At 33.1% G+C, this 57,671-nt stretch carries 50 protein-coding genes (1 of these 50 only partly in view); 28 read left to right on the top strand and 22 right to left on the bottom strand.

Translation table 11 applies throughout. The annotated features are described in order from the left end of the window. The 10 genes from ACJJVI_RS09275 to ACJJVI_RS09230 all read left to right on the top strand — a co-directional run. Nucleotides 1-32 carry the 3' end of an HNH endonuclease gene (locus ACJJVI_RS09275; protein ID WP_405351584.1) on the top strand. Its footprint begins 697 nt before the window's first position, so 32 of the gene's 729 nt are visible here — the last part of the coding sequence; the start codon falls outside the window, past its left edge; it ends in the stop codon at nt 30-32. Nucleotides 33-152: 120 nt separating this feature from the next. Beyond that, on the top strand, nt 153-842 hold the full coding sequence (locus ACJJVI_RS09270; protein WP_405351582.1) for a GIY-YIG nuclease family protein: 690 nt from the start codon (nt 153-155) through the stop codon (nt 840-842). A 77-nt stretch (nt 843-919) separates the two neighbouring features. Continuing rightward, nucleotides 920-1,582, top strand: a complete 663-nt coding sequence (locus ACJJVI_RS09265) for a hypothetical protein (RefSeq protein WP_405351580.1) — start codon at nt 920-922, stop codon at nt 1,580-1,582. Nucleotides 1,583-1,784: 202 nt separating this feature from the next. Further along, entirely contained in the window at nt 1,785-2,393 is a 609-nt protein-coding gene (locus ACJJVI_RS09260) for a hypothetical protein (RefSeq protein ID WP_405351579.1), read from the top strand. 111 nt (nt 2,394-2,504) lie between these two features. Then, entirely contained in the window at nt 2,505-2,897 is a 393-nt protein-coding gene (locus ACJJVI_RS09255) for a hypothetical protein (protein ID WP_405351577.1), read from the top strand. 26 nt (nt 2,898-2,923) lie between these two features. After that, nucleotides 2,924-3,523 carry a DUF6624 domain-containing protein gene (locus ACJJVI_RS09250; RefSeq protein WP_405351575.1) on the top strand — a complete coding sequence of 200 codons (600 nt, stop codon included), beginning with the start codon at nt 2,924-2,926 and terminating at the stop codon, nt 3,521-3,523. Between the two features lie 136 nt (nt 3,524-3,659). Continuing rightward, nucleotides 3,660-4,382 (top strand): tRNA-uridine aminocarboxypropyltransferase, encoded by a 723-nt coding sequence (locus tag ACJJVI_RS09245; protein WP_405351573.1) that lies wholly within the window; start codon nt 3,660-3,662, stop codon nt 4,380-4,382. Nucleotides 4,383-4,502: 120 nt separating this feature from the next. Continuing rightward, nucleotides 4,503-4,928 carry a hypothetical protein gene (locus ACJJVI_RS09240; protein WP_036584813.1) on the top strand — a complete coding sequence of 142 codons (426 nt, stop codon included), beginning with the start codon at nt 4,503-4,505 and terminating at the stop codon, nt 4,926-4,928. 230 nt (nt 4,929-5,158) lie between these two features. Then, entirely contained in the window at nt 5,159-5,980 is an 822-nt protein-coding gene (locus ACJJVI_RS09235) for a hypothetical protein (RefSeq protein ID WP_052403475.1), read from the top strand. A 154-nt stretch (nt 5,981-6,134) separates the two neighbouring features. Continuing rightward, nucleotides 6,135-6,944, top strand: coding sequence for a hypothetical protein (locus tag ACJJVI_RS09230; RefSeq protein ID WP_405351571.1), 810 nt, complete (start codon nt 6,135-6,137; stop codon nt 6,942-6,944). A 92-nt stretch (nt 6,945-7,036) separates the two neighbouring features. Here the strand turns inward: ACJJVI_RS09230 and ACJJVI_RS09225 are convergent, their stop codons facing one another. Continuing rightward, the gene (locus ACJJVI_RS09225) at nt 7,037-7,975 is read right to left on the bottom strand and encodes a LysR substrate-binding domain-containing protein (RefSeq protein ID WP_405351569.1); all 939 of its coding nucleotides are present in this window, start codon (nt 7,973-7,975) and stop codon (nt 7,037-7,039) included. A 203-nt stretch (nt 7,976-8,178) separates the two neighbouring features. On the opposite strand from ACJJVI_RS09225, the gene ACJJVI_RS09220 reads away from it, so the two are divergent. From ACJJVI_RS09220 to ACJJVI_RS09140, 17 genes are all read left to right on the top strand, one after another. After that, nucleotides 8,179-8,628 (top strand): c-type cytochrome, encoded by a 450-nt coding sequence (locus tag ACJJVI_RS09220; protein ID WP_405351567.1) that lies wholly within the window; start codon nt 8,179-8,181, stop codon nt 8,626-8,628. Beyond that, nucleotides 8,628-9,287 (top strand): hypothetical protein, encoded by a 660-nt coding sequence (locus ACJJVI_RS09215; protein ID WP_042296794.1) that lies wholly within the window; start codon nt 8,628-8,630, stop codon nt 9,285-9,287. Before ACJJVI_RS09220 ends, ACJJVI_RS09215 begins: the two co-directional genes overlap by 1 nt. A 102-nt stretch (nt 9,288-9,389) precedes the next feature. Then, entirely contained in the window at nt 9,390-9,929 is a 540-nt protein-coding gene (locus ACJJVI_RS09210) for an NADPH-dependent FMN reductase (RefSeq protein WP_036584805.1), read from the top strand. Between the two features lie 4 nt (nt 9,930-9,933). Next, on the top strand, nt 9,934-10,434 hold the full coding sequence (tpx, locus tag ACJJVI_RS09205) for a thiol peroxidase (RefSeq protein WP_042246796.1): 501 nt from the start codon (nt 9,934-9,936) through the stop codon (nt 10,432-10,434). Further along, nucleotides 10,435-10,815, top strand: a complete 381-nt coding sequence (locus ACJJVI_RS09200; protein ID WP_405351564.1) for a diacylglycerol kinase — start codon at nt 10,435-10,437, stop codon at nt 10,813-10,815. A 134-nt stretch (nt 10,816-10,949) separates the two neighbouring features. Then, complete coding sequence (locus ACJJVI_RS09195) at nt 10,950-13,379, top strand: DNA translocase FtsK 4TM domain-containing protein (RefSeq protein WP_405351562.1); 2,430 nt, start codon at nt 10,950-10,952, stop codon at nt 13,377-13,379. Between the two features lie 4 nt (nt 13,380-13,383). Further along, the gene (locus ACJJVI_RS09190) at nt 13,384-14,022 is read left to right on the top strand and encodes an outer membrane lipoprotein carrier protein LolA (protein WP_036584798.1); all 639 of its coding nucleotides are present in this window, start codon (nt 13,384-13,386) and stop codon (nt 14,020-14,022) included. Nucleotide 14,023: 1 nt separating this feature from the next. Further along, complete coding sequence (locus tag ACJJVI_RS09185; protein ID WP_051788736.1) at nt 14,024-15,469, top strand: LptF/LptG family permease; 1,446 nt, start codon at nt 14,024-14,026, stop codon at nt 15,467-15,469. A 30-nt stretch (nt 15,470-15,499) separates the two neighbouring features. Beyond that, nucleotides 15,500-16,654, top strand: coding sequence for a 3,4-dihydroxy-2-butanone-4-phosphate synthase (ribB, locus tag ACJJVI_RS09180; RefSeq protein WP_036584793.1), 1,155 nt, complete (start codon nt 15,500-15,502; stop codon nt 16,652-16,654). A gap of 3 nt (nt 16,655-16,657) precedes the next feature. Then, nucleotides 16,658-17,470, top strand: coding sequence for an N-acetylmuramic acid 6-phosphate etherase (murQ, locus tag ACJJVI_RS09175; RefSeq protein ID WP_042296802.1), 813 nt, complete (start codon nt 16,658-16,660; stop codon nt 17,468-17,470). Then, nucleotides 17,470-17,709 (top strand): DUF6095 family protein, encoded by a 240-nt coding sequence (locus ACJJVI_RS09170; RefSeq protein ID WP_036584789.1) that lies wholly within the window; start codon nt 17,470-17,472, stop codon nt 17,707-17,709. The genes murQ and ACJJVI_RS09170 overlap by 1 nt, the downstream gene beginning before the upstream one ends. A gap of 75 nt (nt 17,710-17,784) precedes the next feature. After that, nucleotides 17,785-18,549, top strand: coding sequence for a hypothetical protein (locus tag ACJJVI_RS09165; protein ID WP_042246776.1), 765 nt, complete (start codon nt 17,785-17,787; stop codon nt 18,547-18,549). Nucleotides 18,550-18,735: 186 nt separating this feature from the next. Then, nucleotides 18,736-19,458: a hypothetical protein gene (locus tag ACJJVI_RS09160; RefSeq protein ID WP_036584785.1), complete on the top strand. Its 723-nt coding sequence runs from the start codon at nt 18,736-18,738 to the stop codon at nt 19,456-19,458. A gap of 139 nt (nt 19,459-19,597) precedes the next feature. Further along, nucleotides 19,598-21,310 carry an OstA-like protein gene (locus tag ACJJVI_RS09155; protein WP_405351558.1) on the top strand — a complete coding sequence of 571 codons (1,713 nt, stop codon included), beginning with the start codon at nt 19,598-19,600 and terminating at the stop codon, nt 21,308-21,310. A 2-nt stretch (nt 21,311-21,312) separates the two neighbouring features. Beyond that, complete coding sequence (locus ACJJVI_RS09150) at nt 21,313-22,494, top strand: aspartate aminotransferase family protein (RefSeq protein ID WP_405351556.1); 1,182 nt, start codon at nt 21,313-21,315, stop codon at nt 22,492-22,494. A 110-nt stretch (nt 22,495-22,604) separates the two neighbouring features. Then, the gene (locus ACJJVI_RS09145) at nt 22,605-23,984 is read left to right on the top strand and encodes a tetratricopeptide repeat protein (protein ID WP_036584781.1); all 1,380 of its coding nucleotides are present in this window, start codon (nt 22,605-22,607) and stop codon (nt 23,982-23,984) included. Nucleotides 23,985-23,993: 9 nt separating this feature from the next. After that, nucleotides 23,994-24,725: a tyrosine-protein phosphatase gene (locus ACJJVI_RS09140; protein ID WP_405351554.1), complete on the top strand. Its 732-nt coding sequence runs from the start codon at nt 23,994-23,996 to the stop codon at nt 24,723-24,725. A 3-nt stretch (nt 24,726-24,728) separates the two neighbouring features. Here the strand turns inward: ACJJVI_RS09140 and ACJJVI_RS09135 are convergent, their stop codons facing one another. From ACJJVI_RS09135 to ACJJVI_RS09035, 21 genes are all read right to left on the bottom strand, one after another. Beyond that, nucleotides 24,729-27,113 (bottom strand): tyrosine-protein kinase family protein, encoded by a 2,385-nt coding sequence (locus tag ACJJVI_RS09135; protein ID WP_042296810.1) that lies wholly within the window; start codon nt 27,111-27,113, stop codon nt 24,729-24,731. A 3-nt stretch (nt 27,114-27,116) separates the two neighbouring features. Next, nucleotides 27,117-27,908, bottom strand: a complete 792-nt coding sequence (locus ACJJVI_RS09130) for a polysaccharide biosynthesis/export family protein (protein WP_348021344.1) — start codon at nt 27,906-27,908, stop codon at nt 27,117-27,119. Between the two features lie 17 nt (nt 27,909-27,925). Further along, on the bottom strand, nt 27,926-29,881 hold the full coding sequence (locus ACJJVI_RS09125; RefSeq protein WP_348021345.1) for a nucleoside-diphosphate sugar epimerase/dehydratase: 1,956 nt from the start codon (nt 29,879-29,881) through the stop codon (nt 27,926-27,928). A 121-nt stretch (nt 29,882-30,002) separates the two neighbouring features. Further along, nucleotides 30,003-33,971: a T9SS type A sorting domain-containing protein gene (locus ACJJVI_RS09120; protein ID WP_405351551.1), complete on the bottom strand. Its 3,969-nt coding sequence runs from the start codon at nt 33,969-33,971 to the stop codon at nt 30,003-30,005. 286 nt (nt 33,972-34,257) lie between these two features. Continuing rightward, the gene (locus ACJJVI_RS09115) at nt 34,258-35,391 is read right to left on the bottom strand and encodes a DegT/DnrJ/EryC1/StrS family aminotransferase (RefSeq protein ID WP_405351549.1); all 1,134 of its coding nucleotides are present in this window, start codon (nt 35,389-35,391) and stop codon (nt 34,258-34,260) included. 3 nt (nt 35,392-35,394) lie between these two features. After that, nucleotides 35,395-36,357, bottom strand: coding sequence for a glycosyltransferase family 4 protein (locus ACJJVI_RS09110; RefSeq protein ID WP_348021348.1), 963 nt, complete (start codon nt 36,355-36,357; stop codon nt 35,395-35,397). Continuing rightward, complete coding sequence (locus ACJJVI_RS09105) at nt 36,357-37,289, bottom strand: NAD-dependent epimerase/dehydratase family protein (RefSeq protein ID WP_042271480.1); 933 nt, start codon at nt 37,287-37,289, stop codon at nt 36,357-36,359. Before ACJJVI_RS09105 ends, ACJJVI_RS09110 begins: the two co-directional genes overlap by 1 nt. Next, on the bottom strand, nt 37,279-38,457 hold the full coding sequence (locus ACJJVI_RS09100) for a glycosyltransferase family 4 protein (RefSeq protein WP_042271483.1): 1,179 nt from the start codon (nt 38,455-38,457) through the stop codon (nt 37,279-37,281). The genes ACJJVI_RS09105 and ACJJVI_RS09100 overlap by 11 nt, the downstream gene beginning before the upstream one ends. Beyond that, nucleotides 38,454-40,007 (bottom strand): heparinase II/III family protein, encoded by a 1,554-nt coding sequence (locus ACJJVI_RS09095; protein ID WP_405351546.1) that lies wholly within the window; start codon nt 40,005-40,007, stop codon nt 38,454-38,456. Before ACJJVI_RS09095 ends, ACJJVI_RS09100 begins: the two co-directional genes overlap by 4 nt. 69 nt (nt 40,008-40,076) lie before the next feature. Further along, nucleotides 40,077-42,206 carry a bi-domain-containing oxidoreductase gene (locus tag ACJJVI_RS09090; RefSeq protein ID WP_405351544.1) on the bottom strand — a complete coding sequence of 710 codons (2,130 nt, stop codon included), beginning with the start codon at nt 42,204-42,206 and terminating at the stop codon, nt 40,077-40,079. Between the two features lie 12 nt (nt 42,207-42,218). Continuing rightward, a complete protein-coding gene (locus tag ACJJVI_RS09085) occupies nt 42,219-43,973 on the bottom strand; it encodes a hypothetical protein (protein ID WP_405351543.1) in 1,755 nt (584 codons plus the stop codon). Nucleotides 43,974-44,013: 40 nt separating this feature from the next. Beyond that, nucleotides 44,014-45,072, bottom strand: coding sequence for an acyltransferase (locus ACJJVI_RS09080; protein ID WP_348021353.1), 1,059 nt, complete (start codon nt 45,070-45,072; stop codon nt 44,014-44,016). Nucleotides 45,073-45,074: 2 nt separating this feature from the next. Then, a complete protein-coding gene (locus ACJJVI_RS09075; protein ID WP_405351541.1) occupies nt 45,075-46,043 on the bottom strand; it encodes a hypothetical protein in 969 nt (322 codons plus the stop codon). Continuing rightward, complete coding sequence (locus ACJJVI_RS09070) at nt 46,043-47,158, bottom strand: EpsG family protein (protein ID WP_042296816.1); 1,116 nt, start codon at nt 47,156-47,158, stop codon at nt 46,043-46,045. Before ACJJVI_RS09070 ends, ACJJVI_RS09075 begins: the two co-directional genes overlap by 1 nt. Nucleotides 47,159-47,200: 42 nt before the next feature. Then, complete coding sequence (locus ACJJVI_RS09065; protein ID WP_052408540.1) at nt 47,201-48,202, bottom strand: polysaccharide pyruvyl transferase family protein; 1,002 nt, start codon at nt 48,200-48,202, stop codon at nt 47,201-47,203. After that, nucleotides 48,203-49,612: a lipopolysaccharide biosynthesis protein gene (locus ACJJVI_RS09060; RefSeq protein WP_042296817.1), complete on the bottom strand. Its 1,410-nt coding sequence runs from the start codon at nt 49,610-49,612 to the stop codon at nt 48,203-48,205. 5 nt (nt 49,613-49,617) lie between these two features. Further along, nucleotides 49,618-50,826, bottom strand: coding sequence for a UDP-N-acetyl-D-mannosamine dehydrogenase (gene wecC, locus ACJJVI_RS09055; protein WP_405351538.1), 1,209 nt, complete (start codon nt 50,824-50,826; stop codon nt 49,618-49,620). 4 nt (nt 50,827-50,830) lie between these two features. Continuing rightward, the gene (wecB, locus tag ACJJVI_RS09050) at nt 50,831-51,958 is read right to left on the bottom strand and encodes a non-hydrolyzing UDP-N-acetylglucosamine 2-epimerase (protein ID WP_405351536.1); all 1,128 of its coding nucleotides are present in this window, start codon (nt 51,956-51,958) and stop codon (nt 50,831-50,833) included. 123 nt (nt 51,959-52,081) lie between these two features. Next, on the bottom strand, nt 52,082-53,482 hold the full coding sequence (locus ACJJVI_RS09045) for a UDP-glucose 6-dehydrogenase (protein WP_405351535.1): 1,401 nt from the start codon (nt 53,480-53,482) through the stop codon (nt 52,082-52,084). A gap of 17 nt (nt 53,483-53,499) precedes the next feature. Continuing rightward, nucleotides 53,500-54,777 (bottom strand): nucleotide sugar dehydrogenase, encoded by a 1,278-nt coding sequence (locus ACJJVI_RS09040; RefSeq protein WP_405351533.1) that lies wholly within the window; start codon nt 54,775-54,777, stop codon nt 53,500-53,502. Nucleotides 54,778-54,827: 50 nt separating this feature from the next. Next, entirely contained in the window at nt 54,828-55,796 is a 969-nt protein-coding gene (locus ACJJVI_RS09035; RefSeq protein WP_042296819.1) for an SDR family oxidoreductase, read from the bottom strand. 168 nt (nt 55,797-55,964) lie between these two features. Here ACJJVI_RS09035 and ACJJVI_RS09030 point away from each other — a divergent pair, with 168 nt between their 5' ends. After that, complete coding sequence (locus ACJJVI_RS09030) at nt 55,965-57,251, top strand: OmpA family protein (RefSeq protein ID WP_042271527.1); 1,287 nt, start codon at nt 55,965-55,967, stop codon at nt 57,249-57,251. Nucleotides 57,252-57,671 lie beyond the last annotated feature (420 nt).

Here is a 57,671-nt window from a genome sequence, read left to right as displayed (position 1 = left end):
ATGAATTGAAAAAGAAAATAAACGGTAGGTAACATCATGAATAATTCTTTGATAGTAATAGTCTATTTACGAAGTTAAGTGCTAAACGCGCAACTACTCCTAGCCAAGACCATTATAGTTAATTAAACTAAAGCATCATTAAGAAAATTTGAATGATTAAAATATACGTTTTACGATTAGAAAATGAAAAATATTATGTCGGACAAACGACAAACGTCGAAGAGAGATTTAAAAGTCATAAAAAAGGAAAATTAAGCTCAGATTGGACTAAATTAAATAATCCAATTGATGTAATAGATGTAATCGAAACGAGATTTACAGAAGTTTCCGAAGCTATGTTCTTAGAAAATTCAATAACGATTGAATTTATGAAAAAATATGGTTGGAAAAATGTAAGAGGCGGAGATTTTTGTACACTTGACATCGAAAAATTAAGATTCTTACTTTGTAATAATTCCGATCTTGGAAATGAGCTATTACCGATAACTAACCCAAAAAGATTTAATCTAAACTATCACGGAGTATTTGTTTTTGTACTTAAACTCAAAATGGATAAATTCTTTGTGGGAATAGCCAGAAATATCAAACTTGGAATCATTAAGGAATACAATAAAAAAGGACATAAATGGTGTGAAATGTATGAGCCGATTGAATTAATTTCCGTAAAAAACATATCAAAATATGACAAGGAAAAGCACAGAGATTTAGTCAATAATGAAGTAATTTCGATAATGAAAGAGACTAACTGGAGGAAAGTTAGAGGTGGTGATTACTTTGAGCCAAATGAACTCAAACATCGAAATAAAGTATTACGCAATACTGATATAAAAATAGAATTGTAAAACAGCTAGCCACGACAAAGAAATAAGTTAAAAAACAGCACTCCATTCAAACCCATAATCACAAAAACCAACATCCCATGAACATCTTTTTTAAACTATCGGTTTTTTGTTTGTTGATGGTGTTGGTTGGTCAGGCGCAACATCGTGTGCCTTCTGATTTTATCCCAGAAAACTATAAGGAATTTGAAACCATTTATGGAGACCTCAATAAAGATGGTCTAGAGGATTGTGTATTGATTATTAAAAAGGTAGATACTACTCAAATTGTGGTCAATCAATACGATAAAAAAGTAAATCGTAATAGACGTGGTATCATCGTGCTTTTTAAAAACGAGAACGGTTATCAGCTCGCAGATCAAAACCTGGATTGCTTCTCTTCAGAAAATGAAGATGGTGGCGTTTACTTTCCGCCAGATTTATGGATCTATATTAAAGACAACAAATTGCATGTACATTACGGTCATGGTCGTTATGGTTATTGGGATTATACCTTCCGTTTTCAAAATTCCAACTTTGAGTTAATAGGTTATGACTCTAGCAGTAATCGTGGACCGGTGACTTTAAGAGAAACCAGTATCAACTTCTTAACTAAAAAGAAGCTCGTCAAAGTAAATATCAATGAAGATTCTGAAGGCGGCGATGAAAGCTTTGAAGAAACCTGGAGTGATATTGAAATCGATCACCTCATCCAGTTGTCACAGATCAAAGACTTTGATGCATTAGAGATGTTTCAGTTTTAGAATGTGATATACTGCGATTACAAGTGGCTTCTTCTCTCCTATTTTGATATTACTGATTGATTCTAGAGCTTTTTTCCATTTCATTAGCAATACAATTATAGAAAAAAGGTAAAATTCAGTAGGTTAATGTTTATTTTACGAAACATTTCAAACACATAACCATTTTCAATCATAAGATGCACTTAAAATCTAGAATTTAAATATGAATTTGCAACCCTTAAGAATTGAAGCTGGTTGGCAAGTGACTTACAACCAATTTTATGAAGTGGATCCCATACCAGGTCATGAATCGTATTTTGAAGGTTCAAGTTTATTAATGTTGCGTAATAATGGGCGATTAAAATTAATAGACCTACAATGGCGACCAGAACTAGATCTGAATGGTGAATATCAATTACAAGTTTTAAATTTTGTAGAAAATTTTAATCCAATCACTAACGAATTTGACGCTGAACCTAATTGGGAACATCCTGTTTTAAATTTTGCTACAAAATCTAGGTTAGTACTTGTTGAAAAACTAGAAGACTTATTGCGAACACTACCCGTTTTTGAGGATCCAAGAATAATAGAAAGAAGAGGTGTGATCGATGAACTTTCAGAATCATACCGTTTGAGAATAGTAGAAAACGGTATATCTACCGATTACATCAATGATATACTAGAAAACGGAAGCGTTCAACTCCAAGTTTACATCTTAAATCATAAAGATCTCACACGAGAAATACTATTAAAGTTTGCAGAAAATGGACTCACCAAAAAGGTGAAAAACCAAGCAAAACAAAAATTAACGAGTAAAGGTTTTAGAGCATAAAATCTAATGAGATGAAAGAAACTCTTTTCTTATCTTCATAAGTTAGGCAGCACATTATTGATGGATACACCTTACTTATCGGCTACATAACTTAGTCTATTATTTTAAAAAATGAAAAATAAAACTTTTGGATATACAGAAGATTGGAAAACGAGTCACATGGCATATTGGGTTCATATTGAGGCAGATGATAAGCCTTGGTATATATCTGAAAAATTTGATCCTCCAGCACCAGTTCGTCACGGCAGTTTAGGCTATCCTTACTTGACTATTGAATTAGATGGATTTAGATTTTCGTTTACTAGTGAAGCTCAATTTGAAGAATTTAAAACGATAATGGCTAGAAAACTACTTCCTACGACTATGGAGCTTTCCAGTAAAAGACCAGGAAGTAAAGGACCCAATAGTCACTGGTTAAGTCGTTTACCAGCCAAAACAAAACCATGGAAATACCGAGAAAAGTTGATGAAATACTGTAACCAAATAGATTTTAAAGAGAACTAAACAACTCACAAAAGCAAAGCTTAAAAATGAACTATCCAGAAATAGCTCATAAAATTATTCAACTTAAAGACGCAGATCTAGCCTTGCGTGATGAGCTTATTCAAAAAGGCCAACTCGGTAACGGTTATAATACAGATATGGAGCAGTTACATATCAAAAATGCTGAACAATTAGATGAAATCATCAACCTCATTGGTTATCCTACTATTGAAAAAGTAGGTCACGAAGCTAGTGATGCGGCTTGGCTTATCATACAACATGCGATTAGCAAACCAGACATTATGAAAAAGTGTGTACAGCTATTACAACATACAGATCATAACGATACCGTAAAATTAAACTTAGCTTACTTGACAGATCGCATTGCTGTATTTGAAGAAAGACAGCAGTTGTATGGAACTCAATTTGATTGGGATGCAAACGGAGAATTATCACCACAGGCATATGACGACCTCATCAAAGTAAATGAAAGAAGAAAAGCATTAGATCTTCCTACTTTAGAAGAGCAAACACAAATGATAAGACAACGCGCTAAAGAGGAAAAACAATCGACACCAACTGATTTTGAAAAACGAAAGAAAGAAATAAGAGCGTGGAAAAAAAAGGTAGGTTGGATTAAAAATTAATCCCATCAATCAAATCATTATAAATCAGATTCTATTTTCAATAGGTGGTATTTCTTTTTTAATAGTGAGATAAAAAGATTATCAATTGAAATCACTATTCTAAATTTGCAGCCAGATAGCAAACGATAAAAACACCTTGCAAAAAGAATTAAAACAGCATAGAAATCAGTGTTACACTTGCATGAGACCTGTAAGCACTTGCGTTTGTAAACATATCAAACCGTTGCAAACTAATACCAGGTTTGTTATTTTAATGCATCCCAAAGAGTATAAGAAACAAAAAAATGGTACTGGTCACATGACCAACCTACAACTAGAGAATGCAGAAATTATCGTAGGTGTAGATTTTAATAAGCATCAACGCGTTAATGAAATTCTAGCAGATCAAAATAACGCTTCTTTCCTACTCTATCCTGGTAAAAAAAGTTTCAACTTATCTACCAGTAATGATAAAGAAATGAATGATTTTATGGGACAGTGTCCCTATCTATTTATACTAGATGGTACCTGGCCATGTGCTCGTAAAATGCTTAAACTAAGTACAAACTTGCAACAGCTTAAAAGAGTAAGCTTTGACAATACTATTAAATCAAAGTTTATCATCAAGCAACAACCAGAATCTCTATGTTTAAGTACCATAGAATCTGTTTGTACCGTATTGAACTTACTTAAAACTGGCGGACTAGAAAATTGCGATACAGTTAAGTTTCTCGTTCCATTTGAAAAAATGATCGAATATCAACTGGATTATATGTTGAATCCAGATAGTAAGAACTATGCAAAAACAGCAAGTAGAGAAATCGCTCCAAAGTTTCAATACAAGAAAAAGACACAAAGAAGCACCATTCTAGAATCATAGATTCACTTCTTAATGAGAATTGCTCTATACTGCCACTTCCCTATCCTTTATAACAATTACTTAAAACGACCGAAAAGTCATCAATTTTAGATAATTTCACATCTTCAAAAACGCATAGCAATGGATTTTAATGTAGGAGATCAAGTAGACCTCATCATAGTGAATGAAACGCCTCTAGGTTACACGGTAATGATTAATGGTGTCCATGAAGGATTACTATATAGAAACGAGGTTTATGTAGAGTTAGAAGATAATTCTAAGCACACAGGCTATATCAAAAATATAAGAGAAGATGGCAAAATAGATGTCTCCCTAAGACCGCAAGGCTTCCTTAACGTGATCGATAGTGATGTAGACAAAGTGATGTCCTTGCTCAATGAAAGTCCTTATGGTTACTTACTATTAACAGATAAAAGTCCGCCAGATCATATACGCTATCACCTTAACATGAGTAAAAAGGCTTATAAAAAAGCCCTAGGTCATCTCTACAAGCAGAAACTGATTACTATTTCTGATGAAAAAGTAGCGCTGGTAGATAAGAAATAAAGCTACCTCTACCATATCAATACCTATATAAAACCCTACTGGCTATCACTGGTAGGGTTTTATTTTATGTAATCCGCCATACTTTGTGAATAGGTAAAGTTGTTTTTATTACGCTTTCGCGAAAGCGATAACCAACTGTCATACAACTAATTGAACTATATAACTCTTTTCTAATACTTTAGGAACTGTGATAAGTTGTACCTTTTTTAAAATTTAAAAATGGTTGTACGATGAAAAGAAATTTATTCTCACTTTTATTACTAGGATCTTTAATATTCACCTCTTGTGGCTCAGAGATTCCGATAGAATATTTAGACGTCAGTCCAGATCAAAACACGTACACAGAAACCATTTTAGAGAATGAAATAAAAGGTATTCATGTAAAGCACATTGCTCTTACAGGAGAACACCATCTAGAAGATCAATCACAGGATGGATTTAAATACATCTATTTATTTGTAAAAGGAAACGGAACTGTAAATGCTGCAAATAAGGATTATGACATCGTACCAGAAACCATTTTACTGCCTAATGCGGTGTCATCTATTACTGTAAATACGACTGTAAGTGACACATTACATTATCTTAAAATATCTAGTAAGCTAACAGATCAAGACCTTATGGATCTAAAAGAGTTTCCTGTAGAAAACACGCAGCAGGTATACTATGCAAAATTTACCGATTGTAAATCCTATACCGAGCCTATCAAGAGTCCTAACACGGTAAGTCGTACTATATTGCCTAATCAATATATTCCTAGAATTGCAATGGGTACCGTACAAACGACTGGACCAGATCGTGTAGGTGCGCACGAACATCCTATGTTAGAACAGCTATTTTTAGGCCTATCAGATAACAACTGTACCGTTTATGCAGATGATGCCCAGGTGGATTTCCCTGAGTATTCTGTACTACACATTCCGTTAGGTTCTAGTCATTCTGTATCTGTAGAACAAGATGAATTGATGTATTATGTATGGATGGATTTTTTCAGAGATAAAAAAGGTGAAGAATGGCTTAAAACTCATAATCAAGATGAGGATGAAGAATAAGTAAGTCTACTGCTTATCAAATAGAAATAGCTCCATGCATCTGTAAATAGATCATTGGAGCTATTGAAGTATTATCAACCTTTTGAAAAGCCTAAAACGAGACTGATAAGAAATACCTTTTATGTAAATTCACTGCTTTTAAATTGAAGTTATTATGAAAGTTTACCTAATCATTTTTATATGCATGATTGGTCTTAAAGACTATGCTCAAGAATATCCTGCACAGACTAAACATATTAAAACTATAGAGTCTGTAGTCTATGAAAAGAAAGACACCGTTGATCATAGAACATCAGTTACTTATTATGATGAGGATTGGAATTTATTATCTAACACCAACACACTTTCTTCTGTACTAGATAAAGGATCTAAAACGGTAACTATACTAGACACAGAAAAAAAGTTTGTTCAAGCTATCTTAACTTCAGAGAAAGACACCTTAGACTATATTGTATATCTGTATGATGATCAAGGTAATAGAACGCATAATTATCAAATTAGAAAAGGAGACACCATTACCAGTCAGAAAAGAACCTATGATGATCGAGGTAATAATACAGCCTTACATAATAAGAAAAATGGAACATATTATTTGAGTTTTAAAGCAAAGTATAATGACGCTGATCAAATCATTTCTAGACAGTGGTATAATCCTTCAAACCAATTGACAAGAATAGAAAAGTATGAATATTCAAAAGATGGGAAAGAAATAAAATATTTCAAAACCAATAGAAAAGGTATCCTGAAATTAAACAGAAAAACGGTTGAAATAGCATTGAGAACACATCGAATCGATCATTATGCCGATTCAAAAGGAATCAACTACGGCATTACCCTAGAAAAGAAAAAAGGATATTACACCATAGAAGAAAAGGATGAAGATGATAAGTTGATTTCGCTAGAAATATTTAATAAACGAGATCAATTAACAACATCAGTCTACATAAGATATACTGAGATCTAACTTCTACAATTGCCTAAATAGCTGTCCATATTATTGTCTAGATTATAAAACTAGTAATCCTATAAAAGTCATTATGAAAATGTATGATTGATCTATTTTTTTGAAATAGGACTTACAATCTGCACGTTAGAAAAAGCGATGGCGCCATTAATAACACCTGCAATAACATTTTGCAACGCATCTATAATCTGTAATTTTAATTCACTTTGATGGTAAATTAAACTTACCTCACGTGCTGGTGATGGATCTTCAAAAAATCGTAAATTTTCCTTTTTACGATCACTTAAATCCATCGTGTTTAAATAAGGTAATAAAGTCATACCTAGACCTTCATCTGCTAGTTTAATAAGCGTTTCAAAACTTCCACTTTCTAGCATAAAATGTTCATCCTCAGTATCTCTGGTGTTACGACATAGGTTCAATACACTGTCCTTAAAACAATGTCCATCTTCTAATAATAGTAGCTCGTCTGCGTTTAGGTCCTCTACCTTAATTTTAGATTTCTGTTGACCTGCATATCTAGGATCATATACTACAAAAGGCTCATAGTACAGGATGCGCTCTTTAATCATTTCATTATTAAGAGGTGTTGCTGCGATAGCAGCATCGATACTACCATCTTGTAAAGCATCAATAATACTATCTGTAGTCAGCTCTTCAATACGCAGTTTAACCTTAGGATATTTATTGACAAAATTGCGTAAAAACATAGGTAACAATGTAGGCATTACCGTCGGTATCACTCCTATTTTAAACTCTCCTCCTATGTAACCTTTCTCTTGATCTACTATATCTTGTATACGGTCACTTTCATTGACGATATTACGCGCCTGATTCACGATTTTCTTTCCTGTTTCAGTAAGTTCAATAGGCTTTTTAGAACGGTCAAATATCTGGATATCTAGCTCGTCTTCCAGTTTTTGAATTTGCATACTTAAGGTAGGTTGCGTTACAAAAACCTTCTCTGCTGCCTTAGTAAAATTTTGATATTGTGCTACAGCAAGAACGTACTTCAGTTGGGTGATAGTCATTATAGATATTTTAAACAAAAATAGATGATAGTATGTGATTTATCTATTGTAAAAACTTCCTTTTTTCTGGTCTATTTAACGTTTGGGACGTATTTTTAATAAGCTTTTTAATTTCGCTTTTGCGAAAGCGTGATAAACCTCACATATTAAGAGATTTAAAGCTGATAAATCGCAGAAACATTATCGATTATAAAAATAAAAAAATGCTGGAACCTTTAACTAAAATTATCGCTTACACTTTTACTTTTATGATCCTTGCTGTAGGAATATGTGCAGGAGTTGTACTTTATATAGATCATAATGCGACATCCAATCACAGCAAACTGGCGATACAAACTGGTCCTGATTTACCACTTAAACCTCAGTTCAATGAGCAACAACTACTAGGTCAAAATTTATTTAAAGCAAATTGTGCTTCATGTCACAAGCCTAACAAACGTGCGGTAGGACCTGCACTAGCTGGCGTATCCAGTAAATACGACCGAGACTGGATTTATTCTTGGATAGAAGATCCGCAGGCAAAAATAGCTAGTGGTGACGCAGACGCGATTAAAATCTATAATGAGTATAACCAAACTAATATGAATGCTTTTCCGCAATTGTCTCATGATGAAATAGATGCTATACTTGCATATGCAGATTACTATCTATAATGAAACATGGAATAACAGCCTGTGAATGGTGCCTTACTGAGTGTGATAACGACCATTTACAATGTAAGAAATGTGGTGGACCTATTGCAGTTTTAGAACCTTGGGTTTTACAGTGTGGCTGGTGCAGCTCTTCTAACCGACGAGATTTAACTACAAATTGTAATAGTTGTGGTGGTGAGTTACCTCACATACCTGGCACACCTAGATTACCAGAACCACCAGTGGCACCTCGATATCTTGCACCAGGCTATGAGAAAAAAATCAAATATTGGAAAAACCCATCTTTTTTAGTCGGTGCTATTTTTTGTATTTTTCTTTTTCCAGGATTGTGTTTTTGGCCCATGTTGATTATTCCTTTAATAGGCTTTTTTATCTTGCGATGGAGTTTAAAAAATTCCAATCATAAATTAAATGCTCTCAAATCTGGTGTGCCTACACGTGGTATCATCTTAGATGTTTTTATCGATATGAATCAACATATCAATAACAGAAATCCTGTGCGCATCGATTATGAATTTGACACTCCAGATGGTAAACATACCGATTTTGTAAACGTATGGGATGAAACCAACTTACGCAGACCACCGGGAGAACACCTATGGATTGTCTTTAACCCTAAAAATCCGACCGAGAATAATATCTGGCCACCATTAAGTTAATAACAGGCTATAATTAGTTACTTACACAAATAGATAAATTAACATTTTGTCAACTCATTATTGCTGTAGGTACATCTACTTTTATACAATCATTACATTTATATGAAGATCACAGCATTTGCCGGTAGTAACAGTAAAACATCAATCAACAAGAGATTAGTTACCTATACCGCATCATTATTTAATCAACCAGACACCACAGTTCTAGATCTTAATGATTATGATATGCCTTTATATGGTATGGATCTAGAATTAGAGAATGGGATTCCCAATGATATTTTCAAAATCTCAACTATTCTTAAAGAATCTGATTTATTAATCATCTCTCTAGCCGAACATAACGGTGCTTATGCAACTGTTTTTAAAAACCTATTCGACTGGTTATCTCGTGTAGATGGTACTAAAGGTTTTCATAACAAACCTATATTTTTAATGGCTAGTTCACCTGGTGGTCGTGGTGGTGCAAGTGTTTTAGAAATTGCAAAAGCGAGATTACCTTTTAATGATGGTGAAGTTATAGACACCTACAGTCTCCCTAATTTCTCATCAAATTTTAATGATAAGGATGGTATAACAGATCCAGAATTAAAATCGATACTATTCGATAAAATAGAAAACATAAAATCACAACTTAAATTTTAATATTATGGCAACGATAACTATAGGAGGCAATGAAATCTCTACCAGTGGCACACTACCAGAGGTAGGAAGTCAGGCACCAGACTTCAAATTAAAAAAAGCAGATTTATCTGAAGCTTCTCTTAACGATTATAAGGGCAAAAGAGTCATTCTTAACATCTTCCCTAGTGTTGATACTGATGTATGTGCAACATCTGTAAAGAACTTTAATAAAAGAGCTACTGAGCTGGATAATACCGCTGTACTATGTATTTCTAGAGATACACCATTTGCTCAAAAACGATTTGCAAGTGATGAAGGATTAGAAAATGTTGTGAATCTAAGCGATGTCATCGATGGATCTTTTGGTAAAGATTATGGACTAACTATGACGTCTGGACCGCTAGCAGGTTTCCATTCTAGAGCTGTGGTAGTTCTTAATGAAGAAGGAAAAGTTATTTATAACGAGCAAGTTCCTGAAATTGCAGATGAACCTAACTATCTTGCAGCCCTAAAGACATTATTATAATTGGCACTAGGTACATTTTTATATAAAAGATTAAAAGGTTGCGGCTATGCTTTTAAAGGCGCCGTAACCTTATTAAAAACAGAAGCTAGTATACAAGTACAAGCTTTTATTGCAGTAGTGATGACCATTGCTGGGTTCTATTTTGATATCACTAATACAGAGTGGATGATTCAAATTATATCAATAGGTCTCATTATGAGTCTAGAAGGCATGAACACTGCAGCAGAAGCTATTGCAGATTTTATTCATCCAGATTTTCATATTAAAATAGGACATATAAAAGATATTGCAGCTGGTGCCGTTTTTATAACTGCTATAACAGCAGTAATCATAGGGCTGATCATTTATGTACCGTACATCAAAGCAGTTTTATTTTATTAACTAAATGAAAACTAGTGGTATAAATTATTTTTATTACTGTTTTTCAATCTATTAATATCTTCGTTGATTATTAACTGATAACTATCTATTGATAAGAGTACAATATTGTTATTTTTGTACGTTCACCTTATTATATGGCCAAAAAGAAAACCACCAAACCAAAATCATCTAAAAAACCACTGATACCTAGCTTTACATTAAGCAGAGTACAAGAGGTCATAATAGGTTTGTTGTTGATGGGTCTTGGTGTCATCCTTCTATTTTCATTTATCTCTTTCTTCTTTACATGGCGTGAAGATCAAAGTATATTAGGCAATATATCTGACCGCGAGATTGTAGCACAAAACTGGCTTAGTAAAATAGGAGCTGGATTAAGTGACTTTTTTATTTATGATGGTTTTGGAATCGCTGCGCTATCGATTCCGGTATTGATCATCATTACTGGTATATTTCTATTTGCTGCAAAGAAAGATGTGTTTACGCTTTCGCGAAAGCGTATCCTCAATCTATGGTTTTGGGGATTATTATTAATGTTATGGCTGTCCATGACTATGGGCTTTTTTCATGCCTCTAATCCATTACTAGGTGGTAAGGTAGGAATGGAATTAAATGACTTTTTACAAGATTATATTGGACTGCTAGGTACTATAGTGGTAATGATCATACTAGCTATTATTTACATGGTGTTGCGATTAAATATCACACCTGAAAAAGTAAGTGCTTATTTTGCTAAAAAAGCTACTGAGGTTAAAGACAGTTTTGAGCCAGATTTAATTCCGTCTGATGAAGAGCAAGACTGGGAAAAATCAACTATTGAAGGACAGACAGTCGTTGAAGAGGTTACTACTCCTACTCCACCAGAATCTGATAAAATGGAAGTTACCATTTCAGAACCTGAGATTATTCCAGAACCAGAAGTAATTCCAGAGCCTGTTCTTAAAACAATTCCTAAACAAGACGATGGTGATGTTGATGTAGAAATCAACGCCGTAATCGACGAAGATGAGGATATTAATAGTAAGGCAGAAAAGATTGTAGAAGACTTTGGCGAGTTCGACCCAACTCTTGAGTTGAGCAATTTTAAATTTCCTCCACTAGAGTTACTTAAAGATTATTCTCAAGGTAAAACCATTACTATTAATGAAGAGGAATTACAAGCAAACAAATTAAAAATTGTTGAAACCCTAAACAATTATAAAATAGGTATTGCTAAAATTACTGCGACCATAGGTCCAACGGTAACTTTATATGAAATCGTCCCTGAAGCTGGAGTACGTATCTCAAAAATTAAAAACCTAGAAGATGATATTGCCTTATCTCTAGCAGCATTAGGTATACGTATCATTGCACCTATACCTGGGAAAGGAACCATAGGTATTGAAGTACCTAACCAAAACCCTTCTATCGTATCCATGCGATCTGTGATTGCATCACCTAAGTTCCAAAAAGCCGAAATGGAGTTACCTATCGCTTTTGGAAAAACTATTAGTAATGAAACGTTTGTGGTGGATCTTGCAAAGATGCCTCACTTACTTATGGCTGGTGCGACTGGTCAAGGTAAATCTGTAGGTCTTAATGCCGTATTGACTTCCCTACTCTACTCAAAGCATCCTGCAGAGGTGAAATTTGTATTAGTAGATCCTAAAAAAGTAGAATTAACTTTATTCAATAAAATTGAACGTCATTATCTCGCAAAGTTACCAGATAGCGGCGAGGCAATTATTACCGATAATTCATTAGTAATTAATACACTTAATAGTTTGTGTATTGAGATGGATCAACGTTATGACATCCTTAAAGAAGCGATGTGTCGTAATATTAAAGAGTACAATGCTAAATTTAAAGCGAGGAAATTGAATCCAGCAAACGGTCATAAATTTCTTCCATATATCGTATTGGTAGTTGACGAGTTTGCAGATCTTATAATGACTGCTGGTAAAGAAGTAGAAACTCCTATAGCCAGACTAGCACAGCTGGCACGTGCAATTGGAATTCATTTAATTATCGCGACACAACGACCATCTGTAAATGTAATTACAGGTATGATTAAAGCAAATTTCCCTGCTCGTGTATCTTTTAGAGTACAACAAAAAGTGGATTCTAGAACGATCTTGGATAGCGGTGGTGCAGATCAATTAATAGGTCGTGGAGATATGCTTTATACTTCTGGTAATGAAATTATAAGAATACAATGTGCCTTTGTCGATACTCCAGAAGTTGAAAAAATCACCGACTTTATAGGTTCTCAAAAAGCTTATCCAGATGCCTATCTACTACCAGAATATGTAGGTGAAGAAGGTGGCACAAGTCTTGATATAAGCATAGACGAAAGAGATAGTAAATTCAGAGAAGCTGCAGAAGTGCTCGTTATTGCACAACAAGGTAGTGCCTCACTATTGCAACGTAAATTAAAATTAGGTTACAATAGAGCTGGTCGTATTATTGATCAACTAGAAGCAGCCGGAATAGTAGGTGGTTTTGAAGGTAGCAAGGCGAGACAGGTCTTAATACCGGACCTTGCATCTCTAGAAGTATTTTTAAACGAAGAAAAAAACAAAGGTTAAGACCATGAAAAAGATTTTCATTTTATTACTATTATCTGTTGCTTTTATAAGTAACGCACAATCATCAAAAGCAGAACAACTGCTTAAAGAAGTAGCGACTAAGTTTAAGAGCTATGAAAATGTAGTATTTACTTATAAAGGTAATCTTCAAAATTCAAGGTCACAATTGAATATGGATGTTCAAGGTGAAGCCACTTTAAGTGGTGACAACTATAATGTGGAGTTCTTAGGAAGCACCTATGTTTTTAACGGTGATAAACTTTATGTCATTAATCGTGAAGATGAACAGGTAACCATCTCTACTCAAACAGATAATGAGGACGGACTGATCTCACCTACTAACATATTAACGTTCTATGAAAAAGGATATCGTGCAGAATGGGATATAGAACAAAATGTTAGAGGTCGTAAGATTCAATACATTAAGTTAACACCTATTAAATCAGACTCTGAGTACAAACAAGTATTGCTAGGAATAGATATCAATACAAAACATATTTATAACGCCATTGTAACAGAAGTAAGCGGTACAAAAGCTACTTTTACCCTATTATCACTTAAGACTAATCAGCCTTTATCAAAGAAATGTTTCTACTTTGATCCTAAAGATTATGATGGTTGGGATATTGAGAATCTAGACTAAGTTGAAAATACTGGATAGATACATATTGACTTCATTTATAAAGACGTTTTTAAGCGTCTTTATTGTCATTATGTTTATTCTTATCCTACAGGCCATATGGCTTTACATTAAGGATCTTGCAGGAAAGGATTTAGATATGATTACCATAGCTAAATTTATGATGTATACTATTCCTGTAATTGTACCTCTAGCGCTACCTTTAAGTATCATTCTAGCATCTATAATGGTTTTCGGTAATATGGCCGAAAATTATGAATTTGCAGCCATGAAATCTAATGGTATATCCTTACAACGTGCCATGCGATCGTTAATCATTGTTGTCGGAACATTAGGTGTCACTTCATTTTTCTTTGCAAATACGGTGATTCCTTGGGGACATTTCAAGCAAGGTAACCTAAGGCGAAATATTGTAAATAGTAAACCTGCAATGGCCATAGGAGTTGGTAATTTCAACCAATTAGGTGACATCAATATTAAAGTAGATCAAAAAACAGGTGATCGTGGTCAATTTTTAGACAACGTTCTCATCCATAAAAAAAACCCGAAGCGCAATGGGAATTATACGGTCATAAAAAGTAGAAAAGGTGAATTAAAAAGCTCCTTAAAGTCTAATATCATTCAGCTAGTTCTGACGGATGGTAATTACTATGACGACCTTTTTCCTGAAAATGCACAAAAAAGAAGAAGTTCTCCTTTTGTACGCAGTTACTTTGATACTTATACGCTTAATGTTGACGTGTCAGGATTAAATAATGTGGACCTTAATAAAGCAGATGTTACCGATAATCATCGCATGCTTAAAATTCATGAGCTACAAACCAGTATAGATTCATTTACTACAAAGTTTAATGATAATTTATCCTTCTATCATGAAGCACAGCACAGAAAATGGGCACCAGAACTGATGAAGTCAAGAATTACTGATACCATTAAGGCTGGTGAAATCACAGATAATTTTATTAGTGAATTAAAAATATATGATCAGCGACGTACTATTGAGAATACCATCAATAAATTAAAGCAACAACGATCATCTTTAAAAAACAGGTTATTTCAACTTAGTGAAGAATCTAAACGTATCGCAAAGCACGAGATTGAAATACAGAAGAAATTTGTCCTAGGAGCTGCATGTATTATACTATTTTTTATTGGAGCACCACTAGGAGCTATTATTAGAAAAGGTGGAATGGGATTACCATTAGTAATTGCTACCTTATTTTTCTTAACCTATCACTTCATCAATATTTTTGCAGAGAAAGCTGCCGTTGAAGGTGCATTCCCTACTTGGATAGGTGCCTGGATGGGAACATTAATCATTTTTCCATTAGGCATATTACTTACCTATCGAGCTACTACAGATCAAGGATTTTTTGATTTAGGAGGTGCTGTTGAATCCTTATTTTCTAAGTTTAAAAAAAAGCCAAAGAATCCTACTAGAGCCGTCTAATTCTTATCTTTGTGCAAAAGATGAAGCCCTATGACCGCTAGTACTGCAATTCAAAAAAATACTTCCTTTAAACTAGACTCTATTGAAGATGCTATAGAGGACATCAAAAAAGGTAAGGTTATCATTGTTGTAGATGATGAAAATAGGGAAAACGAAGGTGACTTTCTGGCTTCCGCACAATCTGTAACACCAGAAATGATCAACTTTATGGCCACTCATGGTCGTGGATTGATATGCATGCCTATTACAGAGTCGCGCTGTAAAGAATTAGAACTGGATATGATGGTTACTAATAATTCTGACCCTATGGAAACTGCTTTTACGGTTTCTGTAGATCTAAGAGGTCATGGAGTAACCACTGGTATTAGTGCCAGCGATAGATCAAAGACGATCCAAGCGATGATTCATGAAGATACTAGAGGTCATGATTTAAGTAAACCAGGTCACATTTTCCCTTTAAGAGCACGAGATGGTGGCGTTTTAAGAAGAACTGGGCATACTGAAGCTGCTATTGATTTTGCAAGATTAGCCGGACATGAACCTGCAGGTGTGATTGTAGAAATCATGAATGAAGATGGAACGATGGCTCGCTTACCTCAATTGATTGAAGTTGCAAAAAAGTTTGATGTAAAATTAGTTTCTATAGAAGATTTAGTGGCTTATCGTATGAAAAACGATAGCCTCATCGAGAAAAAAGAAGACTTTAATTTACGCACTCGTTTTGGTGAATATAGATTAAGAGCTTATCAACAAACCACAAATCAACAAATACACCTAGCATTAACCTTAGGTGATTGGAATGAAGATGAGGAAGTACTAACACGTATGAACTCTACTCAGGTTAATAATGACCTTTTCAGTACGCTTACATCTGAGGCTGACAGAAAAATAGACGCTATGTTTGAACGTCTTAATAAGGAAGGAAAAGGAGCAATTGTTTTCATAAATCAGCAGTTTCAACCAGAAAATATGTTGAGTAGATTAGAACAATTAAAAGAATTACAACAAAATGGCGAGGTAAAAGCGCCACGCAAAAACCTAGATAATAGAGATTACGGTATAGGTGCTCAAATACTGCACGATTTAAAAATCTCAAAATTAAAGCTGTTAACTAACAGTGAGCAAAGTAAGCGTATAGGTATGATAGGTTATGGTCTAGAGATCACAGAAACCATAACTTATTAATTCATGTTTACTAAAACCACAGAGCAAGACTCTTTATATGATGGACTAGAAAATATGTCCACCATAGAACTTCTTAATAACATCAATCGCGAAGATCAGAAAGTAGCTATTGCTGTACAACAGGTCATTCCACAAATTGAATCTCTTGTAAATAGTATCGTTCAAAAGATGAAAACTGGTGGTCGCCTTTTTTATATAGGAGCAGGAACTAGTGGTCGATTAGGAATTTTAGACGCTAGTGAATGTCCACCAACTTTTGGTGTATCTCCAGATAAAATCATAGGCCTTATCGCTGGTGGTGACACAGCTATAAGACATGCTGTAGAAAATGCCGAAGATGATACCAAACAAGCAATTAAAGATTTACAAGCCTATTCTATTAATGAAAATGATTCCGTGATAGGTATTGCAGCCAGTGGAACCACTCCATATGTTTTAGGAGGTTTAAAAAGTTGCAATCGTTTAAATATCTCTACAGGCTCTATTACTTGTAATGCTAATAGTCCCATTGCGTTAGAATCAAACTACCCTATCACTCCTATTGTAGGTCCAGAATTTGTGACTGGCAGTAGTCGCATGAAAGCTGGTACTGCTCAGAAAATGGTTCTCAATATGATCAGTACTACAGTGATGATTAAATTAGGACATATAAAAGGTAATAAAATGGTTGACATGCAATTGAGTAATGATAAATTAGTAGACCGTGGTACTAGAATGATTATGGAACAGACGGGTATTAATTATGAAAACGCTCAAAACGCATTAAAAGAATACGGTAGTGTACGATCTGCTATCAACCATATAGACAACTGTTAATGGAACAGCAACAACCATCAACAGATAAAGAAGTATTAGGAAAAGGCATCACAAGACTTATGACTGCCATTCCATTTTTAATTGCTGGACCTATCTTAATTTATTTGGGCGCTGGAAGTGATCATCCCATCATATTCTTAATGCCAGGTATTGCTTTCTGCATACTTGCGGTTGTATTTATTTTTCAAGGAATCAATACTATATTGGATTCCATGTTTAAATCAGATAAAAAAAGGTAATATAAACCTTCTATTCTACGTTAAATAGAAATATTTTGAATCACGCTTTCGCGAAAGCGTAAAAACTAAAGTTCTATGATTAAATATTGTTACACAGCCCTATTAATTACCGTACTACTCGTATTTAATTCCTGTAAAGAAAAAGTAGAAAATTTAAAGGAATCTAATTATATAGTAACAGGCGATGTTATTGATTATGATGGAGATGTTGCACAAGTGAACATCATGGGATTTTTTGTAGATCCATTATTTAAAGGAAGTGTGGATGAAAATGGAACATTGGAAATTGAATTACCAAATGAGTTCAATGAAACCTCTCAAAAAGCATTTGATGATTACAATTCCTTAGGCGATGCGGCATATGAATTGAGCGCGATAGGTATAGAAGATGTTTTTAGTCCACTAGAAAACCTTACGATATCAAATCCGAATGCCCAGATTGCACTGGCTGGTAAATATTACGGATTTGAAACCTATCAAGACGGCATTAGAACAGGACGAATATTCCCTGGATCTTCAAGAGAATTTATAACATATAATATAAATCCAGAGAAACACGAACCTATTGAAGGTCATTTTTATATGTGGCTATATAGTGACAGCGATACGAGTATTAAGGGTTCTAATGGTTCACCTACAGAAGTAGATGAATCGGGAAATGTCATTAAAAAATCGATTAGAAATTATGATGTTACCCTATCTAAAGGTTGGAATGTTGTTAGATACGCGGTTATGGAACTAGGAACAGATTCTGAAGGCGATTTACAAGTCATGAAATCAGCGTTTAATACCGAAGGAAATTATGAAAAAGAAATAGATTGGTATTATTTCCCTTTATAACAAAGATTCTACTCGACGAGTGGTTATTTAATCAGTTGAATAGATTTATTAAAGGACTGATTTACAAACCTATAATCTTAGAAGTGTTTGTTAACGATTATTAAAGCCTAGATAGCGAAAACTTAACAGAATTTTACAAAGTCGTGTTAAATAGAAGTAGTTTTGTCTACCCAATTTAATAGGACCATGAAAAAAATATTTACAATTTTTGTTTTAGGAATTATTGCTGCAGCTTGTTCCTCAGAAGAAGCAAACGTAGATCAATATGAAGCTCAAAACATCGATAAGATGACTGAAGCTGATTTTGTTGATTTTATGCAGACAATCGCAATCAGTCGTGACGTTTTACCTCGTGAGTTAAATCCAGAGGAGTCTGTTTACCCATTACCTATCGAATCTATCACCACTACTGGTGAAGAGAAATTTCTTATTGAAGATCCAGATTTTGGTGCTTGTTTAGTTCAAGATATCAATTTACCAGGTACTGGTGCTGTAGGTAACCTTAAGGTTACAAAATTCAACGATAACGATGGTAACGGTAACGGTAATACTAAATTTGACTTTAAATATACTGCTGCACCAGGATGGTACATCTCTTCTGTATCTATGAATATAGTAGGTGACTGTAACCTTACTCCATTAGTTAATGGTATTCCAGATGTATGTGCTTTCAATGTAAGAAACTGTTTTTCTGGAAGACGTACAGGTGTTACTTATAGATTTAGAGATAACTGTTTACCTGACTGTACTTGTCTTGCTGCTTATGTAGTAATGTATACCTTAAAGGATAACGGTTGTGTTGATCAATGTGTAGGTGTATGGGTTGATGGTGAGCAATTAGGCTTAAGTGATACTGCAAAATCTAACACTTTCTGTCAAGACGAATGTGGAGAAGTTCAAGATAATTAGAACATATCTTTTATATAAAGGCGCTCCTTATGGAGCGCTTTTTTTTTGCCCTAATTTTAAAAATAAAAAAACAAGATTGTACGTTACTTAAACAATCATGGCATCGTTTTAGTAACTTTGTATGTTAAAATCAATTCTATTGAAAATCACAATTAGTACTATACTATTTTTCATAACCTTCCTTTGCTATGGTCAGGTGCAACAAATTGAAAATAATGACAGCACGTCTACAGAGAATGATTCCATCATTAATGTAATTTCTGAATATCAATTCATTGATGAAGAAAATTATCCAGATGCTATTATTTATGCAAAATCTGATGCTCAACAAGTATATGTAGTTCATCAAGGCATTAAAATGTGGTGTGACCAAGCTGTTTTTTATAAAAAAGACAATTTCTTAAGAGCACTAGGCTCTGTACGTATGAATCAAGGTGACAGCGTTCTCATGAATTCAAAATATGCAGAATATAATGGAAATACTCAATTAGCATTTGCTGCTGGTAAAGTGAATATGCGCAGTCCAGAGACTACTTTATCTACAGACACCTTATACTTTGATCGTAATAAACAACAAGCTTATTATAGAAGTGGTGGAACAGTTAAGGATACAGCTAGTACACTTACTAGTCGTGTGGGCAGATTTTTTATGCAAGAAAAAAAATATCAATTCATTGATGATGTGGTTATAGTTAATCCTGACTATACCATTAACTCTAGTCAAGTTAATTTTTATACTGAAACGGGACATGCTTATTTATATGGTCCATCGACCATAAAAGGTAAAGCGAGTACAGTCTATTGTGAACGTGGTTTTTATGATACACGTAATGACTACGGACATTTTGTGAAAAAATCTCGCATTGATTATAATAATAGAACCGTTACCGGTGATAGTCTCTACTTTAATCGTGTTACTAATTTTGCTAGCGCGACAAATAATATAGTCGTAACAGACACCATAAATAATTCTATTATTAAAGGTCATTATGCCGAAGTCTTTAGAGACAAAGATTCTGTTTTTATAACTAAAAGAGCGGTAGCTATATCGTTGCAAGAGGCAGATTCTGTATACATACATGCAGATACTCTAATGGTAACAGGTCCAGAAGATAATCGTATTGTACGAGGTTTTAGAGATGTAAGACTTTTTAAAAGTGATTTAAGCGGTCGATGTGATTCTATTCACACTAGGCAATCAACTGGACTTACTAAAATGATTAAGAAACCTGTGCTATGGAGTGGTAAAAGTCAAATAACAGGAGATTCTATTCATCTACAAAGCAATGTAGAAACAGAAAAACTAGATTCTTTAAGAGTGTTTTACAATGCCTTTATAGTAGATAAGGATACCATTCATGATGGTTATAATCAGATAAAAGGAAAAGAGCTCATAGGGCTATTTAAAGATAATGAGCTAAATAAAGTTAAAATTGATAAAAACGTTGAAAACTTACTTTATGTTTCTAATGAATCTGATGAGCTAGTTGGGATCAACAAGGGAACCAGTAGTAAGTTAGAAATCACCTTTAATAATGGTGATATTGCCATTATTAAACCTATTGGTAATCCTAAGGATGAAACCATTCCGCCAGATGAATTACCTGAGAATGCAAGAAGACTAAGAGGCTTTAACTGGCGAGGTGAAGAACAGCTCAACTCTGTAGATGATCTATTTATGGGGAAACCTAAACCGGTACTTACTAAAATCCAAGGGCTACCACTGCCTTTACAAGAAGAAGATTTCTTTGATGAGAACAACTCTTCTCAAATTAACGAAAACTCACGTTTAAAGGATAAGAAATTAATTGATAAAAAAGAAGATCAACAATTAATAGGTAAAAAGAAATAGCCTTGAAGCAAGACTTTTTTCAATATCAAGCTCCTACTACCCCATTTGCTCCAGCTCTTGAGGTATCACATGCGCGTGGAAATTACATTTATGATGTCCACGGCAATGAATACTTAGATTGTGTGGCAGGAGTCAGTGCACTACCACTAGGACATTGTCATCCAGCAGTCACTACCGCTATTAAAAAACAAGTAGACTTATACATGCACGTGATGGTCTATGGAGAATATGCTCAAGAACCAGCAGTCGAGCTATGTAAAAAAATAGCACAACACATGCCTGAACCTCTTCAAATGACCTATCTAGTCAACAGTGGTACAGAAGCTATGGAAGCTGCTATAAAACTGGCACGTAGAGTAACCGGTAGAAGTGAATTGATTTCTATGCAAAAAGCTTATCACGGCAATACTATGGGGTCCTTAAGTTTAATGGACTATGAAGAACGTAAAGCACCTTTCAGACCTTTATTACCACAAGTAAAACATATCAAGTTTAATTGTATGTCTCAATTAAACTTAATTACTTCCTTAACTGCCGCAGTAATCATAGAATCGATTCAAGGTGGCGCAGGTTTTATCATCCCACATGCATCATGGTTAAAGGCGCTAAAGACAAAATGTGAACAGACTGGCGCATTACTGATTATAGATGAAATACAACCAGGAATGGGCCGTACAGGATCCATGTTCTATTTTACACAACATGACATCATACCTGACATGGTGATTACAGGTAAAGGCCTGGCCGGTGGACTGCCCATAGGAGCATTAACTGCTAGTGTAGAACACCTTAATATGTTCAAAGAAGCTCCTATGCTGGGACATATTACCACATTTGGCGGTAACCCAGTTATAGCTTCTGCCGCACTTGCCACTATGACTGAACTTGAAAAAGGAGATCTCATTAAGGATATAAGGATTAAAGAATTACGCTTTCGCGAAAGCTTAAAAAACAAAAACATTAAAGAAATAAGAGGTACAGGATTAATGCTAGCAGCCATACTGTCAGACGATCAATATACAGCCGCTATTGTAGATGAGTGCCGTAATCGTGGTGTAATTTTCTTTCTACTTCTATTTGAAAAAAAAGCTATAAGAATCACGCCACCACTTACCATAACTCAAGATGAGATAACAAAATCATGTGCTATATTAAATGAAGTCATCAACGAATTTTATGATTAAAACCTCTAGTAAAGGCTGTTTATAAAATGTTTATAACAGATTTTGAACTCTAATGGAAAGAATGGCAAATATTTTGAACTTAGTGAGAGTACAATTCTTAAAAACCAAATATGCATTTTGAACTTAATAGTGATGGCTTCATGAGCGTTAAAAAGTTTGAATTAATGCTTAAATCCAACGAGGTTGGGTTTTTTGATAGTGAAGAATTTCAACAGATTGTAGAACATTATCTAGAAGCTGGTAAAATGATAATGGCCCGTAAAGCCGTTCAACTAGGTCTATCACAACATCCCAGTTCTGTTGAAATTAAATTGTTACAAGCAGAAATTCTTGTGTTTGACAATGAATTTGAACGAGCACATGACCTATTGAATAATTTGTATGAAATTCAGCCTCATAATTCAGAGATTTATATTCAAAAAGCAAATATTTTTTCAAAAACTGATGATCACGAAAAGGCAATTGACCTGCTGCAACAAGCTCTGGAGCTAACAGAAGATCAAGCAGATGTTTATAATCTGATAGGCATGGAAAATCTTTTTATAGAAGATTATAAACTTGCCAAAGTAAATTTTATCAAATGTCTTGAATTGGATGAGACAGATTATTCTGCATTATATAATATCATCTATTGTTTTGATTTCTTAAAAGAAAATACAGAGGCTATTGAATTTTTAAATAATTTTTTAAATAGCAATCCATATAGCGAGGTAGCCTGGCATCAAGTAGGTAAACAGTATTTTGATCTTAAAATGTATGAGAAAGCATTAGCCGCTTTTGATTTTGCAATTATTTCAGATGAATTATTTGTTGGTGCTTATTTAGAAAAAGGTAAAGTTCTTGAGAAGCTAGGAAAATATAATCAAGCGATAGAAAATTATCAAATTACGCTTGAGTTAGACGATCCTACCTCATTTGCCTATTTAAGATTAGGAAAATGCTATCAAAAATTAGGAGCCTATGATCTAGCCGTTAAGTTTTATAAAAAGACAGTAAAGGAAGATCCTTTGTTAGATAAAGGATGGATTGCCCTAGTAGATTTCTATTCTAAGCAATTGAATTATCAAAAAGCATTGAGCTATATTGAAAAAGCTACAGAAATAGACAGTGAAAATGCTCTTTACTGGATTAGATATGCAAAATTAAATAAGAAATTAAACTTTTTTGAAGAAGCAGAATACGGCTATCGTAAAGCGGTTGATTTAGGTAATTATGAATTAGAAACTTGGTTACAACGTTCTGATATTCTTTTACAACTAGGAGAATTAGATGGACTTATTTCTAATCTAGAACATGGTCTAGAGTTTTACCCAGATGATGCTGAGCTTGAATATAGACTCGCTGGTGCTTACTTTAAGCTACAAGACATTACAAAAGGGAGATTTCATTTGCAAAACGCCTTTAAAAACGATCCAGAGTTCTTTATTATTATTGAAGAACTATATCCAGAAATTGTAGGAATGGATGAAGTTAAACTTATCATCACATAAACTAAAATCATGCTGTTTTTCTCAAAGAAAAGTTTCCTTGTAGATCATCTGGAAGGACTAGTAGATATACACAATCATATATTACCAGGAATTGATGATGGTTCACCAGATTTGAGTACAACTATCGAGATGATTCGTTTGTTTAAAGAAATCGGATATAAAGGTTGTATAGCAACGCCTCATACGATGGAAGATTATTATGGTAATGATACTGAAACGATCACTTTAAACTATAAGGATACCATTGACCAACTTCATGCGTCCGAGAATCATTCATTTATTGTAAAGGCATCATCAGAGTATATGATGGATAGTGGATTTGAAGAGTTAATAGAATCAGAGAAGATACTTTTTCTTAGAGATCGAATTTTACTTACTGAGTTTTCTTATTTTCAAAAACCAGAGTATGTAAATGAGGTCGTTTTTGATATGCTACAAAAGGACATCACTCCTATCCTAGCCCACCCAGAAAGATATCGATATATAAAGGGAATTGAAGAGTTTAAGGATTTAAAAAATAGAGGTTTTCTATTTCAACTAAATCTACTTTCTATACAAGGGCATTATGGTAAAGACGCTCAGAAAAAGGCAATGTTGTTATTAGAACATAACTTATACGATCTAGTGGGAACAGATGCCCATAAACCAGAACATTTAAGCAAAATAAAGGAAATACAAATTAAGTCTAATATAATTAAGAGTATTCAACCTGTTATAGAAAATAGTAAGCTAAACTTTTAATACTTAAAAGTTTAGCTTAGCCTTTAATTTCTCTATAAAAGTTTTCTTATCTGCCGAGTAAGAATACCCATATTTATTACCGTATCCAAAGTTAGTCAACTTAACACTATTGATGACTGCCGCTACATTAGTTAATTTACCATCTTTTATGGTATCTGAGATAAATTCTAAAAGACCACGATCTGTATGATTTGCTCTAGTAACATACACGGTTACATCAGCAAATTTATTGATTAAGAACGTATCTGTAACAACGATGGTTGGTGCAGAATCAATAATTACTAAATCATACATTCCTTTTGCTTCCTCGATCATATCTTTAGTCCTACTCTGCATCCACAACTCTGCAGGATTAGGAGGAATAGAACCAGATAATAGCATATGTAGATTACTATTATCATCTACAGGAACCACAAGATCTTCTAACTTTAAATCTGAATTTACCAAGTACTCTGTAACTCCTTTTTTACGCTTTAAACTAGCGTCAAAAAATCTGTGAAGTTGTGGATTACGGATATCACCACCAATGAGTAGTACTTTCTTTCCACTATAAGCAAAAGTACTGGCTAAATTAAATGCTGTTGTGGTTTTACCTTCACCTTTTACCGTAGAGGTTACCAAAACAACTTTGGTATCATCGTGATTTAAGGCTCCTAATTTATATTGTAGGTTTGTTCTAATGATTCTAAACGATTCAGCGAGAACACTACGATCATTAGGAATAATACGATCCTTTGCATCACTTTCTAACTTTGGTACCTCACCTAGAATAGATACCTGAGGTAAGTTTCTTTCTAAATCTTTTCTAGATTCAATCTTGTTGTAAAAAATTTGTTTTAAATAAACCAGTCCTAACGGAATTAAAACACCTAGAACTAAAGCAGCGAGTAAAATAATCTTTGGCTTAGGAGAAACAGGTATATCTGGTGCATAACCCGAATCGACAATTTTTGCTTTAGGGGCAGTAACCGCCAGCGATATAGCCGTAGTTTCTTGTTTTTCTCTAAGTAGTAAATAAATAGCCTCAACCACTTCACGATTTCGTTCTACACTACGACTCGTTTTCTCATTATTAGGAACTTGAGATATGTTAGCATTGATTTGATTAGACTTTCTTAGTAGGTTATTTTGTTCCACTTTCAAACCATTGATATAGCTATCTAAAGAACTAAAAATACCTCGTTTTAAAGAACTTAACTCGTTTGATAATCTTACCATCACTGGACTCTCCTGAGTAGATGTTTGTCCAATTCTTTGATAAGTGGTCAACACTTCGTTGTAATTATTAATAAGCGCAATTAATTGAGGCTCATTTAATCCTAAACCAGAAGTCGTAACGCTCTTCTCAATATCCGTTATCATAAATTCTTTTAATGATCTCCCTATGGATAATTGTGTCTCAACTTTTAATAATTCAGATTCAATTTCATTCACTTTTTGTAAATCCAGTGAAGTTTCTACGCCAATATCAGTAAGTCCTTTATTGGTCTTGAAAGATTCAATTCCAGTCTCTACACTATCTAAATCCTTAGTGATATCATTAAGACGCTCCTCTATAAACTCGGCAGTATTAAGTGCTACGATATTCTTATCATTTATAGCATCCTTGTTATATTCTTCAATGAGCTGATTCAATACATCTTCAGCACGTTCACCTACAACATCTGTAATAGATAAATTGACGACACTACCTCTTTTACCCGAAGTGTTTACATTTAATCTTGAGTGATAGTCTTGTACTACCAATTCATTAGGCCTGATTGATATTTTTAAATCAGATAATTCTTGATCATCTCCATTATTACTATCAGCAGTATTATAAGGTAATGGTGAAAATATCAAAGATTGATCTTCTATCTTAATGATCTCTCCATATTCCTTGGTCAACCACTTTGAATCAGTTTGTAATCTTAATCCAAATAAAGAGTCACTAACTTCTTTTACGTAAAAAGTGATTGAATTATTAAATTCAGCAATGGAATCATTCTTTAATACATTCACATTTAAAAAACGATTCGTATATACATCACTTTCTTTAACATTACCTTTTCTAGAGTACGTTGTAGTTAAGTTATAATGATCAATAACATTTGATAATAATCTCTTAGATTTAAGAATCTCAATCTCATTTTCAATACTGTTGAAATTACTGCCAAATAATCCCATATCACCAAGCACGCCTGTTTCAGACAAACCACCACCCATTTGAGTGTCTTTAATAATTATCGATGCTGTCGCTTGATACTTTTTGGTGGCATATCTCAAATATAATTGAGAGGCCACAATACAAAACAAAACGGATAGTATAATCCATGGCCAAGCTTTTATAAACGGCTTCAGCTGATCCCTTAAAGATTGTTCGCTTGTCTTATTATCTTGATTATTCATTAATTATTTATTCAAATTTGAAAATACCACCACTGTTGTCAATAATAATGAGGCTATTGATACATAAACGGAAATATTTCTGTTAAAACCAGAGGCCTGAATCTGAGCTCCATTTGGCTCAACAATTATGGTATCATTCTGATTTAGATAATAAAATGGTGAGTAAATAAAATCAGCACTCGTTAAATTTACTCTAGTAGAAGTTTGAATTCCATTCATATCTCTAATTACCAAAATGTTATCTCTTCTTCCATAAACGGTCAAATCACCTGCAAGACCGATGGCTTGTAATAATGTTATTCTATTATCATCAACGCTATAAGTACCTGGTCTATTCACTTCTCCTAGAAGAGTAATCTTATAATTAATTATACGTACATCAACAACCGCATCCTTAACATATTTAAGCATTTCATTTTTTAAATGATCTTGAAGTTCTACTCGAGTATATCCACTTGCTTTAACTTTTCCTAATAACGGATAGTTAATAAACCCTTCATCATCCACCAAATAACTTTGCAACGTTTCTTGTGATCTAATAGAAAGTTCTTGGTTTACAACAGGACTTACCACTTTATTAAATGGTTGAACACTTTCCATATTTTCGCTCGTGACAATTATTTTTAAAATATCGTCATTTGTAATAACAGCATCATATTTTGAAGATTGGGATTCAGATAATGCCGTATCAATATCTTGAACATATATAATGTCTTTTTTAGAAACACAAGAAGATGTAAATATTACTGTCGCTAAAACAATAAAACTGAATTTTAAAAGTGTGATTTTTCCCATTTTGCAAATATAAGATTTTAGGTTCTTATTTTGACATCTTTATCGAGCTCTTCATAAATACTATTCTGACTTAGAAACTCTGGTATTAATTCCTTTAATTTTTTTACAACTAAAGTGTTATTCTGTTGTTCTGCAGCAGCAGCTATATCAATAACAAAATCATTAACCTCTTCCATACAAAGAACTTGATCTTTTGCCCTCATAATTTTCTTATGATGCGTCTGTAGCGTTTTTGCTTTATCATTTAATAATTCTTCAAACAACTTTTCACCAGGTCTTAAACCTATGACTTTAATATCAATTTGTTCATAAGGTACAAATCCAGAGAGTTTAATCATTTTCTCAGCAAGATCCATGATTCGAACAGGCTTCCCCATATCAAAAACAAAAACTTCTCCACCTTGCCCCATAGTTCCAGCCTGCAACACTAGCTGACATGCCTCAGGTATCGTCATAAAATATCTTATTATATCCTGATGGGTGACAGTTACCGGACCACCAGCTGCAATCTGCTTCTTAAAGTGAGGTATTACAGAACCATTAGAACCTAGAACGTTTCCAAATCGAGTTGTAATAAAACATGTTTTTGATTCTTTAGCTTGTAATGCCTGGACGTAGATTTCTGCAGCACGCTTTGAAGCACCCATGACATTAGTAGGGTTTACTGCTTTATCTGTTGAAACCATTACAAATCGGTCCACACCAAATTGAGAACTAAGGTTGGCAAGATGCATTGTTCCAATAATATTGACAAATACAGCTTCTGAAGGATTGTTTTCAATAAGAGGCACATGTTTATATGCAGCAGCATGAAAGACAACCGAGATGTCCTCTTTGTTAAATAGATTAGTCAATCTCTTTAAATTACCTACATCTGCTAATACAAATTCGAAAGCAACGTTCGTAAACATTGACCTCAATTCTAGTTCAAGCTCATGTAAAGGAGATTCGGCCTGGTCCAGAACAATAAGCTTTTTAGGATTGAACTGAGATACTTGTCTCACAATTTCACTACCTATAGAACCTGCACCACCAGTGACTAATATAATTCTGTTATTAAGATATTCATTAATTAACGAATCATCTAGTACAATTGGATTACGTTCTAATAAATCCTCAATTTGGATTTCTTTTATATTACCTTGAACACTCTCAGAATCATTCCATTCTTTAATAACTGGAGCATTATAAATTTGTATACCATAATTAAGACATTCATCAACAATATTGTTTTTTTGTTTATTAGAAATTGTATTTCCTACGATAACAATACCGTCAATATCATAAGGTTGTAAATTTTCATATAAATCACTGCTATACTTAAAAATAGGCTTTCCTAAGATCTTAATCTTTGAATGAGATTTAGTAAAAGATACAAAGCCCGCTAAATCAAAATCTTGATTTCTAGATATTGTCATAGCTTCTCCTACTGAAATAGTGTCATCATTAACTCCTAATAGTAGTACCCTTTTTTTCTCTAAAGTATTAAGATTAGTAAAAAGCTGATACACAGATTTTACCACCATTCTGAACAATAACATTAAACCAAAAGTTACCGTGGCAAATATCGCTAGAAAAGGAACTAAGAAAAGTTTTTTTTCAAAAAGTAAATGATAACCATAACTAATCATCATCAAAGCTACCGCTGCTGAAATAGCAGCTAAAGCTATTTTTAAAATATCTATAGTCGTACTATGCCTTATTAAGCCTGCATAAGTGCTAAAAACGAAAAAGAATGAAAACTGAACCAAACAAACTACAAAGCCTTGCTGTAAGATGGTCAAAGATGGATAAAATGAAACCGATAAATTTTCAACTAATAAATAGCTTATTAAAAATGATAGAATGACAATGAATGAATCTATTGCTACCACAGCCCAGCGTGGCAGATACGATATATTTCTAAACTTTAAATCGTTATCTCCGTTGAGTAGAACATGCGACAATCTTTTTTTAAAATAATCCCAAGTCATTGTATTAATATTAATTGGTTTAAAAAAGGGTAATGTAACCATTACCCTTTTAAATTCTTCTATATGAATATAAAACTACAATCTAATCTATCATATAGATACCTGATTATTAAGTTTCGCTTTATTTGATAACAATCCTTTCAACAAAGCGATTATTGCCCTGCTGTATAGTTAACAAATATACACCCATATTTAAATTATCCAAATTAGTCAGGATGACTTGATCATTGTGCGCTTCAAAATCTCGACGAATTAACAATTGTCCCGATAAATTGTGAATCTGAACCAATGATTCAGTATCGTTACTCAAACCATTAATTTGTAATGATCCATCTATTACCGGATTCGGATACATTGTAATAGAATCAGTTCTAACGACATCTAACTCACTTAAAGTAACATTTGAGAAGTATATAGAAAATCTATCTAATGTCACTGTGGAAGGAACTGTGATATCAAAATTTAATGATATAGTGGTTATTACGTCTGCAGCTATGAGATGATACTGATTAGTATGAGCATCATATAAATAGGTGTTCAAATTATTTACACCAGATAATCTAGTTTTGAAATCATAGTTCCCATCGTTAAATCGCTTGATTTCTAAAGGAATTATGGTTCCGTCAGTAGGATTAGAACGACTCTCTATGGCAAGTCTATTAGAATTGTTGATAATCGAAATATTTTCATCTAAATTTTCAATCTTCAATAGATCAAACGAATCTACTATGTCTAGCCCATTCAAATCAAAATTGATTTTAAGACCATCCAATGCTGTAGCGTTTGAATTGTAAACATCTAAAGTTAAAAATCCTTGTGGTACACTAAACGTAGATGTTAAGTTAGAACCAGATACTTTATAGCTTTCTTTAAAAGTTACACTTGGCACATCTGTATCTGCATCATTTAATATTTGTAAAAACATAGATTGACCAGGTTGTAATTCGCCAGCTACTTCTCCATCTGTCGGAGTACTAGTGGAATCTCGAAAATCATAAGCTCTATAAGCACCTCTTGTACCAGCTTGTGGATTCCATACGTACATAAAGTTAGGATTCATGTCTTCTTGAGTTCTAGTTGCCATGTCAAATATCATCGCTCCTACATCTACTTTGGCCTGATAAGGATTACCAGCAAATACAAAATCACCTGTAGATAAACTAGCATCAAAAGTTTGAATGGCATCGTTTAGTTTTAGTTCACCTGTAGTGATTAACTTGGTATCATTAGGCGTATCACTAATCGTTAAATCTATGGAACGATCTCCTCTGATGAATAATCGGTAAGGTGTTCCTGCGCTTAAAGAAGCATTCATATCATCAGTAGCAGTTGGAGTTTGCCAGGCTTGTGTTCCATCATTACTAAAAGTAAAAGCAGATGGATTATTAGAACCCGAAATATCAAATCCACCAGATGTTCCACCCGTAATTTGTGTTCCTATTCCTGCTTGATATCCTGCATCGCCAGGATTTAATCCACCTTGCTGCCAATTATCAAAAATAGTTCCCGTCATATCTACCGGTGAACTTACAAACCTGAAGGCACGTTGTGCTGGGTAAAACTGTTCTACCGTAACATCACCTGTTATAGAACCAGAAATCACCTCTTCTATAACCGCACTTTTACCATCTATGGAATTAAAAGTCAGCTGATCATTAGTGATTAGATTTCCTGAAACTAACTTTAAATGACTATTCAATTCAGTTTCATCTATTAAAGATACTGAACTCAACAAAGTCATCGATTCATAAATACCTTCGGCTACAATAGTTTCTGAGCTAGGATTAGCCAAAATCTGTATATTATCTAAAGCGATTTCATCAGAAGAACTACTTCCACTATCTGCAGAGGACCATGCTAAAACATAAGTCGCACCGCTAGCTATATTTAAACCTGTCAAATCCAGAGCTATCAAATTACGTTTCCATTCTTCAATCACATCTTGACCTAACATAGATGTAAGAGCAACATCAGTTATTTCAGTAAGTGAGTTGATATCTGATCCATGGGAGAATCTGAAATCATTTGCTCTATTTTCGTTATCCAATATATAAAAATCATAAGCTACAGATAAATCTGTTATCGTTACTCCGGTATTATTTGTAAATTGAAAATGGATAGTTCCTGGAGTAAAATCACTTTGGGTAGGCTGCACACCTAGTGCAAAATCACCAGGCGCAACTTCAAAGGCATAGATACCACCTGAACCTACTCCACCATCAGAGGTCCCTTTACCGAAATCATTACCAGATTGTTCATCTCCAAAAGAGGTGGTTCCGTCTTCTAAACCTGTTATAGCAAAAGCATCAGCATCTAATTGTCCCGCAGTAGGTACCATTGCAAAACCAGAACCATTAAATGCTCCATTATTAACATTAGCTACCGTATTATCAAAATCAATAAGATAGTTGGTATCTACCATATCCACTTGCAATCCTTGTGGTTGCGGATCTGTTACCGTATAAGATTGTTCGGTAGTCGTTGTAGTTTCTGGTGCCGCGTTAGCATCTGTAGCAACTATTTGATAATACACTGTAGTACCATCAGCTAACGCTGGTATATTAGCTGTATAAGTGTCACCATTGCTTAAAGTCATCGTTACTGAAGGCTGATCATAAGCACCTGTTGCAAACCCATATTCTAATACCACACTAGCAAGACCATCTGCATCTGTAACATCTGCATTGATAGTTACTGTTTCAGTAGAAGCTGGTACTAATGGACTGTTTGAAATATTAGTTACTGATGGAGCTAGGTTTGTATTAGCAGGTAATGTAGTAATTTCAATTTCTTCTAGTCCCCATTCTTCAGCATCTAATCCTGTGTTATCATATAAAAATGCGATATAAGCCTGACCTTGAATAGCAGAAGCGTCAACCACAGTAGTAGAAGAAGCCGAATAAGTATTACTAGAAGAAGTATTATTAGGATCAAAAGTCAAATCTGTCCATGTCGCTGTAGTAGGATCTCCTGAACCATCATAATCTGTAGAATACCTTAATAAAAACTCTCCACTTTCATTTATAGCATTTCCATAACGTTCTGATGTAGTCACTTCAATTTGATTAATACTTGCCATCGCAGGAAATGAAACAGGCGCTTCAGTAATTAACCAATCGATATCATCAGTACCTCCAAAACCATTCATAGTATATGAACCTGAACCACAAAGCCATTCATCATCGCCAGCCTCATCAAAAGATACCCATGCATTATTTGCACAATCATCAAATGACTCTGTATAAGGCAGTGATATAGGTGCTACATCATCTTCTAAAACGGTTAAGGTAAACTCATTATTTAATCCAGCAGCAGCCATATCGCCACCTTGTATGTTTTGTAATTCAAATACAAAATTCTCATCCATTTCTGCAAGCATATCATCAGTCACAGTAACGGTTACCGTCTGACTGGTTGAAGAACCAGCTGGAAAAGTAAGAGCCTGAGTCATATAGTTCCCGATATTACTTGCCGTACCAGAGGTTAGTACGACATCTGCAGTAGTAGCTGTTGTAGCTGATTCATTAAAAATAGAAACCGTAAGATCAACCGTACCAGCATCTTCATTTACGGTTAACGCATTGGGATCAAATTGAAGAGTTGTAGTTACTGGACCAGCAGACATGTATGTCACATCGAAAGTGTCAACATAAATTCTATTTGAACTAGAACTATCTCGTTGAAAAAATTCAACTTGAGAGGTAGCCGAAATACCGCTTATCACATATGATGTGCTAGAAGAAAGATTAACAACTGCTCCGCCATCTACGCTATAGCCCGCATTACCAGTTCTTCCAGAAGCGTTTATAGTAATATCAGTTATAATAACACCATTACTAGGATAAATTACAATAGAGCCTCCTTTGGTCGCATTTTGATACAATCTCAATTGACTACTAAAAATTCCAGGATTTGAAGAACCCGAGTTTTTAAAACTACCAAAACCGATATTCGCATCTAATGCCACTCCAGGTGAGCTAACATTGAGTCCTGACTGTGCCCCAGAACTAGAAAAATCATAAGATACAGTTGTTTGTCCATAGGAAACAAATGCAGCACAAAAAGCCACTAATAGTAATATTTTTTTCATTTGTACGATTTTATAGAATTACAAAAATATTGTTATTGCTACAAATTCGTAGTGGATTTACATTAAGCGTAGGTTAAGTTATTAAGTTTTATTTGATAACTGAATAGTTCCTTAGACTGAATATGAAAGACTTGCATGCTCATAAATCCCTTCGTGAAATGAATAAGTCTCGTTAAATGCTATAGTTATGGATACCAATAAAAAAGTCGATAGCACTAGTTGAGTGTTACCGACTTTCTAAATCTATAAATTGTTATTAATACGCTTTCGCGAAAGCGAACCACAACTACTTATCAAAAATAGTATGAATAGAGCTTGTAATGCGTTGTCTATCTTCATCTGTCAGATTAGAACCAGAAGGTAAGCACAATCCATTTTCAAATAAAGTTTCACAAACTTTATTACCGTAATAAGGATAGTCCTTATAAAGTGGTTGCATGTGCATAGGCTTCCATAATGGTCTGGACTCTATATTGTCTTTTTCTAAGGAAAGTCTGATATCTTCTGGAGTAATTCCACCTGTTTTTGAAGGATCCACTAGAATAGCGCTGAGCCAGTGGTTGGAAATAAAATGACTATCGGGTTCTTTATGAACATATATTCCACTCATATGTTTAAATAGTTCTTCATAGAAATTATGGTTGGCCTTTCTTTTCTGAAGGTTATTTTCTAATTCTTTAAACTGTATTACTCCTAGGGCTGCATTTATATGACCTAACCTATAGTTATATCCTAGGGTGTCATGATGATAGTATGGTAAATTTGTTTTGGCTTGAGTTGCTAGATGAAGTGCTTTTTGCTTCTCTTCTATTGAATTCACAACTAAAATTCCTCCACCAGCTGTTGTGATTATTTTATTTAAATTAAAAGACAAAATTCCGTAATCTCCTATGGTGGACAGTTTTTCATTTCTATACGCTCCACCTAAAGCTTCAGCACTGTCCTCAATTAACTTTATACTGTTTTTTCTAGCAAAGCTTCCAATAGCATCCATATCACTGGACATACCATAAAGGCTGGTTGCAATTATAGCTTTAGGGGTTTTTCCTTTTTTAACACATTCTAGATACGCAAGTTCTAAAGCCTCTGGACACATATTCCAAGTACTTTCCTCACTACCAACAAACACTGGTTTTGCTTTTTGATATAAAATAGGGTTTGCACAGGCAACAAAAGTCATAGATTGACACAGTACAATATCATCTTCTTCAACACCTGCAAGAATTAAAGCCATATGAATTGCTGATGTACCAGAATTGAGAGCAACAACCTGCTTATCCGTATTTAAATAATCTTTGACTATTTTCTCAAAACCATCAATATCTTTATAGATGTCATCATAAACATTTATACTTGATGGTATAGATAAAACAGTCTGATCACCATAAATTGGCGGTGATAAATAAATACGTTTTTTCATATTTTATGATGCTTTCAGACGCATTTTAAGAAAGTAACGAACAAAGAAAACATAACAAAAGGTAATCGAAAGTAAAACTAGTGTAACAATTAATAGTTGCTCCCATAATCCCAACTGAAAGCTGTAATAAACAATGATGCAGCATAATAACTGAATTACACTATACATTAATGAAGTAGTGATATGAGAAAACCGTTTTGAATCAACAAATAATTGATAAAGATGATGTCTATGTGCTTCTGAAATTTTTTCTTTCATCTTAATTCTGCGTATGATTGTTAGTACAGTATCTACTCCATAAACTGCGACTAACAAAATAGCTACTGGAGCTTTTAATGTAAGATAAAATTGATAAACCAGAAAAAACAAAACCACCGCTATAGAAATACTTCCTACATCTCCAGAAAAAAACAGCGCCTTTTTTCTGAAATTATAAAAACCAAAAACAATTAGAGAAAAAAGTAAATAATACAGTAAGTCTACATTTACAAAAGTAGCTTCATAAATATTAAAAAAAAGTAAAAAACCTACAATCACTATAGAATACATTCCGGTTATCCCATTGATACCATCCATAAAATTGAATGCATTTACAAACCCTACACCAACTATCAACAATAGAATTAATGATATTAAAGGGAAGTCTAAACTTACCTGATAAATAGCCAAAGCAATAGCAATAAATTGAACTGGCAAACGTAATGCTGGTGGTTGTGGCCTTAAATCGTCTATGAAACTTACCAATGCTATAATGGTTGTGCCTATAAATAAATATGGGTATTCAAAACCACTGGTAATGAAAAAAATAAGCAATGCAATGTAGAATATGATACCACCACCTCTTATAGTAATCTGAGTATGTGAACTTCTGTGATTAGGCTTATCTATGATATTGAATCTATCTGCTAGCTTATAATAAATAAAAGATAGTATAGCTAACACTATAAAAACGAGAATATAGATCATTATATAGTTTTAAAAGATTGTATAGTAGTTGTTAAACCATATTTAGTATCAAAAGGTGTATCAATTTTTAAAACAGTCTTCATCTTTTTATTACTTACTTCATATGATTCTGTCAGCTTTTGTAATCGTTCTTTATTAAAAGGTAATCGCAATAAAGTACCTACACTAGCCATCCATTTTATGAAGGTAGAATTTATAGAAATCAATTTAGGTTTTTTATCAATTGCAAGAGCCATTACTTTTATCAATTCATTGGTAGAAATTGAATAATCGTCTGCCATATTAAATACGTCAGAATTAGGTAGTCTAGTTAACAAATTCTCTATTACCTCAGTAATAGTGGTAATAGAAACAAAAGATCTCTTATTATCAAAAGATGCTAGTGGATATGGAATTCCCTTAGAAACTACTTTATACAATAAATTTAAATTTCCTTTATTACCTGGACCATGAATCATACAAGGTCTAAGGATGTATAATTTTTTATCTGACGGTATGGTCTTACTCAATAAATACTGTTCAGCGAGTGCTTTTGATTTACCGTAAACAGTTCCTGGCTCATAAGGATGATCCTCTTTTAAGATTCCTTTTACTTCATCTGCAACTGCTTTTACTGAGCTAAAATATATAAACACTTTAGAGTCGGACTGCAAAAATAAGTCAAATAAGCTCTTAGTAAGCTCTGTATTTACTTCGTAATATTCATCATCTAGAGAAGTTTTCTTTAAATCATGTGCTTTTCCCGCAAGGTGAATGAATGCATAAGCAGCATTAAAATCGTCTATAGTTAAATTCTCATAGTTCAATGATGTATTATTCTGTTCTCGCTTTCGCGAAAGCGGAGTAACAAACCAGTTTTTATTCTCTAAAGAGGGAACTAAATTTTTACCTACGAAACCTGTTACGCCGGATATAATGATGTTATGATTCATGAGCCTTGATGATAGACATAGACATTGATTTATTTATACTGGCACGATTGAATTTACTAATGAAATTTGATTTATCAGTAATCAATCCATTAAAGTTTTTTAATAAATTTACCAATTCAACTGAATCTGTAGGTTTAAAAAGTAAAGTGTCCGGTAATTCTTCTTTAATAAATTCAGCTGCATAACCACCAACTCCTGCCACTATCGGTTTATTGAAAGTTGCATATTCAAAAAGCTTAGAAGGTAGAACCCTTTCAAAAGCCCTGTAATCATTGAGATGTAAGAAAAGAAAGCCGGCTTCTTGATACAATTCGATCAGTTCTTTTCTTGTAACAGGATCACGCAGTTCAACATTAGTAAGTCCCAATTTTTGAATTTCTTCCTTTAATTTTACTTTTGTACCACCATCACCAATTAAAATAAAGGTATATTCAGGAAGTTTATCAGCTGCTTGCGGTATTATTTTATCTAATCCCTGCCCTTCTCCCATATTTCCAGCATAGATTAAGGTTTTCTTATGAACATTATTAGCAACAGGTACTGTTGATTCAAACTGATCTATGAAAATCTGATCTATACCGTTAGTATAATAAGTGAATGAGGCTTGATTGTATTTTTCAAAATATGTTTGAAATCCTTTAGAAACTAAGTTGATGTGATTTGCTCGACTAAATGTATATTTTTCAATAGGTCTTAAAAACAAATTTAAACCAAACTTTATTGCTTTGGAATTAAATATTTCAACAACACTTTCTCTAAAAATATCTCTAATATCTAGGTATAAAGTTGCTTTATTTTTACGAGCAAATTTAGAGCCTAAAAAAGCTGTAAACAATCTCGAAGAAGATGCATAAACTAAATCATATTCCTTATCACTAACTAATTGATGTGCATGATTATAAAAATGTTTAAAGGCAACAATTTGACCTTTAAGACCACTACCATGTTTAGGTAATTGAACTCTATGCACAACTATACCTTCTTCGTATATCTCTCTAGCTTTTGCATTTGCATCAAAAGAATCATATCTATTAGGAAAAGTAGTAATCACATCAATCGTAGTATCTACTGACTTACTCTCGATAAGAGCATTGAATAATGAAGTGTTACGAAAAGATCCTGCACACAAATCTGGTTCAAAATAGTAAGTTAAAAAAAGTATTCTCATAATTCAACAGTAGTCTTCAATTGATTTGCAAAAGTAACAACTATTTTCGAAGCCTCTTTTGTTTTATTAAAGCCTATCGATTGATTATATTTTTGAAGCTGTATAGATGTGAAGTGTTTAAAACTTATAAGAATGTTATTATCTACAATAAAGGTATTCTCTTGAGTTCCTTTGTCTACATTTTTATTATAATCAATATGGAAATGAGCTTCATGAGGCACATTATACTTAAATGTGATTCGATCTTTAATAACCAAAGTTTTTTTTAGAAATTCGAAAGAACGATGGTGTGTTCCTCCAAAAAACAAATTTAATTCAGCTTTAATCTTGTAATCCGTATCTTCAAGAAGTTTTAACTCAGACCTCTTACCTACTCTAAATCCACCCCAGACATCATAAGAATTTCTTCCACCAACCGCTACTGTGTTATGAGCAGCAGAAGATCTTTGATAATTACGCAACTTGTTTTTTTCGTATGTAGAAGTTCCCGTTTCAACAAAAAGTGGTCTACCTTTAGAATACATAATAAATTGCAAGGAATCAGAATGTAAATGTCCCGGTTGATAATTAGAAGCAATATTTGCAACATCCACAACGACTTCATAATTTGAAGTATTCACTTTGCGGTAGCCAGAATCTGATAAAGGTAATTGCAGATAATTAATATCTAAATATTTAGCGTAATTTAAAAGCTCTACAGTTGTAGGAGCAATGTCTGGTGCGGCATCATTTATGTAGGGAATGTCACCATTAGAAAAAGAAATTTTTTCTAACCAAGAGAGCATTTTCTTAACTTTTGAGATCAACAATATATCAATATCAATCTTATTACAAATATTAAAATTAATAACATCTAACAAACGATAAAGAATTATTTGATGATACATAGGTGATTGTTCAAAATGACCACCATCCTTCAAAATCTGTTCATTTAATTCGTCTTTTAAAAGCTTTAAACTTTTTGTGTACAAAACTTTATCATCTAAAAAGATACTAGCCATATACAAAGCAAAAATATTTTCAAGAAGATGGTTTGCAAGAATATGAAATTCCAGATGTTCTCTTAAAATTTTTGCATCATTTGCAATAACGCCATTAATATAAGAATCATTAATTTGATGAAATGTTAAAAACTTAACCCAATTCATAATGCGTAATGAAACTGGGTAAGGTTCTAGGCCGTCTATAAGCTTATTTCGTTGTAGACAATAATCTTTAATTAATTCATAACCGTCCTTTGAGCGACACTCTTTAGAATTTAAAAATTCAAAGTAGTTTAAGTTATATGTCCATAACTTTCCATAGTCGGAAAAATTCCAATCAATTGTGTTTTCAAAAGTTTGTTCAACATTTAAAAAACAGAAAGTACCGTTTTCATAGGATTTACTATTAAATAATACAGGTTTCCAAATAGGAAGCTTCTCCAATTTTACATCAACAGGATTTGGTACTTTATAATAAAGCGCCTTAAACCTGTATAATAATTGAAACTTTATTTGTTTCCACTTTAAGTATTTAATAGTATGATAAATTCGAAGTGCATTTTTCAAGTTCATGGAGCTATATTTACTAGAATTTAGCTAATCTTATTCTACTTTCGCAAAAGAGATAATAAGAAGCTAATTCATTACGTCTACCCAAGATTGAGATTTTAAGCTCTCGATGGCAGCAAATGATGCTTGAGTAGTATTGACCAATGACTCAAATTCTATTAACGAATCACCTCCTGAATTAATCTGTTGAGCAAGTAAAGTAAACTGACTCTTATGACCTTTATCCAACTTTGACTTCATCCCTTTAAACCCTTTAAAGCCATAAGCTTTAAGTTTTCTCCAATTGTCTAAAACGAGAGTGCGCTCCTGACTATAGATTTCAACACGCTCTTTAGAGTAAGCTTTACTTCCATTTGCAAAGTAATTTATTACCCCATTCGATCCGTTTTCATACTTTAATAATATACTTGCATTATCGGTATTTTCTTCAGGATTTATACCCATTGCATTCATACAAACAGAGACTACTTTACTTCCTGTAAAGTAAGAAATTAAATCTATGAAATGACATGCCTCTCCTATAATACGCCCACCACCAACTTTAAGATCATGCACCCATACATCTGGTGGTATCGCTCCCGCATTCATCGTGGCAATTACATTAATTGGTGTATCTCCATAACCGATTGCTTTTTTCATTTTTAAAGCATGTGGAGAAAATCTACGATTAAATCCGACAGTTAGCGTAGCCCCACTCGTATTATAAGCATTAATAATATCTTTAAGTTCTTCATTATTAAGCGCGAGAGGTTTCTCTACAAAGACATTCTTACCAGCCATTAGAGCAGCTTTTACCATCGGAGCATGTAAGTGATGTCTAGTGGTAATCATTACCGTATTAATATTAGCGTCTTTAAGAACTTGGTCATAATCCGTCGTACTTTGAATGATCTGAAACTTTTTTGCAAGAGTAGTTCCAGATAAACCACCTGAACTTACTATATATTGTAAATCCATACCAAGATTCTTCATGGCTGGTAACATAGTCATTTTTGTGAAATTTCCAGCTCCAACAATAGCAACTCCTTTATTTGATTTATTACTAGAATTACCCCTATTTTGAGAAACAGTTATGGTATTAGAATAGGTGATATCACTGTAATTAAGCAGTGAGGCTATTGATTTAGAACTTCCAATTTCTCCATAGATCTTAAGGTAATCCTTTAATTCAACAACTTCAGTTATTAAAGGATCCACCTCTATATACTTTTTAGAAATCGAACTCAGTATAGTTTCAAAATTGCGTTTTTCTGTCCATCTTACAAAAGGAAGAGGATAATCGTTTCCTTTAGTCTCATAATCTTCATCATAACGTCCTGGTCCATAAGAACAGGAAACTTGAAATGATAATTCTTTTTCATAGAATTCTGCTCTACTTAACTCCAAACCTATCACACCAACTAAAATGATTCGACCTCTCTTACGAGACATTTGTGCAGCTTGCGAAATAACATCATTAGATTTAGTTGATGCGGTGATAATAACTCCATCAGCTCCAACACCATCTGTAAGTTGCATTACGGTTTTAACAGGATCTTCTCCTTGTGCTGGATTGATTGTAGTAATGCCCCATTTTTTAGCAAGATTAAGTTTCGTTTGATCAAAATCTATTCCTATAACATTACATCCATTTGCTTTTAAAAGTTGTGCTGTCATTAAACCTATAAGACCTAATCCGGTAACTACAATAGTTTCGCCTAGCGTAGGCTCACACAATCTGATTCCTTGAAGACCTATACTACCTATAACAGTAAAAGCAGCTTGCTCATCTGTTACATTATCTGGAATAGAGGCTACCAGGTTTTTTGGAATACTGACAAATTCCGCATGTCCACCATTTGAAGCAACGCGATCACCTACTTTAAATTCTGAAACGCCTTCACCTACTTCTATAACCTTACCTACATTACAATAACCTAACGGAAGTGGCTCTCCCAATTTATTAAAAACGGCTTCTAATGTAGGCATCAAACCTTCAGTTTTGATTTTATCAAGTACCATTTTAACTTTATCCGGTTGTTGACGTGCTTTGGAAATCAAATTAGATTTCCCAAATTCTACCAACATGCGCTCAGTTCCAAGAGAAACTAGAGATTTAGTAGTTTGTATAAGTACATGACCACGTTTTACTTGTGGTGCAGGCAATTCTTCTAATATAGTTTCTCCTGTTTTAAAGGATTGTATGATTTGTTTCATAGTTTGTGCACTCTAATTTAATTCTGATTGCAAAAGTCTTAAACTTATTTCTATTTCCTTACATTTATTATGATAAGCTTCAGAAAAAGAAGGTTTTTCAGTATATGTTACATTATACTCTAATAGAATTTGTAATATTTCATCTAGTCTATAACGTTGATTTTTTGATAAAGAGTCCTTCTTACTTAAAATATTTTCTAAAATTGAAGCATTTAACAACCCTTTTTCTATAGACTTTAATCTAAGGGATGAAGTAAGATACTCATTTGTTCCCATTCTAGAGCTCCAATAAGAATAAATTGGATTATTTGGTTCTGAATGATAATACATAGAATAATCAAGTCTATTAAGGTCAGTAGCATACCATGTAGATCCTGCATGATCAGTAAATGCATACCAACTATAACCTTTATAACCATGAGCAACAGCTATCATTGGATTAAATCTAAAACTTTCTAGTGATGAAAATCTACCTCTTTCAACACTATACATCCATTTGTTTTCAATGTTCAGTTCTTTATAGATATCAGTAGGCTTTATTGTTTTATTCAACAAGATATTAGAAACTGGTAAATTAACATGAGGAACTTTGATATCTATACCTGTTAATAAATCAACGGATGCTACATCTGATTGATAACCATAAGTAACTAATGTTTTAAATTCAGATAATTCGTCCTCTAGAAAAACAGAAAAGTCTCTAAGCTGGTTCACGGTAAATTTTTTATTTTCTATATCTACACTTTTCAGCTCATCTGCAACATAAACTATGATATTATCTTTAGATACGTGAGGATACAATTCTTTGAGTAATCTAAATTGCTCTTCTAATATAAATTTATAGGCTTTATACCAAGGTGCCGTAAAAGGTTTTAAATATCCTCCATCTTTTAAAAGTGCTACTTTATCATAATTACTTTCCCAAAAAAGTAGAATAGAACCACCGTCTTTTAACCAAGGATAAGCTGTGTTTCTAAAACCTGTTGAGTTTGAAGAATTAGAGATGATTGAACTTTGCGGATCTCCATTTGAATTAAAATAAACAGTAGGTATATAATTAACTTGTAAATGAGTAAAACCTACTTCTTTCCAAGTGTCTACAACATATTTACCGCTTTGAAGATTAATATTATTAAAGATAATACTGTTGGTTTTAAAATCTGAACTATTATCTTTTACAACTTCAACAGGAAAAGAGAGATTGTAAACCCCATTATTTTTCAAAGACGAAAGTTTAATATCGACATTATGTTTACCTGCCGATATCCCTTCCATTTCCATAAACAATTGAACTTTTTCCCCTTGTTCAATATCAAAACTAAATCGATTATCTGTTAGTCTTTTTAAAGCAAATAAAGCATCGGGTATAAACTCTAGAGAGACCTTATGTTTATTTGCTTCTGAATACCAATCACTAATTGGTATAATACGATAACATTTAAAATTTGAGAACGATGTATTTTCTAAGCTAACAGTTAATCGCTCATTTGAGTTACTTGCTGCTTCTAATAATACAGAATAATAAATTTTTTCCCCTATCAATATTACCTTAGGCAAATAACTATTGATTTCTGAAGTTTGTATGATAGGATGAAACTCGCCATTGTTGTACGATTTATAAAGATCACTTCTATTTGAACTAGTGGTTACAATGGTTGTCGTTTTATTTAAAGGTTGAGTAGTTTTAACTTTAAAGTTAAAATTTCCTTTATTAGAGCATGAGTAAATGAGGCAAAGTATGAAAAGAAACTTAAAAACATGGCTCATGAATAAAGTGTTAAATTATAATAAATATGAGAGGCTAAAGTTATTTCAGTTTTAAAGCTGGGCGCTCTATGAATTTCCAGGATAAAAATGCAATAAGAGCAACAATAAAAGGCACCATCAGAAAAACTAATATATTATTAGTGTACTTATGATGAACAAATAAATTAATAATTAACATATGATATATATAAACGCCATAAGAAATATCATTTCCATTTAAGACAGTTTTACTCCAAGTAGGCCTAGTAAATGCAAATGAAAAAACAACCATAGCAAGTAAAAAATCAGCTATTACTTTTAGAGGATTTGTGACATTATACGATGTCGCATTAATATTAAAATAGCTATGAACAATCCACATGAAACATAGATAGATAGTCAAAAACAGAACACCTCTATTTTTTACAAATTGAAAAAAGAAATTCCAGTATTTGTATATGATAATACCAATAATAAAATAATACAAATAGGGTATAACACTTACATTGATTAGCTTAACAAAGCTATTTTCGGAAGTTATATTAGTGATAAAATAATTAAGAATAAGAAAAGTAAGGAAAAAGAAGGTCCATAAAAATTTATTCATTTTAAGTTTATAAAACAAAGAAAAAATAAGCGGTAATATGAGATAAAATTGAAGCTCAACAGTAATAGTCCATAAACTACCATTTGGAGTACCTACACCCCAAAATCTTAATACATCTGGTGTATAAAACTGGAAAAAAGAAATCTGTGTAACAAACCATATCCACAAATTAAAATCAGTGAACAATACTGTAAAGGAGTCATTAAATTCTATAAGCAAAATGAAAAGAGAAACAAGAACACAAGCCCACAATCCGGGAAAAATTCTAAGAAATCGATTTTTAAAATACTTAAATATTTCATTTCTATTTCTTTCATAAGAAGCAGTTATCAGAAATCCACTAATAAAAAAAAATATTGGCACACCAGGAAAGAAGTTAAAGAAATTTGTGAATAACAATTCTATTATATCGTTCTCAACCTTTAAGTGCTCAAAAGAATGAAATAAAACTACCTGTAAAGACGCTATTAAACGAACTAAATCAAAATTATTATTACGATTAATTTTTATCATAATTAGATATTACCAAAAAATTGTTGATACAATTTAAAAATTTCAATCGACCCATCTTTGATTGGACTATTTATTGTATGTGATTTAAGCAGTTCAATAATAGTCTCAAAATCATTGCTTAAAGAATCCCTTGAATACAAGATACAATCAGAATGCCTACTGACAACATTTGATGCAATGACTGGCGTACCTAAAAATAGAGACTCTTTGATAGACAATGGATCACCATCTGTACTCGTATTTCTGATACTAACATCAACTCGATCCAGAATTTCAAAATACGAATGTGGATAATTAATAATATGAATATTAATGGGAACTGTAATCTTTTGATCTTTAAAATACTCGCTATAGGCACCCGATGGATCAGATATTATCAAAGCATAATCAGAATGCTTCGTGAATAAAGGGATGAGCATTTCAATTCCATAGATTTCATCTCCGTTTTTATCTATTGTTCTATTAAAGGCATTAGTTGAAAAAGTGAGTTGATAATTTTCTGAAAAACTTGATAGTTTATCCTCTATTACAGTCGATAACTCCAGTCTATTTAATGGTGGAATAAAAGCTGTTATTAATTTTACCTTAGAATTTAATTTTATAGCTTTATCATAGCTTCCCTTATTCAAGACAATAGGTAAGGTGCAAAACCGAACCGCCATACTATCGACTGTGTTTTTAAAAGCAGAATTAAACCTACCTAAATCACCATGAATTGTAACGATTGTTTTTGTATTACAAAATTTACTAATTAATACAATAAGCAAACGATAATATGGACTACTACTATGTAAATGTAAAATTTTAAAATTTCTGAGTTCTTTTATGAGTAAGATTATATTCTTTGTGCTACCGAGAAACTTAAAACTTAACGCATCGCTTTCTAAACGACTTAATAATCGCTGCACATGAATTGTCACACCACCAATTGGTGGAGGTATTTTACCTAAAATTAATATTTTATTTTTCATTAAAGCCCCCAATCAACGTTATGATATAATGTACCAAAAATAATTGGACTTAAAATAACTAATAAAACTAAAACCGGATTAAGTAACTTTTTATTATATATCCTTATTAAGGATAAGGGCAGTAAAATTCCCATTCCTATATAATCTGAAAATCTGGATAACCTTCCGGCTAAATGTGGATTGTTAAAATAAGCAATATTAATAGATGCTCCATAACAGATCACAGCAAATAGCATTATAATAAAAACTCGATCCAAATATTCAGTTTTAAACATTAAAAGTTTTTGTTCTTTAATATTTAATACCAACTTATAAGCTAGCAAAGGATATACAATAATAGACAATATTGAAGTAACTCTAAAACCTTCTCTAGCTGTCTCGAAGTAATGAAGCTTAGCTGTAGCTAAATCAGCAGAAGGTAAAAATGAAAGTAACGATACTAGTACGGAAGAAAAGTAATTGATAAATATTAACAAAACAGTTAAGCTAGCAGCAATTATAATAATATATCTCTTACTAGAATCAAGCTGAAATTTAGATTTGAAATTCAGAAAGAAATATGTAAATATTAATAATGCAGATATTAATAAAAATTGACTATGTATAGAAATACCTGCAAGTATCGCCAAAATGGCTAGAACATAGTTACCTCTAATAAATTTCATAAATGCAAACAAAATCAGAAAAAAGGAGATAGAAGATCTAGGCGAATAATAAAAAATGGTTGGAATGATTACGGGCAATAGAAATATCCAGAATAAATAAAAATTAGTAATTGAAACCTCTTTAAACGCAATTTTTGATATAAAAACACAAACTAAAAAATTGAATGATAAAAAGAGTTGAAAATTTTTATTTAAAACAAAACTCATAAATGCATTATACCAAAGATAAAGTGGCTCTGCATCAATTGTAGAATGTGTCTTAAAAAAAGGAAAACTATCTATCAAATAGCCACCTTCAAAGGTGGCTTCATATCTCGAGTAGTCAAACCCAGTATCAGGCAGTATGCTTAAAAAAATAAAAACACCTACAATTGAAAATACAAAACTTAATTTCCTTGAACCGAAAGAAAGTAATGCAATAAAAATTGTAAAAAAATAAAAATCATCCATTTATCAGAATTATTTAATAAGTAAATATGTTCTGTTTAACGGCTATTTTTTTATAAAATCTTGAACTATTTTCTTTAGATTATTTGACAATTCTACGTTTGAAACTGGATTTAAAGGAGGATTCTCCCAATCGATATCCTCTGGTGCAAATACATTCATATCTGCCTCAAAAAGAGCATCTACTTCAGCTTTCGGTTTAGTTGTTAATATGTTGAGATGATTAACCGTCCCTTTAAAACGAGATAAATGACCAGATTCATCTTCCAGTCCATTAAATAAAAATAATACTGGTGTTCCCATTGCTAGACAAGGTAACGCACAATGGATTCTAGAAGTAACCACTACCTTTGCTTTGGAGTATTTCTTTAAAGTTTCATCAGCTATTTCGTATTTTTCTTCATTAGAAATTTTATTAGAACAAAATTGATTAATTACAATACCTCTATCTATAATATCCTGAGGGATATGTTCTTTTAAAATTTTGTTTTTCTTAGGAAGATTCATGGTTTTAAAAATCCTACCTGTAGCAGTATGATAAAGTATTCTTTTAGGGTCAGCCTTGTAAACATACCTTTGATCATAATCATAAAGAACATCTACAAAATAAATGTTTTCAGTTTTTTCATCTGTCTTATAATCAATATCAAGAGTTGATGTAAGACAAAAACTAAAATAACTATCGATTCCGTGTTTTTGCATTAAGTTTAAGGTACTGAAATCTCTACATCCTATCGGACTATGCTTTTTTAAATAAGCAACAGCCTCTGGATTATTAAAGATGACATCAGCAAATCTTGGATTCAGATGAAATGATACAAACAAAGGATCTATATTCTCATGTGGAGGCCAATTTTCTGGTTTATATGTAAACCAACCATTAAGTATTAGTTTGACCTTTTCAGGAATTGGAGCATTTAGCTCATCTCGCTCAATATAATAATCAACATGAGGCAAATATTGTTTAGCAGCTAGACTCTGTATATGATCACCATAATTAACAATTCCAGCATCACCATGACTATGTTTTAAAAGAGCGTATTTCATTTAATTTAGAAATTTAAATTTTGATATTAAAAAGGATTTAAAATATTTGAACAACTTATTATTAAGAGAAACAAACAATACTAAACCAATGGCAAAAATAAGAATATGTATTGAAAACAGGTCTTTTAATGCAAGTAAAAACAATAATATAGAAATAACAGTTAGAGAAATTAATTTAAACCACTTAATATCTAAGAAAAGATAGCTTTTTAAATCTACCACTCTTAAAATGAAAACAGTTGCAAACCCAAGTAGTGTACCTACACCTGGAGCAAATAAGCCTATCAAAGGAATTAATAAATATGTTATGCCTAGGTTCACTATTCCACCAATAATTGTTGTGGTAAATAAATTTATCGTACGTTTTTCTTTTAAATAAATAGAACCATAGAAGGCTGAAAAGGACGAGAAAGCAGTTCCTAAAAACAATAGTGGCATATATTTCCAAGTATCTTGATAACTAGATTCGACGACATAACTAACTAGAAATTTAGATATAGGTATTAATAAAATAGTTAAACAAATTTCTAAAATTAAAAATTGATTAAATAATTTAGAAACAAATGATACATCTTCATTATCATTAATTTTTGAAATTGCAATATCCTGCCAGGCAAGCATAAAAATAGAATTAATTATGGCAAGAATTGCAGGAAATCTTGAGCTAATTGCGAAGTCACCATTTGCCTCAATCCCCATAAGATGTAATATTAAAAAACGATTTGCTGCATTAATTAACCACCAGCTAATCGCATTTGGAATTAAGGGTGTCGAATACTTAAGCAATTCAAATAAATGCTTTAAAGTGTAACTCCTAAATTCTATATATGTATAAATTTCACCTAGAAACACACAAGCAATAACACTTAAAGAATAAGACAAAATAGACGCCAACAAAATACCTAATAAGCCATAATTTAAAAAATAAAGAAAAAGTAAATTGAAAAACACAAGCAACACTGAGTTTAGTAAACCAATGAATGAATACAATTTATTTTTCCCTAATCCTCTAATGATTTGTTGAGCAATAGGAAACAGACTAGCACCAATTAATAGTAGATAAAAATACTCTTGATACCTAAAACTATAAAAATAAGTACTAATCAGATAACATAAACCAAAGATTGTTAACAATATAAGACTTGAGAATATGCCTGTCGATATTACTTTTCTCTTATCCCTTAGATTTTCAGAAGTTAATAACCATCGATACATTGCTTCTGATAACTGTAATGTTACCACAGGAAATAACAAACTGATGGATGTCAAAAATAGATCATATAAACCTAAATCTTCTTTATTGACAAAAAAAGAAAACAATGGAACCATTGCATAACTCAATACTTTTGACCCAAAGTTACCTATTGCATATATGAATGTATTATTGAGTAATGAATTTGCACGTTCCATTAAAGTTATTTATTGACTCCACAAAAATCCAAAATCAATTTATCAGAATCTTTCGGCAATTGTTTAAACTCATCATGAGCAACTAAATAAACTACTATATCGGCTTTCGCGAAAGCGGTTTTATAATCGGTTATTTTGAATACCTTATGATCATTAATGTTAGGTTCTACAATATAGTATTCCTCATCATTTGCATCTTGAAGTACTTTTTGCGCAATATACTTCGCTGGTGACTCTCGTAAATCATCAATATTAGGTTTAAAAGCCAGTCCCATGATGGCAATACTAGGCTTACGACCGTGCTTGAGTTGAAATTGTAACTTTGCGGTTTTCACCTTTTCTGCACACCAGAATGATTTATAATTGTTAATCTCACGGGCCTTCCCTATTATTTGTGATTCCATAGGGAAATCTGCTGTGATAAAATAAGGATCTACCGCTATACAATGTCCTCCTACACCACAACCTGGTTGTAAAATAGTAACTCGTGGATGCTTATTAGCCAGCTCAATCAGTTCCCAAACATTTATTCCCGCTTTATCACAAATGAGAGACAACTCATTTGCAAATGCAATTTGTACATCTCTGGAAGAGTTCTCCACTAGCTTACACATCTCTGCCGTTCTAGCGTTTGTAGGATGTAAAGAGCCTTTTACATAATTGGAATAAAAAGAAATTGCTTTTTCAGTACTTGCAGCATTGACACCACCTATTACTCTATCATTATGCACTAGTTCATGCATAACGTTACCTGGTAAGACTCTTTCTGGACAGTAGGCTATAAAAAGTTTATCTTTAAGTTCAGGACGGTTTTCATAAATTAAATCCATCATTTTTTCAGTAGTCCCTACTGGAGAAGTAGATTCAATGATATACAAATCACCTTCTTTTAACAAAGGAAGCACTGCTCTAGTTGCAGCTTCAACAAATGAAATATCAGGTTCATTTTTATCCTTAAAAGGAGTGGGAACAACGATTAAATAATTATTAGCCTCAACTGGCGTCGTTGCCGCTTGAAGATATCCTTTATCCACTGCCTTAGCAACAGCTTCATCTAAGGAAGGTTCAACTATATGAATTTCACCTCTATTTATGGTGTCCACTACATGTTGATTAATATCAACACCATGAACATTTACTTCATTTGACGCTATTAGTGCTGCGGTAGGCAGGCCTATATAGCCTAGCCCTATCATTACTACTTCTGGTTGCATGTTGTTACTTTTGATTTTTGATAAATTCTACAATACGATGACAAGCTTTACCATCACCATATGGATTGTGTAATTTACTCATTTCAGTAAATCGATCTGAATTATTAAGCAAATTTAGTGTTTCAGAAACAATTAAATCTTTGTCGGTACCCACAAGAATAACTGTTCCCGCTTCAACAGCTTCAGGGCGCTCAGTCGTATCCCTCATCACTAAAACTGGCTTTCCTAAACTAGGAGCCTCTTCTTGCACTCCTCCACTATCTGTAATAATTAGTTTAGATCGATTCATAAGCCAAATAAAATCTTCATAAGCAAGTGGATCGATAAGCATAATGTTACTAATACCTGCTAAAATCCGTTTCACTGGTTCTTGTACTTTAGGATTTAAATGAACTGGATAAATAATTAAATGCTCAGGCTTTTCTAATGCGATTTCTTTTAAAGCTTCGCAAATACGAATAAAGCCATCACCATGATTCTCTCTACGATGACCGGTAACGAGAAGTACTTCCTGATCACCTATATCGTGATTCAGTTTTTTAATGAGATCACTAGGGTCATCATTCACTTTATTTACACTCTCAAGCAATGCATCAATTACCGTGTTTCCTGTAATTACAATTTGATGAGAAGGTACATTTTCTTTAAGTAAATTACTTTCAGATGTTACCGTAGGAGCAAAATGAAAATCAGCGATTCTACCGGTAACCTGTCGATTAATTTCTTCAGGAAAAGGAGACCATTTATTATCTGTTCGCAATCCAGCTTCTACATGGCATACTTTGGATTGATTATAAAATGCCGCTATACTTGTTGCCATTGTTGTAGAAGTATCTCCATGTACAAATACGTAATCTGGATTAAAATCTTCTAAAACAGGCTTCATACCTGTTACTATATCTGCTGTCAATGAATAAAGGTTTTGGCCTGGCTTCATTAAATCCAAATCAAAATCAGGAGTAATCTCAAAAAACTGCAATACCTGATCCAACATTTCCCTATGTTGTGCCGTAACACAAACTTTTGTTTCAAAAGATTCTTTATATTTCAAAAACTCTTTAACAAGAGGAGCCATTTTTATGGCCTCTGGTCTTGTTCCGAATACAATTAAAACTTTTTTTAGTATTGCCATTTCTAAAACTTTATTTTTTTAACAAAAGCTGCAAAGATAAATAGATTAAATCATTTTTATAACTGCATTCTCATTTATAATCACCAAATAGTCACCTAATTAAAAGTTCTAAATATGGATATATTACCCTTTTCCTATTTTATAAAACTCAAAGCCAATTTCTCTCATTAATTCATCACTCAATAATCGTCTCCCATCAAACAAGAAAGCTGGCTTTAACATTGAATTATAAATTTTACTCCAGTCATAAGTCACAAACTCATCCCATTCTGTTAATATAGCAACGGCATGTGCATTTTCTACAGCATCGTAAGGTGAATTTGAAACTTCAACCAAATCTCTATTTTCTTCTGTACTTCTTGAACCTAAATACTCTAAATCAGAAAAAATTTGATCTTTTGTCACTTTAGGATCATATATGACTAGCTCTGCCTGTTCACTTAATAAGTAATCGGCCACATAAATTGCAGCAGATTCTCTAGTATCATTAGTGTCTTTCTTAAATGCCCATCCCAATATTGCAATACGCTTACCAGAAACAGTATTAAATAAAGTTTCTACGATTTTTTTAGCAAAACGTCTTTTTTGATAATCATTCATGATAATGACTTGCTCCCAATAATCTGCAACTTCATTTAAGCCATAAGATTTAGATATGTATACTAAGTTTAAAATATCTTTCTGAAAACAAGAACCACCAAAGCCAACCGAAGCTTTTAAGAATTTAGAACCTATTCGACTGTCAGAACCGATTGCTCTAGCTACCTCATCTACATCTGCCTCAGTAACCTCACATAATTCTGACAAAGAATTAATACTACTCACTCGTTGTGCTAAAAAAGCATTTGCGGTAAGCTTAGATAATTCAGAAGACCAAACATTGGTAGTCAAAATACGATCCTTCGAAACCCAGTTTGAATATACATTTACCAATGCTTGCTGTGCTAATTTACCTCGATCTGTCTCTTCTCCTCCTATTAAAACACGGTCAGGATTCAATAAATCATTTACTGCTGTACCTTCAGCAAGAAATTCAGGATTAGATAAAATATCAAAATTCACTCCATTACCTGTATTATCTAAGATACGTTTTAATGCCTCAGCTGTACGTACCGGCAAAGTCGATTTTTCAACAATGATTTTATCTGATGTAGCTACAGCAGCTATTTGTCTAGCACATAACTCAATATATTTTAAATCTGCTGCCATGCCTTTTCCTACACCGTAAGTTTTTGTGGGTGTGTTCACAGAGATAAAAATCATGTCAGCATCTTGAATCGCTTGATCTACATCTGTAGAAAAAAACAAGTTTTTTCCTCTAGCTTCATTTACCAAAGATGCTAATCCAGGTTCATATATAGGAATATGATCTGTATTAGGATCGTTCCAAGCATTAATACGGTCCACATTAATATCTACGACGTGCACATTAATGTGAGGACATTTTGCCGCAATCATCGTCATAGTAGGTCCACCAACATATCCTGCACCAATACAACAGATATTCTTTATTTCTTTCAACATTATTTTTTTTAAATTCTTTATAGAGTTTGATCTGCTCCAGCTTTTAAAACACCTTTCACATCATAAACCACTGTATTTTCATTAGATATCAACCGTAAATCCATCTTTAAAAACTCATTATGAGCCACTGCCAAAACTATAGCATCATATTTTTCTCCAGATAAATTAGTTAAATTACTAATCCCATATTCCTGTTTTACTTGAATAGAATCAGCTAATGGATCATAAACAGAAGCATTTATACTGTACTCAGTTAGATTATTGTAAATATCAATAACTTTGGTATTGCGAACATCAGGACAATTTTCTTTAAAAGTGAACCCCAAAATTAAGACTTTAGCATCTTTTAAAATGATATCTTTAGAAATCATTAATTTGATAACTTCTGAAGCCACATAACTTCCCATGCTATCATTGACACGCCTTCCCGCAAGTATAATTTCAGGATGATACCCAACTGATTGCGCTTTTTGAGCTAAATAATATGGATCAACTCCTATGCAATGCCCACCGACTAAACCAGGGGTGAATGGCAAAAAATTCCATTTAGTTCTTGCCGCAGCTAACACATCATTAGTGTTTATATTGAGTTTATTAAATATTTTAGCTAATTCATTTACAAAAGCAATATTAATGTCTCTTTGTGAATTTTCTATAACCTTAGCTGCTTCAGCCACCCTTATTGTAGGTGCCATATGTGTTCCTGCAGTAATAACACTTTTATATAAATCATCTATTTGCAATGCTGCATCAGGAGTACTACCTGAGGTGACCTTAAGTATTTTCTCAATGGTATGTAATTTATCTCCTGGATTGATACGCTCTGGGGAATAACCTAAATAAAAATCTTGATTAAAAACTAAACCACTTACTTCTTCTAATAATGGCGCACATTCTTCCTCAGTGACGCCAGGATATACAGTGGATTCATAAATTACAAAATCTCCTTTTTTTAGATATTTTCCAATGGTTTTACTAGCCATCAATAAAGGATCAAGCAAAGGTTTATTATGTTCATCTATCGGAGTAGGAACTGTAACAATATATACATTAGAATCTAATAAATCACGCTCTGAAGAGGTACAGTAAAGCCCTTTATAATTATTATTAGAATCTTTAAGAACCTTTGATAACTCATCATTTGTTAACTCTAAGGTACTATCGATACCATTGTTAATTTCATTAACTCGTGGAGTTTTGATATCAAAACCTACAACACTATATTTTGTAGCAAACAATCTAGCTAAGGGTAAACCAACATAACCTAGACCTATTATAGTTATTTTTTTTTTCATTCGACTGATGATACTGATTTATCACGCTTTCGCGAAAGCGAAATTAATAATTATAAATGAGACCAGTACCAATCTACAGCCTCATCTAACCCATCTCTTAGATTGAATTGAGGTTGGTAATTTAATATTCTCTTTGCTTTATCAATGGAAGCCAGAGAATGAGGCACATCACCTTCACGCACTGGACCGTAAATCACTTCAATATTTAAAATAGATTTATCGTATTTAGATAAAGACGTCTTGAGTAAATCGACTAACATTTTTAGATCTGTACGTTCTCCGTATGCAATATTGAAAATAGAGTTTACAGCTTCAGGATGCACTGTAAGCATAGCCTTTTCATTTGCTTGAATAATATTATCAATAAAAGTAAAGTCCCTAGAGTAGGACCCATCTCCATTAATCATAGGAGATTGTTTATTCTTTAACTGCTTAATGAACAAAGGTATCACAGCGGCATATGCACCATTAGGATCTTGCCTACGTCCAAAAACATTAAAATATCTTAACCCTATGGTATCCAATCCATAAGTCTTATAAAAAACGTCGGCATAAAGTTCATTAACATACTTGGTTATCGCATAAGGTGACAATGGCTTACCTATTAATTCCTCTACTTTAGGCATAGTTTTAGAATCACCATAGGTAGAAGAACTTGCAGCATAGACCATCTTCTTCACACCTGCATCTTTACATGAAACTAGCATGTTTAAAAAACCTCCTACATTCACGTCATTTGAAGTGATAGGATCATTGATGGACCTAGGTACACTACCTAAAGCGGCTTGATGCAAAACATAATCTCTATTTAAAACTGCTTTACGACATGTCTCAATATCGCGAATATCACCCTTTAAAAAATTGAAATTATCTTTCAATCGAAGACCTTCGATATTACTAAGAGAACCTGTTGATAAATTGTCAAGACCTAAAACGTCATGTCCCTTACTCACAAAATGTTCGCAAAGATTACTACCGATAAAACCAGCAGCTCCCGTAATTAAAATTTTTAAAGACATAGAGAAACCTAAAGTGTAGTCGAAAGGAACAAATGTAATAAGAATAAGTCCACACAATGAATTAAAATATTTAAATGTTAATATAAATTTAAAGTAAAACTTTTCATAAAAAGGTTAGGTTTAGTGTAATAATTATATATTTGCAGGTTGAAAGCAAGAATAAATCTTATGAAAAAAATTATTACATTATCATTTGCTTTGTGTGGCCTAATAGGTTTTGCACAAACTGATACGGAAGAAGTAAAATCTGATTACAACAAATGGTCTATCGATGTGGGCGCTGGTGTAACTAAACCGGTACGCCCTGTAAGTTCTGGAGCATTTACCAACACACCATCACTATTTCAAGCAGATCTTGGCGTTAGATATATGGTCAACGACAAATTTGGTTTTAATGCAGATTTTGGTTACAACAATTTTTCTAGCGATGAGAATAGCCGTGATTTTGACTCTAGATATTATAGAGTAACACTGGAAGGTGTTGTAAATGCAGGTCACATAGTTGGTTTACATAAATTGCATGACAGACTAGGTCTTCTTTTACATGGTGGTATGGGTGTTTCTAATTTAAAAGGAACTGATCCAGTTGAAACTGGTAATGACTGGATGTTAAATTTTCAAGCTGGTATTACGCCACAAATAAGATTAAGCAATAGTGTAGCTTTATTTGGTGATTTGTCTGTTTTAGGACACGTAAGACAAGATATCACTTTTGATGGATTAAGTAGAGCAAGTACCAGAGGATTTGACGGTATGTTAGTAAATGCTTCTGTTGGTTTGAATATCTATTTAGGTAACGGAGATGTTCACTCTGACTGGTATACTTACGATGTTGAAGAGAAAATTGACAATCTTACTGCTGATGTTGAAAAAATGGCAACAGATTATGCTGATGATGACAAAGATGGTGTGCCAAATTATATAGACAGAGACAACACAACTGAAAGTGGTGTACGTGTAGATAATAAAGGTAGAGCTATTGACTTAAACAACAATAGTATTCCGGATGACATGGAAAGTGCTCTTGATGGTCGTTATGCTTCTAAAGCTGACTTAGCTAACATGAAGCCTGGTGCTAATGGTGCTAACGGAATGTCTGACAAAGGTATCATCAAGAAATTGATTAACGAAGGGTATGTTAACGTATACTTCCAGTTCAATAGTACTAAGCCTGCTCTTTATTCTTTAGGTGCTATCAATACTCTAGTAACTTATATGAAGGATAACCCAAGTGCTACTGCAACTTTAACAGGTTATGCTGATGAATTAGGAAGCCCTGCTTACAATAAAAACTTATCTGAGCGTCGTGCTAAGATGGTACACGATGTACTTGTAGCTTCTGGCGTTGATGCTTCTAGATTATCTCACAATGGTAATGGTGAAGATGCTTCTGTTGACAAGAATTCTTCTGAAGCAAGACAACTAGTAAGAAGAGTTACTTTCAGAGTAAACTAATTACTATCTTTCTACATATTGAAAAGGGTCGCAATTTGCGACCCTTTTTTTATGCTTAAATTTTTATGCGTTAAAATTATAATCATCAGTAGATCTCAATACTGAAAAGAGAACCTAATCGTTCCTTAACGATTTTAAATAATAAAATTGATCATTCTAAACTTAGACTCCATTTAATCTACTTATACACTCTACGATACTCAACATAATATCCTAACTATAGTGAAGCTCTAAAACATAAAACCGATAAGCTTACCTTATTCTTATTAATAAATAACTCTCTAAAAATTTGAATGGCTAATGGCTAATGGCTAATGGCTAATGGCTAATGGCTAATGGCTAATGGCTAATGGCTAATGGCTAATGGCTAATGGCTAATGGCTAATGGCTAATGGCTAATGGCTAATGGCTAATGGCTAA

Source organism: Nonlabens sp. Asnod3-H03 (assembly GCF_045063665.1).
Lineage (GTDB): Bacteria > Bacteroidota > Bacteroidia > Flavobacteriales > Flavobacteriaceae > Nonlabens > Nonlabens ulvanivorans.
Note: the sequence above shows the minus strand (reverse complement) of the source record. Positions and strands in the feature narration are given on the sequence as shown.

Coding starts and splice junctions, on each gene's coding strand:
- ribB (WP_036584793.1), top strand. CDS start 15,500: ATGACCGCTAGTACTGCAATTCAAAAAAATACTTCCTTTAAACTAGAC.
- ACJJVI_RS09140 (WP_405351554.1), top strand. CDS start 23,994: ATGCTGTTTTTCTCAAAGAAAAGTTTCCTTGTAGATCATCTGGAAGGA.
- ACJJVI_RS09120 (WP_405351551.1), bottom strand. CDS start 33,971: ATGAAAAAAATATTACTATTAGTGGCTTTTTGTGCTGCATTTGTTTCC.
- ACJJVI_RS09075 (WP_405351541.1), bottom strand. CDS start 46,043: ATGAAAAATAAAATATTAATTTTAGGTAAAATACCTCCACCAATTGGT.
- wecB (WP_405351536.1), bottom strand. CDS start 51,958: ATGGCAATACTAAAAAAAGTTTTAATTGTATTCGGAACAAGACCAGAG.
- ACJJVI_RS09195 (WP_405351562.1), top strand. CDS start 10,950: ATGGCCAAAAAGAAAACCACCAAACCAAAATCATCTAAAAAACCACTG.
- ACJJVI_RS09080 (WP_348021353.1), bottom strand. CDS start 45,072: ATGATAAAAATTAATCGTAATAATAATTTTGATTTAGTTCGTTTAATA.
- ACJJVI_RS09265 (WP_405351580.1), top strand. CDS start 920: ATGAACATCTTTTTTAAACTATCGGTTTTTTGTTTGTTGATGGTGTTG.
- ACJJVI_RS09040 (WP_405351533.1), bottom strand. CDS start 54,777: ATGAAAAAAAAAATAACTATAATAGGTCTAGGTTATGTTGGTTTACCC.
- ACJJVI_RS09130 (WP_348021344.1), bottom strand. CDS start 27,908: ATGGGAAAAATCACACTTTTAAAATTCAGTTTTATTGTTTTAGCGACA.
- ACJJVI_RS09125 (WP_348021345.1), bottom strand. CDS start 29,881: ATGACTTGGGATTATTTTAAAAAAAGATTGTCGCATGTTCTACTCAAC.
- ACJJVI_RS09160 (WP_036584785.1), top strand. CDS start 18,736: ATGAAAAAAATATTTACAATTTTTGTTTTAGGAATTATTGCTGCAGCT.
- ACJJVI_RS09110 (WP_348021348.1), bottom strand. CDS start 36,357: ATGATCTATATTCTCGTTTTTATAGTGTTAGCTATACTATCTTTTATT.
- ACJJVI_RS09190 (WP_036584798.1), top strand. CDS start 13,384: ATGAAAAAGATTTTCATTTTATTACTATTATCTGTTGCTTTTATAAGT.
- ACJJVI_RS09085 (WP_405351543.1), bottom strand. CDS start 43,973: ATGAGCCATGTTTTTAAGTTTCTTTTCATACTTTGCCTCATTTACTCA.
- ACJJVI_RS09030 (WP_042271527.1), top strand. CDS start 55,965: ATGAAAAAAATTATTACATTATCATTTGCTTTGTGTGGCCTAATAGGT.
- ACJJVI_RS09225 (WP_405351569.1), bottom strand. CDS start 7,975: ATGACTATCACCCAACTGAAGTACGTTCTTGCTGTAGCACAATATCAA.
- ACJJVI_RS09255 (WP_405351577.1), top strand. CDS start 2,505: ATGAAAAATAAAACTTTTGGATATACAGAAGATTGGAAAACGAGTCAC.
- ACJJVI_RS09170 (WP_036584789.1), top strand. CDS start 17,470: ATGGAACAGCAACAACCATCAACAGATAAAGAAGTATTAGGAAAAGGC.
- ACJJVI_RS09230 (WP_405351571.1), top strand. CDS start 6,135: ATGAAAGTTTACCTAATCATTTTTATATGCATGATTGGTCTTAAAGAC.
- ACJJVI_RS09240 (WP_036584813.1), top strand. CDS start 4,503: ATGGATTTTAATGTAGGAGATCAAGTAGACCTCATCATAGTGAATGAA.
- ACJJVI_RS09145 (WP_036584781.1), top strand. CDS start 22,605: ATGCATTTTGAACTTAATAGTGATGGCTTCATGAGCGTTAAAAAGTTT.
- ACJJVI_RS09105 (WP_042271480.1), bottom strand. CDS start 37,289: ATGAATCATAACATCATTATATCCGGCGTAACAGGTTTCGTAGGTAAA.
- ACJJVI_RS09220 (WP_405351567.1), top strand. CDS start 8,179: ATGCTGGAACCTTTAACTAAAATTATCGCTTACACTTTTACTTTTATG.
- ACJJVI_RS09260 (WP_405351579.1), top strand. CDS start 1,785: ATGAATTTGCAACCCTTAAGAATTGAAGCTGGTTGGCAAGTGACTTAC.
- ACJJVI_RS09060 (WP_042296817.1), bottom strand. CDS start 49,612: ATGGAACGTGCAAATTCATTACTCAATAATACATTCATATATGCAATA.
- murQ (WP_042296802.1), top strand. CDS start 16,658: ATGTTTACTAAAACCACAGAGCAAGACTCTTTATATGATGGACTAGAA.
- ACJJVI_RS09235 (WP_052403475.1), top strand. CDS start 5,159: ATGAAAAGAAATTTATTCTCACTTTTATTACTAGGATCTTTAATATTC.
- ACJJVI_RS09250 (WP_405351575.1), top strand. CDS start 2,924: ATGAACTATCCAGAAATAGCTCATAAAATTATTCAACTTAAAGACGCA.
- ACJJVI_RS09135 (WP_042296810.1), bottom strand. CDS start 27,113: ATGAATAATCAAGATAATAAGACAAGCGAACAATCTTTAAGGGATCAG.
- ACJJVI_RS09270 (WP_405351582.1), top strand. CDS start 153: ATGATTAAAATATACGTTTTACGATTAGAAAATGAAAAATATTATGTC.
- ACJJVI_RS09070 (WP_042296816.1), bottom strand. CDS start 47,158: ATGGATGATTTTTATTTTTTTACAATTTTTATTGCATTACTTTCTTTC.
- ACJJVI_RS09090 (WP_405351544.1), bottom strand. CDS start 42,206: ATGAAACAAATCATACAATCCTTTAAAACAGGAGAAACTATATTAGAA.
- tpx (WP_042246796.1), top strand. CDS start 9,934: ATGGCAACGATAACTATAGGAGGCAATGAAATCTCTACCAGTGGCACA.
- ACJJVI_RS09065 (WP_052408540.1), bottom strand. CDS start 48,202: ATGAAATACGCTCTTTTAAAACATAGTCATGGTGATGCTGGAATTGTT.
- ACJJVI_RS09045 (WP_405351535.1), bottom strand. CDS start 53,482: ATGTTGAAAGAAATAAAGAATATCTGTTGTATTGGTGCAGGATATGTT.
- ACJJVI_RS09035 (WP_042296819.1), bottom strand. CDS start 55,796: ATGTCTTTAAAAATTTTAATTACGGGAGCTGCTGGTTTTATCGGTAGT.
- ACJJVI_RS09115 (WP_405351549.1), bottom strand. CDS start 35,391: ATGAAAAAACGTATTTATTTATCACCGCCAATTTATGGTGATCAGACT.
- ACJJVI_RS09210 (WP_036584805.1), top strand. CDS start 9,390: ATGAAGATCACAGCATTTGCCGGTAGTAACAGTAAAACATCAATCAAC.
- wecC (WP_405351538.1), bottom strand. CDS start 50,826: ATGCAACCAGAAGTAGTAATGATAGGGCTAGGCTATATAGGCCTGCCT.
- ACJJVI_RS09100 (WP_042271483.1), bottom strand. CDS start 38,457: ATGAGAATACTTTTTTTAACTTACTATTTTGAACCAGATTTGTGTGCA.
- ACJJVI_RS09165 (WP_042246776.1), top strand. CDS start 17,785: ATGATTAAATATTGTTACACAGCCCTATTAATTACCGTACTACTCGTA.
- ACJJVI_RS09215 (WP_042296794.1), top strand. CDS start 8,628: ATGAAACATGGAATAACAGCCTGTGAATGGTGCCTTACTGAGTGTGAT.